This is a genomic window from Hymenobacter baengnokdamensis, from assembly GCF_008728635.1.
In the GTDB taxonomy this organism is placed as follows: domain Bacteria; phylum Bacteroidota; class Bacteroidia; order Cytophagales; family Hymenobacteraceae; genus Hymenobacter; species Hymenobacter baengnokdamensis.
In genome coordinates this window covers 57,672-115,342 of record NZ_CP044285.1, presented here as the reverse complement: position 1 = coordinate 115,342, position 57,671 = coordinate 57,672, and the positions used below count along the sequence as shown (strand labels likewise).

47 protein-coding genes (2 of these 47 cut by a window edge) are annotated in these 57,671 nt (G+C 59.7%); 25 read left to right on the top strand and 22 right to left on the bottom strand.

The window, feature by feature from the left end:
• Positions 1-453: the 3' portion of a hypothetical protein gene (locus F6X24_RS00455; RefSeq protein ID WP_151085762.1), read on the top strand. It extends 174 nt beyond the left edge of the window; 453 of the gene's 627 nt are visible here — the last part of the coding sequence; the start codon falls outside the window, past its left edge; its stop codon occupies positions 451-453.
• Positions 454-564: 111 nt separating this feature from the next.
• Here the strand turns inward: F6X24_RS00455 and priA are convergent, their stop codons facing one another.
• The 6 genes from priA to rpsF form a co-directional block, all read right to left on the bottom strand.
• Positions 565-3,111 carry a replication restart helicase PriA gene (priA, locus tag F6X24_RS00450; RefSeq protein ID WP_151085761.1) on the bottom strand — a complete coding sequence of 849 codons (2,547 nt, stop codon included), beginning with the start codon at positions 3,109-3,111 and terminating at the stop codon, positions 565-567.
• Positions 3,112-3,183: 72 nt separating this feature from the next.
• Positions 3,184-5,235 (bottom strand): thioredoxin domain-containing protein, encoded by a 2,052-nt coding sequence (locus F6X24_RS00445; protein WP_151085760.1) that lies wholly within the window; start codon positions 5,233-5,235, stop codon positions 3,184-3,186.
• A 56-nt stretch (positions 5,236-5,291) separates the two neighbouring features.
• On the bottom strand, positions 5,292-7,451 hold the full coding sequence (locus tag F6X24_RS00440; protein WP_151085759.1) for a GSCFA domain-containing protein: 2,160 nt from the start codon (positions 7,449-7,451) through the stop codon (positions 5,292-5,294).
• Positions 7,452-7,528: 77 nt separating this feature from the next.
• Complete coding sequence (rplI, locus tag F6X24_RS00435) at positions 7,529-7,972, bottom strand: 50S ribosomal protein L9 (protein WP_151085758.1); 444 nt, start codon at positions 7,970-7,972, stop codon at positions 7,529-7,531.
• Between the two features lie 10 nt (positions 7,973-7,982).
• Positions 7,983-8,255, bottom strand: coding sequence for a 30S ribosomal protein S18 (gene rpsR, locus F6X24_RS00430; RefSeq protein ID WP_151085757.1), 273 nt, complete (start codon positions 8,253-8,255; stop codon positions 7,983-7,985).
• Positions 8,256-8,274: 19 nt separating this feature from the next.
• The gene (rpsF, locus tag F6X24_RS00425; protein ID WP_151085756.1) at positions 8,275-8,658 is read right to left on the bottom strand and encodes a 30S ribosomal protein S6; all 384 of its coding nucleotides are present in this window, start codon (positions 8,656-8,658) and stop codon (positions 8,275-8,277) included.
• Between the two features lie 394 nt (positions 8,659-9,052).
• Here rpsF and F6X24_RS00420 point away from each other — a divergent pair, with 394 nt between their 5' ends.
• The 19 genes from F6X24_RS00420 (at position 9,053) to F6X24_RS00330 (ending at position 35,147) form a co-directional block, all read left to right on the top strand.
• The gene (locus F6X24_RS00420) at positions 9,053-10,384 is read left to right on the top strand and encodes a cytochrome c3 family protein (protein WP_151085755.1); all 1,332 of its coding nucleotides are present in this window, start codon (positions 9,053-9,055) and stop codon (positions 10,382-10,384) included.
• A gap of 112 nt (positions 10,385-10,496) precedes the next feature.
• On the top strand, positions 10,497-13,559 hold the full coding sequence (locus tag F6X24_RS00415; RefSeq protein WP_151085754.1) for a TAT-variant-translocated molybdopterin oxidoreductase: 3,063 nt from the start codon (positions 10,497-10,499) through the stop codon (positions 13,557-13,559).
• 49 nt (positions 13,560-13,608) lie between these two features.
• Positions 13,609-15,090: an NrfD/PsrC family molybdoenzyme membrane anchor subunit gene (gene nrfD, locus F6X24_RS00410; protein WP_229725246.1), complete on the top strand. Its 1,482-nt coding sequence runs from the start codon at positions 13,609-13,611 to the stop codon at positions 15,088-15,090.
• Positions 15,083-15,670, top strand: coding sequence for a DUF3341 domain-containing protein (locus F6X24_RS00405; protein ID WP_151085753.1), 588 nt, complete (start codon positions 15,083-15,085; stop codon positions 15,668-15,670). The genes nrfD and F6X24_RS00405 overlap by 8 nt, the downstream gene beginning before the upstream one ends.
• A gap of 2 nt (positions 15,671-15,672) precedes the next feature.
• Complete coding sequence (locus F6X24_RS00400; protein ID WP_151085752.1) at positions 15,673-16,425, top strand: c-type cytochrome; 753 nt, start codon at positions 15,673-15,675, stop codon at positions 16,423-16,425.
• Positions 16,426-16,433: 8 nt separating this feature from the next.
• Entirely contained in the window at positions 16,434-17,756 is a 1,323-nt protein-coding gene (locus F6X24_RS00395) for a quinol:cytochrome C oxidoreductase (protein WP_229725244.1), read from the top strand.
• A gap of 90 nt (positions 17,757-17,846) precedes the next feature.
• A complete protein-coding gene (locus tag F6X24_RS00390; RefSeq protein ID WP_151085751.1) occupies positions 17,847-18,944 on the top strand; it encodes a cytochrome c oxidase subunit II in 1,098 nt (365 codons plus the stop codon).
• A gap of 32 nt (positions 18,945-18,976) precedes the next feature.
• Positions 18,977-20,842 (top strand): cytochrome c oxidase subunit I, encoded by a 1,866-nt coding sequence (locus F6X24_RS00385; protein ID WP_151085750.1) that lies wholly within the window; start codon positions 18,977-18,979, stop codon positions 20,840-20,842.
• Between the two features lie 161 nt (positions 20,843-21,003).
• A complete protein-coding gene (locus F6X24_RS00380; protein ID WP_151085749.1) occupies positions 21,004-22,137 on the top strand; it encodes a COX15/CtaA family protein in 1,134 nt (377 codons plus the stop codon).
• Positions 22,138-22,193: 56 nt separating this feature from the next.
• A complete protein-coding gene (cyoE, locus tag F6X24_RS00375) occupies positions 22,194-23,045 on the top strand; it encodes a heme o synthase (RefSeq protein ID WP_151085748.1) in 852 nt (283 codons plus the stop codon).
• 97 nt (positions 23,046-23,142) lie between these two features.
• Positions 23,143-23,733: a cytochrome c oxidase subunit 3 gene (locus F6X24_RS00370; RefSeq protein ID WP_151085747.1), complete on the top strand. Its 591-nt coding sequence runs from the start codon at positions 23,143-23,145 to the stop codon at positions 23,731-23,733.
• A 44-nt stretch (positions 23,734-23,777) separates the two neighbouring features.
• Positions 23,778-24,554: a cytochrome c oxidase subunit 3 gene (locus tag F6X24_RS00365; protein ID WP_151085746.1), complete on the top strand. Its 777-nt coding sequence runs from the start codon at positions 23,778-23,780 to the stop codon at positions 24,552-24,554.
• Positions 24,555-24,652: 98 nt separating this feature from the next.
• On the top strand, positions 24,653-25,009 hold the full coding sequence (locus F6X24_RS00360) for a cytochrome C oxidase subunit IV family protein (protein ID WP_151085745.1): 357 nt from the start codon (positions 24,653-24,655) through the stop codon (positions 25,007-25,009).
• 6 nt (positions 25,010-25,015) lie between these two features.
• Complete coding sequence (locus tag F6X24_RS00355) at positions 25,016-25,708, top strand: hypothetical protein (RefSeq protein ID WP_151085744.1); 693 nt, start codon at positions 25,016-25,018, stop codon at positions 25,706-25,708.
• Positions 25,692-26,273, top strand: a complete 582-nt coding sequence (locus F6X24_RS00350) for a DUF420 domain-containing protein (RefSeq protein ID WP_151085743.1) — start codon at positions 25,692-25,694, stop codon at positions 26,271-26,273. Before F6X24_RS00355 ends, F6X24_RS00350 begins: the two co-directional genes overlap by 17 nt.
• A 27-nt stretch (positions 26,274-26,300) precedes the next feature.
• Complete coding sequence (locus tag F6X24_RS00345; protein WP_151085742.1) at positions 26,301-26,546, top strand: hypothetical protein; 246 nt, start codon at positions 26,301-26,303, stop codon at positions 26,544-26,546.
• Positions 26,547-26,707: 161 nt separating this feature from the next.
• The gene (locus tag F6X24_RS00340) at positions 26,708-30,484 is read left to right on the top strand and encodes a sensor histidine kinase (RefSeq protein ID WP_151085741.1); all 3,777 of its coding nucleotides are present in this window, start codon (positions 26,708-26,710) and stop codon (positions 30,482-30,484) included.
• 146 nt (positions 30,485-30,630) lie between these two features.
• On the top strand, positions 30,631-31,038 hold the full coding sequence (locus F6X24_RS00335) for a hypothetical protein (RefSeq protein ID WP_151085740.1): 408 nt from the start codon (positions 30,631-30,633) through the stop codon (positions 31,036-31,038).
• Between the two features lie 269 nt (positions 31,039-31,307).
• Positions 31,308-35,147, top strand: a complete 3,840-nt coding sequence (locus F6X24_RS00330) for a RodZ family helix-turn-helix domain-containing protein (protein WP_151085739.1) — start codon at positions 31,308-31,310, stop codon at positions 35,145-35,147.
• Here the strand turns inward: F6X24_RS00330 and F6X24_RS00325 are convergent.
• Together F6X24_RS00325 and F6X24_RS00320 are read right to left on the bottom strand one after the other, a co-directional pair.
• Positions 35,144-35,542: a PIN domain-containing protein gene (locus tag F6X24_RS00325; RefSeq protein WP_151085738.1), complete on the bottom strand. Its 399-nt coding sequence runs from the start codon at positions 35,540-35,542 to the stop codon at positions 35,144-35,146. The genes F6X24_RS00330 and F6X24_RS00325 overlap by 4 nt on opposite strands.
• Complete coding sequence (locus F6X24_RS00320) at positions 35,532-35,750, bottom strand: hypothetical protein (RefSeq protein ID WP_151085737.1); 219 nt, start codon at positions 35,748-35,750, stop codon at positions 35,532-35,534. The genes F6X24_RS00325 and F6X24_RS00320 overlap by 11 nt, the downstream gene beginning before the upstream one ends.
• Positions 35,751-35,922: 172 nt before the next feature.
• Here F6X24_RS00320 and F6X24_RS00315 point away from each other — a divergent pair, with 172 nt between their 5' ends.
• Together F6X24_RS00315 and F6X24_RS00310 are read left to right on the top strand one after the other, a co-directional pair.
• Entirely contained in the window at positions 35,923-37,434 is a 1,512-nt protein-coding gene (locus tag F6X24_RS00315) for an FAD binding domain-containing protein (protein WP_151085736.1), read from the top strand.
• A gap of 127 nt (positions 37,435-37,561) precedes the next feature.
• Entirely contained in the window at positions 37,562-39,844 is a 2,283-nt protein-coding gene (locus tag F6X24_RS00310) for a xanthine dehydrogenase molybdopterin binding subunit (RefSeq protein ID WP_151085735.1), read from the top strand.
• A gap of 78 nt (positions 39,845-39,922) precedes the next feature.
• Here F6X24_RS00310 and F6X24_RS00305 read toward each other — a convergent pair whose 3' ends face one another.
• From F6X24_RS00305 to allB, 6 genes are all read right to left on the bottom strand, one after another.
• Positions 39,923-41,356, bottom strand: a complete 1,434-nt coding sequence (locus tag F6X24_RS00305) for a DUF6986 family protein (RefSeq protein ID WP_151085734.1) — start codon at positions 41,354-41,356, stop codon at positions 39,923-39,925.
• A 62-nt stretch (positions 41,357-41,418) separates the two neighbouring features.
• Positions 41,419-41,757: a hydroxyisourate hydrolase gene (gene uraH / locus F6X24_RS00300; protein ID WP_151085733.1), complete on the bottom strand. Its 339-nt coding sequence runs from the start codon at positions 41,755-41,757 to the stop codon at positions 41,419-41,421.
• On the bottom strand, positions 41,754-42,257 hold the full coding sequence (uraD, locus tag F6X24_RS00295; RefSeq protein WP_151085732.1) for a 2-oxo-4-hydroxy-4-carboxy-5-ureidoimidazoline decarboxylase: 504 nt from the start codon (positions 42,255-42,257) through the stop codon (positions 41,754-41,756). Before uraD ends, uraH begins: the two co-directional genes overlap by 4 nt.
• A gap of 94 nt (positions 42,258-42,351) precedes the next feature.
• Positions 42,352-43,098 (bottom strand): (S)-ureidoglycine aminohydrolase, encoded by a 747-nt coding sequence (allE, locus tag F6X24_RS00290; RefSeq protein WP_151085731.1) that lies wholly within the window; start codon positions 43,096-43,098, stop codon positions 42,352-42,354.
• 108 nt (positions 43,099-43,206) lie between these two features.
• On the bottom strand, positions 43,207-44,472 hold the full coding sequence (locus F6X24_RS00285; protein WP_151085730.1) for a M20 family metallo-hydrolase: 1,266 nt from the start codon (positions 44,470-44,472) through the stop codon (positions 43,207-43,209).
• A 61-nt stretch (positions 44,473-44,533) separates the two neighbouring features.
• A complete protein-coding gene (gene allB / locus F6X24_RS00280) occupies positions 44,534-45,874 on the bottom strand; it encodes an allantoinase AllB (protein ID WP_151085729.1) in 1,341 nt (446 codons plus the stop codon).
• Positions 45,875-45,984: 110 nt separating this feature from the next.
• Here allB and F6X24_RS00275 point away from each other — a divergent pair, with 110 nt between their 5' ends.
• The 3 genes from F6X24_RS00275 (at position 45,985) to F6X24_RS00265 (ending at position 49,419) form a co-directional block, all read left to right on the top strand.
• The gene (locus F6X24_RS00275; protein ID WP_229725243.1) at positions 45,985-47,391 is read left to right on the top strand and encodes a urate hydroxylase PuuD; all 1,407 of its coding nucleotides are present in this window, start codon (positions 45,985-45,987) and stop codon (positions 47,389-47,391) included.
• 20 nt (positions 47,392-47,411) lie between these two features.
• Entirely contained in the window at positions 47,412-48,383 is a 972-nt protein-coding gene (locus F6X24_RS00270; protein WP_151085728.1) for an XdhC family protein, read from the top strand.
• A 103-nt stretch (positions 48,384-48,486) separates the two neighbouring features.
• Positions 48,487-49,419, top strand: coding sequence for a bifunctional transcriptional activator/DNA repair enzyme AdaA (locus tag F6X24_RS00265; RefSeq protein WP_151085727.1), 933 nt, complete (start codon positions 48,487-48,489; stop codon positions 49,417-49,419).
• A gap of 21 nt (positions 49,420-49,440) precedes the next feature.
• Here the strand turns inward: F6X24_RS00265 and F6X24_RS00260 are convergent, their stop codons facing one another.
• From F6X24_RS00260 to F6X24_RS00225, 8 genes are all read right to left on the bottom strand, one after another.
• Positions 49,441-49,632 (bottom strand): hypothetical protein, encoded by a 192-nt coding sequence (locus tag F6X24_RS00260; RefSeq protein WP_151085726.1) that lies wholly within the window; start codon positions 49,630-49,632, stop codon positions 49,441-49,443.
• Between the two features lie 43 nt (positions 49,633-49,675).
• A complete protein-coding gene (locus tag F6X24_RS00255) occupies positions 49,676-51,544 on the bottom strand; it encodes a beta-N-acetylhexosaminidase (protein ID WP_191906390.1) in 1,869 nt (622 codons plus the stop codon).
• Between the two features lie 149 nt (positions 51,545-51,693).
• Entirely contained in the window at positions 51,694-53,040 is a 1,347-nt protein-coding gene (locus F6X24_RS00250; RefSeq protein ID WP_151085724.1) for a DUF58 domain-containing protein, read from the bottom strand.
• Between the two features lie 54 nt (positions 53,041-53,094).
• A complete protein-coding gene (locus F6X24_RS00245) occupies positions 53,095-54,117 on the bottom strand; it encodes an AAA family ATPase (protein ID WP_151085723.1) in 1,023 nt (340 codons plus the stop codon).
• A 214-nt stretch (positions 54,118-54,331) separates the two neighbouring features.
• A complete protein-coding gene (locus F6X24_RS00240) occupies positions 54,332-55,681 on the bottom strand; it encodes a DUF4350 domain-containing protein (protein ID WP_151085722.1) in 1,350 nt (449 codons plus the stop codon).
• 81 nt (positions 55,682-55,762) lie between these two features.
• Positions 55,763-56,839: a glycosyltransferase family 4 protein gene (locus F6X24_RS00235; RefSeq protein ID WP_151085721.1), complete on the bottom strand. Its 1,077-nt coding sequence runs from the start codon at positions 56,837-56,839 to the stop codon at positions 55,763-55,765.
• 11 nt (positions 56,840-56,850) lie between these two features.
• Complete coding sequence (locus tag F6X24_RS00230) at positions 56,851-57,660, bottom strand: DUF4129 domain-containing protein (protein WP_151085720.1); 810 nt, start codon at positions 57,658-57,660, stop codon at positions 56,851-56,853.
• Positions 57,641-57,671 carry the 3' portion of a hypothetical protein gene (locus F6X24_RS00225; protein ID WP_151085719.1) on the bottom strand. 929 nt of this gene lie beyond the right edge of the window, so the window shows 31 of its 960 coding nt (coding positions 930-960); its start codon lies beyond the right edge, outside the window — the gene reads right to left on this strand; it ends in the stop codon at positions 57,641-57,643. The genes F6X24_RS00230 and F6X24_RS00225 overlap by 20 nt, the downstream gene beginning before the upstream one ends.

The following is a 57,671-nucleotide window of genomic DNA, read 5'->3' as shown; positions in this document are numbered from 1 at the left end:
CCCGCAGCGGCGCCGATGGCCGAAGCTGCCGCTCCCATTGCGGCCCCCGCTCAAGAGGATGTTGCGGCAGTAAACCCTGCTCCCGCAGCAGTAGCCTCTGCCCCGGTGGCCAAGGCGAAAGCACGCGTTTCTGAAGCGGCGGAAGTAGCCCCGGCCCCGGCTGCCACCAAGGCTGCTCCCAAGCTCAACCTGGTGCAGCGCCTGGCCCTGAATAAGGTCATGCGTAAGCTGGATAAGCAAACGCAGAAAATCACGGCTCGCCAGGGCGATAACACGGCTTCGACCACCAAAGGGGGCATTAGCGGCAACCTGCGCACGGGCATTATCCTGATTCTGATTGGTTTAATAATTTCGTTGTTTAGCGGAATCTCCGGCATTTTCGGCCTTATCGGCGCTATCATTGCCATTATCGGCCTGATATTTATCGTGCTCTGGCTGCTCGACGAGTTGTAGACCTAGTTTCAGCTACCAAGTAAAAAGTCCCGGCCGCACTGTGCAGCCGGGACTTTTTGCTTTAGAAATTGACCTGCTGCCCCTCCCACCTAACATCACTTCCCTACCCACTCACATGGGGTCCACGTCGGCCACGAGGCGGGCCTGCCGGAATTCCTTCTGGTCGCGCACCACGTCCATGGCGGCACAAATAGCCAGCTTGGCCGCCTTCAGCACGGTGTGCTCCCGGCTGAGCTTGATGACGATTTCCTGCAGAAAGAAATTGCGAATTCTGAATATATACGGTGCCTCCGGCCCCAGCACCGGGCCGCGCCCCAGGCGGTCGGCCAGCTCCTGCGTGAGCAAAATGGCGGCTTTCTGGGCCAGCTCCTGGTCCATATGCTTCACCGTCAGCTTTATCATGCGGGCAAACGGCGGGTATTCGTGCTCGCGCCGCTGCTGAATCTCATATTCATAAAACTCTATGTAGTCGTTGCGGATGACCTTGTCGAAAATTACCTGGGTGGGGTCAGCCGTCTGGATTAACACCTTGCCTTTCTTGCCTTTGCGGCCCGCCCGCCCGCTCACCTGCACAAACATCTGGTAGGCGCGCTCGTGGGCCCGGTAGTCGGGATAATGAATGATGCTGTCGGCATTGACGATGCCTACCAGGCTCACGTTCTCAAAGTCGAGGCCCTTGGTTACCATCTGGGTACCCACGAGCACGTTGGTTTTCTGCTGCTCGAAGTCGCCGATAATCTGCTGATAGGCATTTTTGGCGCGGGTCGTGTCCAGGTCCATGCGTTGCACGTTGGCCTGAGGCAGCATTATTTTGAGGTCGTCTTCCAGCTTCTCGGTGCCAAAGCCCTGGGTGCGCAGCGTCCTTGAGCCGCAGGCCGGGCACTGAGTAGGCATGCCTTCGTGGTAGCCGCAGTAGTGGCAGCGCAGCTCGTGGGCGTGCTTGTGGTAGCTCAGGCTCACGGCGCAGCTCTGGCACTTCGGAATGTAGCCGCAATCCTGGCAGGCTACCACCGGTGCGTAGCCCCGTCGGTTCTGGAACAGAATAACCTGTTCATGCTGCGCAATCTTGCTTTCCATCGCGTTCAGCAAGTCGGCCGAGAAGTGGTTGTGCATCTTCTTGGCCTCGCGCAGCTTGCGGGTGTCAATCAGCTCAATCTCCGGCATGCCGGCTTCGCCGAAGCGCTTGCTCAGCGTCACGAGCCCGTAGCGGCCCTGGCGGGCCTGGTAGTAGGTTTCGACGGCCGGCGTGGCCGAGCCCAGCAGCACCTTGGCGCCCTGAAAGTTGCCCATCATCAGGGCCACCTCGCGGGCATTGTAGCGCGGGGCGGGGTCGTACTGCTTGTAGCTCGACTCGTGCTCCTCGTCGACGATAACGAGCGCCAGGTTATCGAAGGGCAGAAACACCGCTGAGCGCACGCCTACCACTACCTGAAAGCGTCCTGATAGCACCCCATTCCATACCTCGACCCGCTCGTTGTCCGAAAATTTGGAGTGGTACACGCCCAGCCGCGTGCCGAACACGCGCATCAGCCGGGTTACAATCTGGGCCGTGAGCGCGATTTCGGGCAGCAGGTACAGCACCTGGCCGCCCCCATCGAGCGCCTTGCGAATGAGGTCGATGTAAATCTCCGTTTTGCCCGAGCCCGTTACGCCGTGCAACAGTACGATGTCTTTCTGCCCAAACAGATTCATCACCTCGTCGTGGGCCACGGTCTGCGCCTCGCTAAGCTGAAAAGGCATTTGGGCCAGCGGGTTCTCATCGAGCGGAAACCGCGACACAATCTGGTCAAACTGCTCTAGTATTCCGTTCTTTATCAAGGTATTCACTGCCGAAGGCGAGAGGTGGGGCGAGCTGGTCAGCGCCGCCTTCTCCAGGCCCTGATAATTGAGGTGCTCGTTGTGGTGCACTGGCACGCGCTGCAGGTATTTGAGCAGCACATCTACCTGCTTGGGCTTGGTGGCCAGGTCTTCAAATAGCCGCTCCACGGCGGCCGTACTGACGAAGTGATGAGCCAGGCGGACTTTCTTCACCACTTTGGGCGAATATTTATCAGCAAGCTGCTCAAATAGAAAGATAACGTCTTTCTGAATCAGCGACTTGATAACCTTATGAAACGACGCGATGCCCAGCACCTCGCCCACTTCAGTAAACGTGAGGGCCTTGCCGTCTTCGGTGCGCAGGTTGTCCACGATGCGCTGCTCCTTATCGTCGAGCGGGTAGGGGCTGCCATCGGCCACGTACGCCGGGTGCAGCTGAATGCGCGACTCGGAGCTGAGCTTGAGTGCGGCCGGCAGCGCGGCGTTTATTACCTCACCCAGCGTACACAGGTAGTAGTCGGCAATCCAGCGAAAAAGCTTGAGCTGCGGCTGGGTTACGACGGGCGCGTCGTCGATAAATTCCAGAATGTACTTGGCCTGGTATTCCTTGGGCGGCGTTTCGTGCACGGCGGCCACAATGCAGCTTAGCGTGCGCTTGGCCCCAAACTGCACAATAACCCGGCCCCCGATTACTACATTGTCGTTCAGCTCGTAAGGCACCCGGTAGGTGTAGAGCTTGGGCAGGGGCAGGGGCAAAATCACGTCTACGAACAGCGTCACGCGGTCGGGCAGGACGGTGGGCGCGGGGGTAGGCGAAGCAAATTCGAACGTAAGCGACACGGATAACAGCTAGCAGCAGGCGAATAGTAAAGATAGCCCCGGCAGGGGGCAGGTTGATGCCGGCCTGGTCGGCTATTGCGGGCGCAATGCGAGTTGCGCCAGTGTTTCAGCCACGGAATACACCGGCAGCTGGCAGGTGCGGTCACGGCACACATAAGCAATGGTTTTGTCAACAGCCGAGCGCCCGGCCAGAAGTGGTAGCTCGCTGGTAGTCAGGCTGCCAGCAAGGATATCATGCGGCAGAAAGTGCCGGCTTAGCTCGGCGCGCCAGGCCTCAGCCTGTGGCCCGGTAAGGGCTACTTCGGCGCCAGGGCGCAGCAGCGCGGCGTAGAGGCTGGCCCAATTGGCCAAGTGCTGCGGCTCTTTGGCGGCCAGGGCTTGTACCTGGCTTAGCATAGCCGCGGCCAGGGCCTGGTAGTCAGCGTTTTCGAGGTGGCGGCCCAGACGCAGCAGGTTGTGCGCCATCACCGAGTTGGAGCCGGGAATAACGTTGTCGAACAGCTCTTTTTTGCGGGCGATGAGCGGTTCCGCGCTGGCATCTGTGTAATAGAACTGCTGCTCGGCGGGGTCAAAAAAATTGTCGAGCACGTACTGCGTGAGTGTTGCAGCCTCGTGCAGCCAGCTTTCGGCAAACGTAGCTTCGTAGAGGCTCACGTAGGCTTCTATCACCAGCGCATAGTCTTCCAGAAAGCCGTTGATGGTGGCGCGGCCGTTCTTCCAAGTGCGGTACAGGCGCGGCCCCTGGCGCAGGTTGGCTTGCAAAAATTCGGCATTGCGCAACGCCAGCGCCAGAAACTCTGCTTCGCCAAAAGCCCGGTAAGCAGCCACGAGGCCACTCAGCATCAAGGCGTTCCAGCCGGTGAGTACTTTGTCGTCGAGGCCGGGGCGCACGCGCTTGGCCCGCGCTGCCAACAGCGTCTTCTGCCAGCCATGGATGAGCTTGGCCAGCACGTGCGGCTCCAGGTTGTGCTGTTGCGCAAAGTCGGCATCGTCTTGCCGCCGGTGCAGAATATTGCGGCCGTGCTCCCAGTTGCCGATACCCGTGCAGTGGTAGTAAGCGGCGGCCAGCGGCTCCTCGTCGCCCAGCAGCTTTTGCAGCTCCTCGCGGGTCCAGACGTAGAATTTCCCTTCCTCTCCCTCACTGTCGGCGTCGAGCGACGAATAAAAGCCGCCCTCGGGGTTGGTCAGCTCGCGCCGCACCCAATTCACCGTCTGAAACACCACCTCGCGGTACAGCGGGTCGCGCGTCACCTGGAAAGCTTCGCTGTATAAACTGAGCAGCTGCCCGTTATCATAGAGCATTTTCTCGAAGTGCGGCACCAGCCATTGGGCATCGACCGAGTAGCGGGCAAAGCCCCCGCCCACTTGGTCATACAGCCCGCCCCAAGCCATTTCGCGTAGCGTAAGGTTGACTTGCGTCAGAATATTCGGGCTTCCCGATAGATGGTGCGTACGCAACAGGAACCGCCAGATGCCAGGCATCGGAAACTTCGGAGCGCGGTTAGTACCACCACGCTCGCTGTCGAAGCGCAGGCCCAGGTTGTAAACCAGCAGCTTAAACTCCTCCTCGCTTACCGCCCGGGCGGGGGCATCGCCAATAGCGTATTTTTCCAGCTCGCTGGTTTGCAGCACTTGCGCAAAGCGCTCGGCCGAGCTATCCAGCTCGGCGCGGTGTGCTCCGGCGTAGGCTTGGGCAATGTTTTCAAGCAGCTTGGCCCAGCTGCCCGGCGCAAAATACGTGCCGCCGTAAAATGGCTTGGCTTCGGGCGTGAGAATAACATTGAGGGGCCAGCCCCCCTGAATGCCCATTGCCTGCACGGCTTCCATATACACCTGGTCTACATCGGGGCGCTCCTCTCTGTCAACCTTGATGCACACAAAATGCGCATTCATTACCCGCGCTATCTGCTCGTTTTCAAATGATTCACGCTCCATTACGTGGCACCAGTGGCAGGCCGCGTACCCAATACTCACAATAATCGGCTTCTGCTCGGCCTGGGCCCGCGCCAGCGCCGCTAGTCCCCACGGGTACCAGTCAACCGGGTTGTAGGCGTGTTGCAGCAGGTAGGGGCTGGTTTCGTGGGCCAGGCGGTTGGCGGGGCGGGTAGGGGAGGTGGCAGACATTCGCGAAGAGGGCTGGGTAAAACAAAACCCAGCCGGCCGGGCTGGGTTTTGAAATGTTAGCTTGCAGCCTCATCGGGTGGCGGTGTAGTGCGGGTGGCACGCCTCCGGGGCGGGGTGGCCGTGCGGGCTGCTGCTTTCTTAGGCACTGCCTTTTTAGTGGTGGCCGGCTTCTTTGCTGCCGCCGGCTTCGCTGTGCGGGCAGGCTTGCCAGGGCGGCTGGCCGCCTTCCTGGCCGGTATTTCCGGCGATACTACTGGTACTGGCGTCGGCGTTTCGTCGACGGCTGGGGGTTGCGGAGCGGCTGCCTTTGGCCGGCCCCGCCGGGGTCGCAGCGGCGCGGCCGCCGCTACCGGCTCAGACGCCACAGCGGGGGCTGGGAACTCGGCAGGGGGCGTCTCCATTGCGTCAGCAATGGCTGGTCGCTCCAGCAGGGCCACCGGAATAATAGGCGGCGAGATAATTGGAGCCGTTGCCGGCAGCGCTTCCGTAAAAGTGGGCTCACCGGCGGCGGGTAGGGTCGCGCTTGGCTCGGCTACCCGGTACAAGCCCTCACGCCGGCCGCGCTTTACTATGCCCGATTTTGTGATGACTTTCGACTTTTTAGGAGTCGGTCCCGCCCCGCGCTTGCGAGCCGATGGTTCTGCCGTGGCTACTGCAGTCCGCGGCTCATCCGGCTGCGGCTCACCTAAGCTTGCAGGGATTGACTCGCTTCCTAAATATCCAGAAATTTCTATGTTATCAGTTTCCAGCGCTACGCCCGTAGCTTCCTGCGCCAGCTCCTCCAGTAGCTCGGTTTCGGCCAGGCCAGTACCTTGCTCCTCCGCCAGCCGTGCCGCATGCTTGCGGGCGGTGCGCTTGGCCCCACCCCGCGAGCGGCGCTTTTTCTTCTTAGCCGGATAAGTAGTTTCGTTCTCTTCCGTGGGCACTGCGCTTGCCTGCGTTTCAGCTACCGGCATTTCTATCGCCGCGCTCTCCTCCGGTAACAAGTCGGGTAAAAGCTGCGCTGGCTCAGCAGGTTGAATACTAGCGGGCTGGTGCCGGCTATCGCGGCGGTCCTGGCTGTTGCGGTCGTTGCGTCGGTTGTCGCGTCGGCCGTCCTGGCGCTGGCGCTCGGGCCGCAGGGAAGCAGCCTCTTCGGGGCGGTGCAGCCGGGCCGTAGCCACTGTGTCATCACCAATATCAATGCGCTCTTCGTCATCGGTCTCCACTTCCGGTACGCGCACCGGCTTGGGGGGAGGCAGGGCCGCGAGCTGACGCTGCACGTCGCGCAGCTCCTGGCGCACATCCACGCCCTGGCCGCTAAGCCGCTCCAGCCGCTCGCGGGTCTGGTCGAGGAAGGTACGGTGCTCGGGCGCACCGAGGTGCAGGGGCCGATGGCCCAGCGATTGCCGCACGGCCGCCCATTCTTTACGGAAGCGCCCGAAGTCAGCATCGAAATAAGCCCGCGCAAATTTGTCCCAGATGTAGTCTTCCGCTACTTCCGAGGGGTGCAGCATGTCAGTTCCATAGAAGCGATAGTCCCGCAGCTCATCGTTCAGCAGCTCATACGCCGGAAAATAGCTTACGCCCGGCAGCAGCTCACTTAGATAATGACAAGCCACCCGTAGCACCGACTTGCTCACGGCATTCAGCGGCAACGTGTCTTTGATATGCCTGACCGGGCTCACGGTCAGAACAATGCGAATAGCTGGGTTGATTCGCCGCAGCAGCGCGTGCACTTCGGCCAGCCCATTTACAATCTCGTCGGCGGTCAGCAACTCCTTTTCAAACAGCGCGGCTGGGAGCTTGTGCAGGTTGCTTACCAACTCACCGGTTTCGCGCAGGCGGTAGGCCCAGGCGGTGCCCAGCGTAAGTAGCACCGTGTCGGCGGTCTGCACAAAGTCACCCACCCGGCGCACGGTTTCCTGGATGGTTTGCAACAGCTCAACCGGCGACTCTGCCCCGATAGTGCTGTGAAAATCGTAGCTCTGCCAGCGGCCCCGCGCTTCCACTACGTGCTGTTGCCAATCCTGCGCCTCGCCGGCCGCAGCTCGCAATAGCTGCGCCAGCGCCAGCGGTTGAAATACCGTCCCAAAAGGATTGACCAGCGTCGTAACCTTATTTAGCCGTAGTCGCTCACCAATACTGTCGGCAAAGCACGAGCCTACCGTGAGCACCCGCGCCGTGCGCGCTAGTTGCCGCTCCTGCGGCGCAATAGTTAGTTCAGTCCGAAACATGAATTGCAAAGGTAGGCCCAAAAAAAGACGCCCCACCTTACGGCAGGGCGTCTTTACAACATACTGATACCAAGTGCTTAGGCAGCAACCACGCGGAAGTTAACCGTGTGCTTCACTTCCTTGTGCAGGTTCAGGGTAGCGGTGTAGTCGCCAGCAGTAGCCGGCTCCTGGTCAAAGCTCAGGCGCTTGCGGTCTACATCGATGCCTTTGTTCTTCAGCGCTTCGGCCAGTTGCAGCGTGGTTACGCGGCCAAAGATTTTGCCGGTTTCACCTACTTTAGCAGGCAGGTCAAATACCTGGCTGCCTACCTGGTCGGCTATCGCCTGCGCGTCAGCTTTCACTTTCTCCGCTTTGTGAGCGGCCTGGCGTACGTTCTCAGCGACAATTTTCTTGGCCGATTTGTCGGCCAGAATAGCCAGGCCCTGCGGCAGCAGGTAGTTACGGCCGTAGCCCGACTTTACCGTTACGAGGTCGTTCTTGTAGCCCAGGCCCTTAACGTCGTCTTTCAGAATGATTTCCATATCTTCAGGTCTATTTGAGGGCGTCAGTTACGTAGGGCATCAGGGCCAGGTGACGGGCTTTTGCCACGGCCTGCGCCACTTTGCGCTGGAATTTCAGGCTGGTGCCCGTGATGCGGCGGGGCAGCAAGCGGCCCTGCTCGTTCACAAACTTGAGCAGAAAGTTCGGGTCTTTGTAGTCAACGTACTTAATGCCGTTTTTCTTGAAGCGGCAGTACTTGTTGCGCGTATCAACGGGCTTGTTGCCGTTGTCACGGTTGTTGTTGCGGTTATTTTGCGTAGCCATCGTATAGGTTAGTAAAAGGTTACTGCGCTACGGCTTCGGCTGCTTGCGGAGCCTTGTGCTGGTTCATCTCGCCGTTGCGGCGGCGTTCGTTGTACGTTACGGAGTGCTTGTCGAGCACCGTCGTGAGGAAGCGGATTACCCGCTCGTCGCGGCGGAATGCCAGCTCCAGTACGTCCACAATATTTCCTTCGCCGCTGTGATTGTAAGTCAGCGTGAAGTAGTAACCAGTGGATTTCTTCTGAATCGGGTAAGCCAGCTTGCGCAAGCCCCAGGCTTCAGTTGAAATGAGGTCGGCGCTATTTTCCTTAAGCACCTGCGAGAACTTCTCGACCGTCTCTTGCACCTGGCCCTCGTTTAGCACGGGGGTGAGGATGAAGACCGTCTCGTAATTTCTTACGTCCATTGACGGGGTTGATTTTGTAAAGTGAAAAAATGAATTGGGGGGCAAAGGTACTGATTTTTCGGGGTATTACCAACATAAGCCCGCAACTATTCTCTGGCCCTGCACAAAGGGCGCCTGCCAGCAGCTGCTTTCGGTTGGCGTTGCCGTATAAAGTTTTCGGCACTTTTAAGCTGGATAAAAACCCAAGCTATCCGGGTCAGGTTATTCAAGCAACCAATACATTAGTAATTAGGGGAAGCTGGAAAGCAAAGCAAAAAGAGAAGTTAGTTTGATTCTAAATAAGCTTAGGCATTCTGAAAATGGCTTTGCCATCTTTGCAGCCCACAATTCGTAGCCTACATTTGCACCCCGGAAAGGGTACGCCCGCAATCCGTTTTACCGGTTCGTTTGGATGATGAATAGCTTTCTATCACGCACCAGTTCGTGGGTGCTCGCACTATTGCTAGCCGTAGCGGCCCCGGCCCTGGCTCAAAATACCGCCTCTGTCACTAAAAACGGCGTGGCCCCCGGCGGAGCAGCCGCTGCCACGCCGGCTGCCGCTGCTGCCCCCGCCGGTGCGCCCGGTGCCGGTGGCGGCGATGCCGCGGCCATTGCGGCCGGCGATGCCTTGTTTAAAAATAACTGTGCTCAGTGCCACGCAGTTAAAGACAAGGTAGTTGGTCCGGCGCTGGGCGGCATTACCAAGCGTCGCTCCATCTCCTGGATTATTCCGTGGGTACATAATTCCAGCAAGGTCATCGCCAGCGGCGACGAGTACGCGGTGAAGCTGTACAACGACAACGGCAAGCAGCAGATGCCCGCCTTCCCCCAGTTCTCGGATAAGGAGATTACGAGTATTGTAGCCTGGGTAACCTCGCAGGAAACGGCTGCCAGTCCAACTGCTGCTACTGGTGGTACCACTGCTGAAAATGCCGGTGCTGCTGACGGTCAGGATGCTGCTGGCGCCAGCAAATACACCGATGTGCTGCTCATCGTGCTCGTGGTAGTACTCATTGTGCTGGTGGTAACCCTCGCCATCATCGCCAACCTGATGAAGGACGTCCTGCAAGGTCGCAAAGACCTGGATGGCCGCGATGTGGAGGTGCTAAACCAGCGCTTCGACTGGACCAAGCTGTATCACTCTACGGTGCTGCGCGGCATAGTGGGGACGGTATTTGCGCTCGTACTGCTTTATGAAGGCGTACAGAGTGTCATGGCCGTGGGCCTGACGCAGGGCTATCAGCCCACCCAGCCGATTGCCTTCTCGCACAAAATCCACGCCGGCGAAAACCAGATTAACTGCGCCTACTGCCATACGTCGGTCTACAAAAGCAAATCGGCCAATATTCCTTCGGCTAACATCTGCATGAACTGCCACTCGCAGATTAAGACGGAGTCGCCGGAAATCAAGAAAATCTACCGCGCCATCGAGCGGAAGCAGCCGATTCAGTGGGTTCGTATCCACAACCTGCCCGACCTGGCGTATTTTAACCACTCGCAGCACACGCAGGTAGGCGGCATTCAGTGCCAGACCTGCCACGGCCCTATCCAGAATATGGACGTGGTATACCAGTACTCGGCGCTGACCATGGGCTGGTGCATCAATTGCCACCGCGAAACGCCCCTCAACACGAAAGGCAATGGCTACTACGACAACCTCGTGAAACTGCACGACAAGTCGAACAACGCCGTCCCCTTCACCGTGTCGTCGAACGGTGGTACCGAGTGCTCGAAGTGCCACTACTAATTTTTCCTAGCTAAGCTTTTATATAAAGACATGAGTAGAGTGCCGGGTGCGGCTAACACCAGCTGTTACTGCCCCGGCCTTTGCTTACTGCGAATGTCTCATACCTGATAAGATGAAATACTGGAAGGGAATTGAAGAGCTCGACAACTCGCCGGAGTTCGTAAAAAACGCCTTTGCCGAGTTTCCCGACTTTCTGCCGGTGAAGGAAGGCCGTGCAGGTAGCCCCGATGATTCGTCGGTAGCGCCGCGCCGCGACTTTCTGAAACTCATGGGCTTTAGCGTGGCGGCCGCTACGCTGGCAGCGTGCGAAGCACCGGTTCATAAGGCCATTCCTTACCTGAATAAGCCTGAGGAGATTGACCCGAGCATCTCCAACTTCTACGCCTCGACCTACTTTACCGGCTCGGACTACAACGCCGTACTGGTTAAAAACCGCGATGGCCGGCCCATTAAGCTGGAGGGCAACCCCGAGTCGCCCGTAACGCGCGGCGGCCTCTCGGCTCGTGCGCAGGCGGCAGTGCTCAACCTCTATGATGGCGCCCGCCTGCAGCACTTCATGGCTAAAGGCAAAAGGGTAGAGTTTGCGCAGCTCGACCAGGCTGTTCGGGCTGGCCTTGGCAGCGCCAGCGGTAAAATTGTGCTGGTATCGCCCACTATCATCAGCCCCAGCACCAAGCGGGCCATTGCGGCGCTGGCGGGTCGCTATCGCAGCTTCGAGCACGTTATGTATGACGTGAACTCGGCTTCTGCTTTGTTGCAGGCCAATGGTGGCGTACTGCCCTCCTATGACTTCAGCCGGGCCAACGTTATTGTAAGCCTCGGAGCGGACTTCCTCGGTACCTGGATTTCACCGGTCGAGTACTCGCGGCAGTACGTGACGAACCGGAAGGTGAGCACCGACAAGCGCACCATGTCGCGCCACTTCCAGTTTGAAACGGCGCTCTCGCTGACTGGCTCTAATGCCGACGTACGGGTAGCGGTTAAGCCTTCGGAAATTGGTTCCATAGCATTGGCGCTATATAATGCTGTAGCAGGCGGTGGTTCTTCAGCAGGCCTCTCGGCCGCTGCGCAAAAGCAGGTAGCGCAGGCTGCCAAAGAGCTTCAGGCTAACCGTGGCGCCTCGCTGGTTGTGTCGGGCTCCAACGACCCGGCTGTGCAAACAGTAGTGGCGGCTATCAACCAGGCACTAGGCAATGTTGGTACTACGCTGAGCCTCACAACGCCTTCGTTTGTGCGCCAGGGTGAGGACGGCCGCATGAGCCAGTTTATCAGCGAGCTGAAAAGCGGCGCTGTCGGCGCCGTAATCTTCTACCATGCCAACCCCGTTTTCAACCACCCGCGCGGTGCCGAAATCGAAGAAGCACTGAAAGGCAATAAGGCAGCGCTGACCATCTCGCTCAACGACCGGTTGGACGAAACCGGCTCGCTCTGCCAGTACCAGGCTCCCGACCACCACTGGCTGGAGTCGTGGAACGACTACGAGCCCAAGCGCGGCGAGCTAAGTTTGGCTCAGCCAACCATTACGCCCTTGTTTAAGACCCGTCAGGCTCAGGAAACTTTCCTGCGCTGGGCTGGCTCCAACGAAACGTATTACGATTTCCTGAAGGATGGCTGGCGCACGGTGCTGGGCGCCAACAACGGCTTCCAGGCTGCTTGGGACAAAGTAGTGCACGATGGGGTAGCTACTGGCTCAGCCCTGCCTACGCCTACTTTTACTACCCAGCCCCTGAGCCTGGCGGAAGCAACCAGCCGCCTGGGTGGGGCGGCTAAGTCGGGTATCGAAGCTGTACTCTATGAGAAAGTTGGTATTGGCGAGGGTGGGATAGAGGGCAACAACCCTTTCCTGCATGAGCTGCCTGACCCCATCTCGAAAGCTACCTGGGGCAACTACGTGGCCGTGCCGCGTAAAATGGCCGAAGAAAACAAGTGGCAGCAAAACGACGTGCTGAAAGTGTCGGCCGGCGGCAAAAGCATTGAGCTGCCAGTGCTGGTGCAGCCCGGCCAGGCCGAGGGAACGGTAAGTATCGCGGTCGGCTACGGTCGTACCAAAGTTGGTAAAGTAGGTGATGCCGTCGGGGCTAACGCTTTCGTATTGGCGCAGGCTACTCCTGCTGGCGTTCAGTATTACAATACGGTTACGCTGGAAAAAACGGGCGCTACCAACCCCATTGCGCAAACGCAGACGCACCATACTATCATGGACCGCCATGAGGTAGTACAGGAGAATACGCTGGCTAAATACCGCGAGAATCCTAAGGAAGTATCGGAGTACGAGCGGGTTGCAACGCCCGATGGCCTGGAAAAGCCCAACAAGGTTTCGTTGTGGCAGGACTACCAGTACAACGACCACCACTGGGGTATGGCGGTTGACCTCAACTCCTGCATTGGCTGTGGCTCGTGCGTGATTGGGTGCCAGACCGAAAACAACATTGCCGTAGTGGGCAAGCAGCAGGTTCTTAACCGCCGCGAGATGCACTGGATGCGCATCGACCGCTACTACAGCTCGGACCACCACGAGGATGAATTCGAGAAAAACGGCAAGCTGAAGACTTACGCAGCTATGGAAGACCCTTCGGATAATCCGCAGGTGATTTTCCAGCCTATGATGTGCCAGCACTGCAACCACGCGCCGTGCGAAACCGTCTGCCCGGTACTAGCAACTACGCACAGCTCGGAAGGTCTGAATCAGATGACCTACAACCGTTGCGTAGGTACTCGCTACTGCGCCAACAACTGCCCGTATAAAGTGCGTCGCTTTAACTGGTTCTCGTACTACTCCAATGAGAAGTTTGAGGACGTAAACGGCCATATGTTCACCGACCTTGGCCGCATGGTGCTGAACCCCGACGTGACGGTTCGTGCTCGTGGGGTAATGGAAAAGTGCTCGATGTGCATCCAGCGCATTCAACTCGGTAAGCTGGAGGCTAAAAAGCAGAAGCGTCGCCCGAAAGATGGTGAAATCATAACCGCTTGCGCTCAGTCGTGCCCCACCGAGGCTATCCTGTTTGGCGACATGCGCGACCCCAACAGCCGCCTCAGCCAGCTATTGCGCCGCGAAGATGGCGAGCGGGCTTTCCACGTGCTCGATTCCATCAACGTGCAGCCGAACGTGACCTACCTGACCAAAATCCGTAACGGTGCCGCCAAATTCTTCCCCCAGGAAGAAAAAGCCTAAGCTGTTAATTGCTTGATAAGAAAGAACTAGGACATTAATATTCATCACTATGCAGTACGTATCACCAGTGCGCGAACCACTCGTAACGAGCGGTAAAACGTACCACGACGTCACTCAGGATATCTGCTACCAGGTAGAAGCAGCTCCGAACATCCGCTGGATGGGGGCCCTGGGTGTGGCCTTGATTCTGCTGGGCGTTTTCTTCTATTCGGTGTACCGGACGCTTTGGTACGGTATCGGCGAGTGGGGCCTCAACAAAACCATCGGCTGGGCTTGGGATATTACCAACTTCGTGTGGTGGGTAGGTATCGGCCACGCCGGTACGCTGATTTCGGCCGTACTGCTGCTGTTCCGTCAGAAGTGGCGCTCGTCCATCAACCGGGCGGCTGAAGCCATGACAATTTTTGCCGTAATCTGCGCCGCTATGTTCCCCGTGTTGCACATGGGCCGTCCTTGGTTGGCATTTTACGTATTCCCGCTGCAAAATACGCTGGGCTCGCTGTGGGCGAACTTTAACTCACCACTGCTATGGGACGTGTTCGCCATCTCCACGTACTTTACCGTATCGCTGGTATTCTGGTACACGGGTCTGGTTCCTGATTTCGCCACCATTCGTGACCGCGCAAAAGGTAAGATTGCCCGCTTTAGCTATTCCATTCTGAGCATGGGCTGGACCGGCTCAGCCAAGCACTGGTCGCGCTACGAGACGGTATCGTTGATTCTGGCTGGTGTATCGACGCCGCTGGTACTTTCGGTACACACTATTGTATCGATGGACTTTGCTACCTCCGTGGTACCGGGCTGGCACACAACCATCTTCCCGCCATACTTCGTTTCGGGTGCCATCTTCTCCGGCTTCGCAATGGTGCTGACGCTGATGCTCATTACCCGCGTTGTATTTAAGCTGGAAGACTACATCACCCTGGAGCACATCGCCCTCATGAATAAAATCATGATGGTAACGGGCTCAATCGTTGGGGTGGCCTACATCACCGAGTTTTTCATCGCATGGTACTCGCAGGTTGAGTATGAGCAGTATTGCTTTATCAACCGGGCTACCGGCCCCTACTGGTGGGCATACGCCTGCATGATGAGCTGCAACGTGCTCTCGCCCCAGTTTGTGTGGATTCGCCGGGTTCGTTACAGCATTGTAATGACATTCATCCTGTCAATCATTGTGAACATCGGTATGTGGTTCGAGCGCTTTGTAATTATTGTGTCTTCGCTGCACCGCGATTACCTGCCTTCCTCCTGGGCAATGTTCTCGCCTACCCGTATCGACGTTGGTATTTACGTTGGTACCATCGGCCTGTTCTTTACCTTGTTCCTGTTGTTTGCCAAGTTCTTCCCGGTAATCAACATGGCCGAAGTGAAAACCATCCTGAAGTATACGGTAAACGACGGGCCTACTTACGGAGGCTCCAACGACGGTAGCCGCTCACCCGCCGGCCATCACGCTTCGCCTGCTCCTTATTCTACGCCCGGCGTTCCGGCATCGGCACCCGTAAACTACGATAAGCAAAATGACTAGTCCTGCCGTCACCGCTGCCGCGCCGGCCGCCCTTGCCCCGGCCACTACCAGTTCGACCAAGCGTTTCGCTCTGGGTATTTTTGACGACGAAGATGTACTCCTCCACGCGATTGATAATCTCCGCGGAGCAGGTGTAAAAATCTACGATGTCTTCTCGCCTTATCCGGTTCACGGAATCGATGATGCGCTAGGTATCGAGCGCTCCCGCTTACCCATTGCCGCTTTTTTCTATGGCATGTGCGGCCTGGCGTTCGCACTATGGCTTCAGATTTATACGCTGGGCTTCGACTGGCCAATGATTATTGGGGGTAAGCCTGCGATTTCGCTGCCTGCCTTTATTCCGGTGGCTTTCGAGCTGACGGTGTTTTTTACCTGTCATGGCATGGTAATCACCTTCTACACCATCTCAAGGCTTTACCCGCGCTTTAAAACGCCGGTCCTGGATGTACGCTCAACAGATGACAAGTTTGTAGTGGCCATCGAGCTGGATGAAAACAGCTCGCAAATGCCGAAATTGACCCAGCTGCTGCGCGAAAACGGTGCCAGCGAAGTCAATCAAAAGGAAATGACCAAATTCTAATGATGTCGCCTTCCCTCAAATACGGGCTGTCCGCGGCCTCGCTGGTACTAAGCCTGGGCGTAGCTTCCTGCACGCCCGACCCAAACAGCCCCGGCGTAGAATACGCCCCGGAGATGTACGAGTCAATTCCGTACGAGCCGTTGCGCCAAATCAGATTCAACACGATTAACTCGTTTGGAATCAACGAGCGCACGCCTGCTGCTGGTACGGTTCCTCGTGGTAAGCTTGCTTACTTCGACCACATCCCAAAAGACAGCGTAGGAATTGCTGAGCGTACGCTCCATAATCCTTATGCTTATACCAAGGAGAACGTTCTGGAAGGCCAGGCGCTCTTTACGCGCTATTGCCAGCACTGCCACGGTGAAAAAGGCGATGGCCAGGGACCAGTAGGTATGAAGTTTAAAGGTGTTCCCAACTATTCGGCGGGCGCTTACAAAACGATGAACGATGGGCACATCTACCACGTCATCGAATGGGGACGCAACCGAATGATGCCTCATGGCTCGCAGGTAAACCCGGAGGAGCGTTGGAAAATCGCGATGTACGTACACGTACTGCAAATCAATAACGACCCGGCCGACTTGCCGAAAGTGGTCAAAGTAGCGGCACCCGCTGATGTTACGAGCGCCTCTACGGGGGAAGCTTCGGCCATGACTGACCCTACCAATCAAAAGCCCGAGGGTAAGGCCAATGCCAATAGCCACTCTGAAACGCCCGGCCAGGGCACTAAAGGCCGTAATGGCTCGATGAACTAACTGACCCTATGGCAACTCTGACTCATCATCACGAACCCGCCGCCGTCGAGCAGCTAGCACATAGCCCCAAGGCTCAACGGACGTTCATGACCATTATCGGTGCCGGGATACTGGTATTGCTAATTGGTATTGTGGCCGCGCTCATGCACTGGGGCGAGCACCACGAAGCTGCCGGCGAGGCGGCTGGTCATCTGAATGCAGCCCACGATGCTTCCGCTACCGAAGAGGGGCATTCAGTACTAATCCGCCGCATTGTAGTAAGCCTGTGGCATAGCAACCTGTTTCTGGTTGGGGTATCAGGCGTTGGTACCGTATTTATGGCTATCCAATACGTGGCCTACGCAGGCTGGTCGGTAGTAGTAAAGCGGATTAACGAAGCCCTGGGTGCCTGGCTGATTCCGGGTGGCATACTCATGGTACTGCTCTTCGTGGTAGGGCGTCATGACATTTTCCACTGGACGCAGGATGGCGTCATGACAAAAGGCTCCGCTACTTACGATAAGATTATAGCAGGCAAATCCGGCTTCCTGACCTTCTCATTCTATCTGATTAGAATGATAATATACTTAGGAATATGGATTTACTTTACCTGGCGTTTGCGTCAGCTCTCCCTTCAGGAAGACCTTAACGGGGGAACCCGCTATTTCCATACCAGCATAAATGCCGCCGCCTTGTTTTTAGTGCTGTATGCTGTTACTTCCTCCATGGCAGCCTGGGACTGGGTTATGTCGGTTGATGTGCATTGGTTTAGCACTATGTTTGGCTGGTATGTATTCGCCTCCTGGTGGGTATCGGGCATTGCGGCTACTACCCTGATTGCCATCTTCCTGAAGCAGGCAGGCTACCTGCGCTTCATGAATGCCAACCACTTCCATGACTTGGGCAAGCTGATGTTCGGCTTCAGCATTTTCTGGACTTACGTATGGTTTGCGCAGTTTATGCTTATCTGGTATGCCAACCTTCCTGAAGAAGCAGTATACTATAATCAGCGACTAGGCGGATTTAATGGCAGCTATACCTGGATTTTCTACTTTAATCTGGTAATCAATTTTGCCTTCCCTTTCCTGGTATTGATGACCCGGGATGCCAAGCGCCAGATGATAATCATGAAAATCGTTTGTATTGCCATTCTGGTTGGTCACTGGTCAGACTTCTATTTGATGATAATGCCCGGCACTTTAAAAGGCGATAATGGGTTCCTCATTGAGATTGGTATCGCCATGATTTTGCTCGGGGCCTTCCTGATTCTGCTTACCCGCCGTCTGGCCGAAGCTTCGCTTATTCCGGTAAACCACCCCTTCGTGGAGGAAAGCGTTCACCACACCACCTAATTCAAGAGCCTAGACTTTTAGAACTTACCGCCCGGTGCTTAGTTACTAGTCAGTGACTAGGCACGGGTTCTGGTTTCTCCCTTCTATCCAATGAGTACTTTAACTATTCTGCTAGTCTTGGGGCTGCTGCTGGTCGTGTTCGGCTTGCTGTTTCGCATTCAAATACTAACTGCTATCTTCTCCGGCTCTTATGTGCGCCAGATTGGCACCAGCAACCGCGTCAATGCCTTGCTGATGTTAGTATTCATGGTAGTAGGAGGGGCTGCTTTCTTCTGGTCGTTCGCCGAAAACTTCGGTAAAATGAACCCGCCTATTGCTTCCGTTCACGGCCATGCAATGGAACGCATGTTTTGGACGACGATGATAGTCATCGGCATTGCCTTTGTTATTACGCAGGGTCTGCTCTTCATCTACGCTTATAAGTATCAGCATCAGGACGGCCGCCGCGCCTACTTCTTCTCGCACAACAACAAGATTGAAGTTATCTGGACGATTATTCCGGCCATTGTGATGGCTTCGCTGATTTTCGCTGGCTGGAAAGCCTGGACCCGCATCACGGGCCCCGCTCCTAAAGATGCCATCGTGCTGGAACTAATGGGCAAGCAGTTTAACTGGCTGGTACGCTACCCCGGGCGCGATATGAAGCTGGGCGTAGTAAATTATCGTCTGATTGATGCGGCTAACGATTTCGGGTTTGACCTGAGTGACAAGGCCGCCGCTGATGACTTTGTCGCCTCGGAAATTCACGTGCCTAAGGGACATCCGGTGCTCATCAAGATTCGCTCGCGCGATGTACTACACGCCGTGTATATGCCGCAGTTCCGCGTGCAGATGTATGCGGTGCCCGGCATGCCTACCCGCTTCTGGTTTACGCCTACCACTACTACCGACGAGATGCGGGCCAAACTGGGCAATCCAAAGTTTAACTATGAGTTGGCTTGCAACCAGATTTGCGGGAAAGGCCACTTCGCTATGAAGCTCAACATCGTAGTAGACGAGCCCGATGATTACGTAGCCTGGTTTGCAGCCCAAAGCCCGATTTCGAAGAACGCGGACCTGATGGCTTCCTACAAGCAGATGAGCCAGCAGACCGGCTTGGGTAAAGGCGGCAGCCAGGGTGCTAAGGCTAGCGCAATCGAAGAAACCGGCGAATCGCCTGCTCCATTGGCGGCTCAGGCGTCGCTCTAAAGACTTACTTTTTAGCAGTTTTATTCTGATTTATGGCTACTAATCTTCCGGTTTCCTCGCAGTCGCAGGGTGGAATAGGTACTGCGCCAGTGCCTCACACTGAGCACGACGACCATCTGCACGACCACGAGCACCACGACCAGCACTGGCTATGGAAATACGTTTTCAGCCAGGACCATAAAATGATTGCCCGCCAGTTCCTGATTACTGGCATGATGTGGGCTATTATTGGCGGGGTGCTTTCGAGCTTGTTCCGCCTGCAGCTGGGCTGGCCCGAGGCTACGCTCGACTGGCTTCAGCCATTACTCGGCAAGTGGATTTCGGGCGGCAAGCTGGACCCCGAGTTCTACCTGGCGCTGGTAACGATGCACGGTACCATTATGGTATTCTTCGTGCTGACGGCCGGTCTATCGGGCACGTTCTCTAACTTCCTGATTCCGTTGCAAGTAGGCGCCCGTGATATGGCTTCGGGCTTCATGAACATGCTCTCGTACTGGTTTTTCTTCCTGTCGAGCCTTATCATGTTCTGCTCGCTGTTTCTGGAAACTGGTCCTGCTTCGGCTGGCTGGACAATCTACCCGCCCCTGAGCGCCTTACCGCAGGCTATTTCCGGCTCGGGCACGGGCATGACGATGTGGCTCGTGAGCATGGTATTCTTTATCGTTTCGCAGCTGCTGGGTGGTGTCAACTACGTGACGACGGTTATCAACCTGCGTACCCGTGGCATGAGCATGAGCAAGCTGCCACTTACTATCTGGGCCTTCTTCCTGACGGCTATTCTCGGTATCCTCTCGTTCCCGGTTTTGTTTTCGGCGGCCCTGCTGCTGGTATTTGACCGCTCGTTTGGTACTTCCTTCTTCCTGTCTGATATCTACATCGCTGGTCAGGCATTGCACAACCAGGGTGGTTCGCCGGTATTGTTCCAGCACCTGTTCTGGTTCTTAGGTCACCCCGAAGTGTATATCGTAATTATGCCCGCGATGGGCATGGTGTCAGAGATTCTGGCTACTAACGCTCGCAAGCCGATTTTTGGCTACCGCGCCATGATTGGCTCGCTGATTGGTATCTCGCTGCTGTCGTTCGTAGTGTGGGCTCACCACATGTTTGTGACGGGTATGAATCCCTTCCTGGGTTCGGTCTTCATGTTCCTGACATTGATTATCGCGGTGCCATCGGGGGTAAAGGTATTTAACTGGCTAGCTACGCTGTGGCGCGGCAATATTCGCTTCACGGCCGCAATGCTGTTTGCCATTGGGTTTGTATCGCTGTTTATCTCGGGTGGTCTCACGGGTATTATCCTTGGTAACGCTACGCTCGATATCCAGATGCACAACACCTACTTTGTGGTAGCTCACTTCCACCTGGTAATGGGTTCGTCAGCTTTCTTTGGTCTTTTTGCCGGGGTTTATCACTGGTTCCCGAAGATGTTTGGCCGCATGATGGATGAAAAGCTAGGGTATATCCACTTTTGGCTGACCTTTCTGGGCGTATATCTGGTGTTTATGCCAATGCACTACGTGGGTATTGCCGGCTTCCCCCGCCGCTACTACGCGTGGACCGGCTTTGATGCCTTCTCGCAGTTTGCCGACCTGAATAAGTTTATCTCGGCGGCGGCCATTCTGGCTTTCTTCGCCCAGTTTATCTTCATCTTCAACTTCTTCTACAGTATCTTCCGTGGCCGTCGGGCTACTGAAAACCCGTGGAACTCGACGACGCTGGAATGGACGACGCCCATCGAGCCTGGTCACGGCAACTGGCCCGGTGAGATTCCGGCTGTTTACCGCTGGCCCTATGACTATAGCAAGCCGGGGGCAGAAGCGGACTTCATTCCGCAGAACGTGCCCTACTCGCAAACGCCTTCGTCAAACCTGCCTTACGAGCGCGAGTTGGCCGAATAGCCTGCAAGCATGACTTTGCCTGAACGGGCCGCCGCATCCCGGCGGCCCGTTTCTTTTTGACCACGGATTAGCGTGGGTTTTAGCGGATTTCACAGATTTTGTAGCTGGCTGCAAGCAATTTATGTACTTGGAACTGCCTGGCAATCGTAGCACCTCATACTATGAAGGAATTGAAGTTTGTGCGGCGCTTCCGTTTTTGGAGCGTCCTGACGGTGATAAGTATCTACCTGCTGATTCTGGTAGGGGGCGTAGTGCGGGCAACCGGCTCGGGTATGGGTTGCCCTGATTGGCCCAAGTGCTTTGGGCAGTGGGTGCCACCTACGGAGGCCAGCCAGCTACCCCCTGGTTATAAGCAGGTGTATACTGCCCAGCGGGTAGCTAAAAACCAGAAACTGGCGCGCACACTGGCGAGTATGGGATTTGGGCAGGTAGCAGGAGAAATATTTGCCCATCCAACTCAGTATATAGAAACGGATTTTAATGCTGTTAAAACGTGGATTGAATACTTGAACCGTCTGCTGGGGGCACTCATTGGCATTTTTGTGTTTGTAACTGCCGTAGTAGCGCTGCCATACTGGCGCCGTGACCGGCCGGTGGTGGGGCTGGCAGTAGGAGCGTGGGTGCTTACCGGCTTTCAGGGTTGGCTGGGGTCGCTGGTAGTGTCGACCAACCTGCTGCCCGTGATGGTGACAATTCATATGGGGCTGGCGCTGTTGATTGTGGCTATGCTGCTGTATGCGGCACACCGGGCCCGCTGGGGCGGGGCCGAAGCCGAGCTTGACCGCCAACTGGAGCTGGAAACCCTAGGGGGCGAGGAAGACGAAGCGCTGGCCACTGCCACTGGCCTGCGCTGGCTGATGTGGGGTGCGCTGCTACTCACCTTCGTACAGATAATACTAGGTACGCAGGTGCGCGAGGAGATAGACCGGATTGCATCGGCGGCTGGCTACGGGCATCGTAGTACCTGGATTGAGGCGCTGGGTAGCGTTTTTGAGGCGCATCGTACACTCTCGGCCATCCTGGTGCTGGCCAACGTGTATATTGGCTTCCAGCTCTGGCAGCTGGATACTGCGGGGCTGCGGCAACTGGTAGCGGCTACCGGGGTCCTGTTAGGGCTGGAACTGGTGGCGGGCATTACGCTGGCTTATTTCGCGCTGCCCGCTTTTGTGCAGCCCATACACCTGACCCTGGCAACCCTGCTCTTTGGTACTCAGTTTTTGACGCTGCTGGCTCTGCGGCGGCTGGTGCGGGTAGGGGCGTTTGCCGGAGCACCGCCCCTACAAGAAGCGAACTAAGTACCCGCCCTAGCCCCGGTAGGGCGTACCTTTGCAGCGGTAATTTTATCTGGTTAATGACGAAGGCCCGCGCCTATTTTCAGCTCATCAAGTTTCGGCTATCCTTTACGGTTGCGTTTTCCAGCGCGCTGGGTTACCTGTTGGGGTCGGCTACACCAAGCTGGGGGCGGGCGCTGCTGGTACTGCTGGGCGGCCTGCTCGTAACGGGCGCGGCCAATATCATCAACCAGATATTCGAGAAAGACCTTGATAAGCTGATGCGCCGTACCGAGAACCGGCCCCTGCCCACTGGCCGCCTCTCGCCCACCGAAGCCTGGGTATTTTGCGTTCTGCTGGCCGTGGTAGGGCTGGGTATGCTGGCGTATTATTTTAACCCACTCTCGGCGGCTCTCTCGCTGCTATCGCTGATTCTTTACGGGTTTATATACACGCCGCTCAAAACGGTATCGCCGGTGTGCGTGGCCGTAGGAGCGATTCCGGGGGGACTGCCGCCGCTCATTGGCTGGGTAGCAGCTACCGGCTATATAGGGGAAGCTGCCTGGGTGCTGTTCGGTATTCAGTTTATGTGGCAGTTTCCGCACTTCTGGGCCATTGCCTGGGTGGCTGATGACGACTATAAGCGGGCCGGCTTCAAGATGCTTCCTACACCGGGCGAGCGCGACCTGCGCACGGCATTTCAGATAATGACCTACACGGTGCTGCTGATTCCGGTGTCGCTGCTGCCGCTCGTGCTGGGTATCTCGGGCCGTACGTCGGCGGTGGTGGCGCTGGTGTGCGGAGTACTGTTTACGCTGCTTACGGTGCGCCTGATGCGCACCCAGGACCGTAAGGCCGCGCTGAGTATCATGTTTGCGTCGTTTCTCTACCTGCCCATTGTGCAGATTGCGCTGCTTTTAGATAAAGTTTGATTTATAGTTGCCAGTTTTTTGTTGTCAGTTGTTAGTAAGCCAACGGACAACAGGCCGGTTGGCAACCGAGAGCTACTACTTATTTACTCATTATAACATGAAGACTTCCGAAGCAATTTATGCGGATAAGGAGCTGGGCCTGGGCTGGCACCCCAAGCGGGTACTCCTCGTTCTGCTTATTTTCAGCATTGTAATGATGTTTGCCGCTTTCACCAGCGGCTATATAGTGCGGCGTGATGAAGGCAACTGGCGCGAGTTTGACCTGCCCGTAAGCTTGCTCTTCAATTCCGTCGTCATTGCGCTCAGCAGCGCGGCTATGCAGTGGGCTTACTATTCGGCCAAGCACGACGAGGTGAAGCGCACGCACCTGGGGCTGCTGCTGACGATGGTGCTGGGCATAGTATTTTTGTTTGGGCAGGTTCACTCGTGGGGCGACCTGGTGGCCGGCCACACCTTCTTCGGCGGGGCCGATGCCAATCCGTCGGGTTCTTTCGTGTATGTATTGATGGGCGTACACGCTTTCCACCTTATCACGGGCCTCATTTTTGTGGCCGTAGTTTTGAAGCGAAGCCTTAATTATCAGGTGCATTCGCGCGCAATGCTTTCGATTGGTAACGCTACCTTATACTGGCACTTCCTGGGCGGGCTTTGGCTGTACCTGTATTTGTTCCTACTTTTGAACCACTAAACGGGAATTTGGCGTAAAGCCCGCCTGTCCATCTGTTGTCCGTTATGGCCCACTCCACTACTTTGCAGCCCACCGCTGCCTCTGCCGCCTACGTCGATGCCCCCCGCACCGGCACCTGGGACGGCGGCAATGAACCCTTCAAGGCAAGCTACGGCAAGCTGATGATGTGGATTTTCCTGCTCTCGGATACCTTCACTTTCGGCGCATTTCTGACGGCCTACGGCCTCATTCGCCACAAGCACGGGGTATTCACGGGGCAGGCAAAGGACTTTTTCTTTAGCACCGCGCATTGGCCAATCCCGGAAAAGGTATTTAATGCCTTTCCCGGTATGCATGGCGTAGACCTGCCGCTGGCGTTCGTGGCGCTGATGACCATGATTCTTATTTTCAGCTCCGTAACGATGGTACTGGCCGTAGAGGCCGGCCACCGGATGGACAAGGCTGATGTGCAGAAGTGGCTGTTGTGGACCATTTTGTTTGGCAGCATGTTTCTCTGCAGCCAGGCCATTGAGTGGACCCACTTTATCGGTGGCCACGAAGAGGGCACGCGCATGGCCGATGGCACCATCTTTCACGGTGCTAACCTGGTGATGAATCAGTACGGCCCGCCGCTGTTTGGCGACCTGTTCTTCTTTATTACCGGCTTCCACGGTACCCACGTATTTTCGGGGGTTTGCCTGCTGGTATGGTGCTTTATCGCTACCACCAACGGCACCTTTGAAAAGCGCGGTCATTACGAGATGATTGAGAAAATCGGCCTCTACTGGCACTTCGTAGACCTGGTATGGGTATTTGTCTTCACGTTCTTCTACCTCGTTTAATTGAGTTAAAAATTATGAGTTAAGGGTTATGAGTTGGCCTTTCAACTGCTAGAGTCAGACTCATAACTCCTAATTCATAACTCCTGACTTTAAACTATATGTCTGCTCACGCTGCTACCGAACAAAGCGCCTTTACCGGTGAAATTCCCAAGCCCAATACCGCCTGGATTTGGAAGACCTTCTGGATTCTGGTTGTTATCACGGCAATAGAGTTTGCCATTGCCTTCTCGATGACCTCGCCGGGCCTGCGGACGTTCCGCAATAGTATCTTCATCGTGATGACGCTGCTCAAGGCTTTCTTTATTGTGGGAGAGTTTATGCACCTGAAACACGAGGTAAAGAGTCTTATCTGGACGATTCTGATACCGACGGCGCTGCTGGTGTGGCTGGTAGTGGCCCTCGTAACGGAAGGCTCGTACGTAGGCGAAGTCCTTTCGCACATGTTTAGCAGCTAAAGCAGGATGCGACCACGCCAGACTATCTTGCTGGGCCTGCTGTTGCTGGTGCCGGTGCTGGCGTTCTTATTCCTATACGGCTTTGGCCGCAATCATTACGCGCTGCCAACCTACTTGCCCGAGCGGGCGGACTCGGTCCGCACCTCGGCTGGAGGGTGGCAGCGCGATACTGTTTTTCACCGGGTACGGCCGTTTCGCCTGCGCACAGTGGGCGGGCGCACGCTGACGAGCGCAGAGCTGGGCCAAGGCATGTATGTAGTGCAGTTTTACGCGCCCGGCGAAGCAGGTGCGCCGGCTGCTCGCGTGCTGGCCCGCATTCAGGAGCGGTTCCGGCCCGAACCCCGGGTGCGGATGGTTACGCTGGTGCCCACTGCCGCCAGTACTGCCGCTACCGATGCGCAGCTTGAAAAGCTAAGCGAACAGTACGGCACCATAAGCGGTAAATGGCTGATTGCAGCAGCCCCGGCCGACACGCTGCGGCAGCTGGCGCAGTACGAGTTTGGCCAAACTGCCCTGCGGCCCGAGCACTTTCCCTTTCGGCCCGCTACCGAACCCGCGAACCTGCTGCCCGGCCGGCTGTTGTTGCTAGATAAAGCCCAGCATGTGCGGGGCTACTACGACGCCACCGACAAATACGAGGTCGAGCGCCTGATTACCGAACTCAACGTTTTGCTTTATAGCTATGACAACCGCGACTGAGCAGCTACACCCGCCTGTGCTGGAGCCCGGCGACTATACCAAGTATAAGGTTATTCTGGGGACGCTGGGCGTAGTAGTACCGCTGCTGGTAGCCGTGCTGTTTTACTTCAAAAATATCTTCCGCATTCAGGGGGCCGATGTGTATCTGCACGCGCTGCCCGCGGTCAATGCCGCCCTCAACTCGCTAACGGCCGTAGCGTTACTGACCGGCTTTTACTTTATCAGGCAGAAAAACGTGCTGGCACACCGCACGGCCATGGGCACGGCTTTCGCGCTGGGCGGCTTGTTTTTAATTTCTTACGTCGCCTACCACTCGCAGGTCGAGAGCACGCATTTTGGCGGTGTTGGGGCAGTGAAAGCCATTTATTTTCTGTTGCTGCTCACGCACATCAGCCTGGCCGCCGTCACGGTGGCCTTGGTTCTCTTTACCTTATACTTCGCGCTGACCGGCCAGTACACCAAGCATAAGCGCATTGCCCGGTGGACCTTTCCCATTTGGCTTTACGTCTCGGTAACGGGCGTCATCGTATATTTCATGATTGCGCCGTATTACCCGGTAGTCTAAGGTCAATTAATTAATTTAATAATATATATGAAAAAAATAATTTTAGGGCTGGTGCTGAGCTTTATGGCCCTGGCTACCGTACTGCCTGCCGCCGCCCAGTGCGTAATGTGCAAAAGCCAGGTGGAAGCCGCTCGGGCTGAGAAAGATGACTACGACGTAGCAGGCCTCAACAAAGGCATTGTGTACATGATGACGGTGCCTTACATTTTGATGGGAGCCGTAGGCTTCTTCTGGTACCGTCGCACGCATCCGAAGCGGCCGGCCAAGTTTTAAGCCGAAATTGAGTGCAGCAACCGTTGGCCCGGCCTTATAGCTGGGCCAACGGTTTTTTTATGCTTGTGGCCTGGGCTAAAGCCGGTATCCGGCAGTAGCTTGCAGTAGTTGGCCGGCCTGGTTTTTGTCGGGCTGCCCACGTTAGCCTTTAATTTTCTGCTTTGTCTTTGTTGCCGGTTCGATTTTCGTTTGCTCGCTCCTGGCCGCTGGTGCTGCTGCTGCTGGCACTGCTAAGCTTTGTGGGCAGCTGGCTGGCAAATAACTATGGGCAGTTTTCGGATAACAGCCTGCTTTCGCCCAACGCAGCTCACCTGCAAAACCTGGTAAACCAGGCCGCCGCTACGGCCGGGCGCGAGGCCGGGCGCGTAGCACTAGAGTGCCAGCCTCCGGCCGCCCCCGATTTCAGCCGCCTGCTGACGGAGTGCTCTTACCCGACCTTTGTGGCCGTGAATGGGCAGATAGCCGGCTGGTCGGCCTCGGGCCCCGAGCCCACCAGCGCGGAGCTGGCCGACCCCCGGGCCGAGCGGCTTACTGAAACGACGCTGGGCGAGTTTTTAGTAGTGCGCCGGGCCCTGGGGCCGGTGGTGGTGCTGGTTTACGTGCCCCTGGCCCGGCACTACGGCATTAGCAACCGCTACTTGCGTGAGGGAGCCGCGCCGGCCCTGCTGCAAGGGATGGAGGTGCAGGTACGGGCCGCGCCGGTGCAGCCCAACGCCGCCAACGGGCTGGTGGCTGCCCTGGTCGATACACAGGGGCAATACCTGTTTTCGGTGGTGCAGCTGCCGGGTAATGCCTTAGCCGGGCGCTTGCTGCCGCTGGCACTGCTCGTGCTGGGTATTGCTTTTTATACGGTGGGCTGGCTGGGGCTGGTGCGCCGCTGGTGGCAGCAGGGGCAGGTGGCGTTGGCCCTGGTAGTGCTGGCGGGCACGCCGCTGGTGCTACGGCTCGTGCTGCTGTATCTGGGGCTGCCTTACGCTTGGCTGGAGCTGCCCCTGTTCGACCCGCGGGTGTATGCCGTGTCGGGCTGGGCCCCTTCGCTGGGCGACTTGCTGCTCAATGGCCTGCTGGCCGTGCTGCTGGCGGGTAGCCTGGTGCTGATGAGCCATCACTACGAGCTGCCAGCACGGGCCGGCCGGGCGCCGGCCGGGCGCTGGGGGCTACCTGCCCTGGCGGGGTTTATAGTTTCGCTGGGGTCCTTATATAGCTACTACTGTAGTGCGTTTAGTAATAATCAGCTTAGCCTTGATATTACGCAGAGCATGCAGGTGAGTGGGTTCCGGCTGGTACTGCTGCTGGCGGTACTGCTGCACACGGCGGCTTTCGTAACTGGCTTTTACCTCTGTACGGAGCTGTTGCTGCCCGACCTGCGCCGCCTGCCGCGCCGCCTGCTGCTGTGGGGTGGGGGCAGCCTGGCCGTGCTGCTGCTGGGCCTGGGTGGCGGGCTGCATCGGGGCTACCTGCTGCTGGCGGGCATGGCTTGTCTGTACCTGGTGCTGGCGCGCCTCGGGCAGCTGGCCGGGCGGCCGGTGCAGCGTGGCCCCGCCTATTTGCTGTTTCTGTTGCTGCTGGGGCTGGCCTCGGCTACCGGCGCGGCGGCGTTATACGGGCAGTTTGAGCACCAGCTCTTGCTGGATAAGCAGCGGCTGGCTACCAATCTCTTAGTTGATAATGATTTGCAGGGAGAATTCCTGCTGGGGCAGCGGTTGCGCCGGCTGGCCAGCGACCCCCTGGTTGCCCGCCTGTTTACCACAACGCCGGTGCGCACCGAGGCCATCCGGCGGCGCATCGAGCGGCAGTACCTGCGCAGCTATTTTGATAAATACGAAGAGTCGGTAGACCTGTTTGACCCCAGCGGGCAACCCGTGGGCGGCGAAGCCGATGATACCCTGACCTTCAACCAGACGCGCTTGCTGCTCTCGCGCACGGCTACGCCTACCGACCAGGAAGGCGTATACCTGCTCAAATCGGATAATTCATTTAGCTCGCGCCGCTACGTGGCGGTGGTACCCGTGACGCAGCCCGCGCCGGGCGGCATAGGGCCTCCCGCGCCGGTTGGCACCATTCTGCTCACGCTGAGCCTGAAGCAGCTAGCCAGCTACAGCGTGCTGCCCGAGCTGCTGGTCGACCAGAAGTTTTTTCAGCCGGGCCTGGCGGCAGACCTCAGCTATGCCGGCTATGCCAAGGGGCGGCTGGTGTACAGCGAAGGCGACTTCGACTATGCCAACCGCTTGCCAGCCGCTTTGCTGCGCGACCAGCGGTTGTATCAAAATGGCCTGATAGTCAGTGACTTTCACCACCTGGCGATGCGTGACGCCAGTGGCCGGCGGGTGGTCGTCGTAACTACCAGTACCTACTCGGTGGCCGACTGGTTTTCCAACTTTTCTTTTCAGCTGCTGCTCAATGTGCTGGTGTGGCTGCTGGTGGGTGGGGCCTACCTGCTGCTGCGCCGCGAAGGCTGGGGCGTGCAGTTCAATTTCAGCGCCCGCATTCAGCTGCTGCTCAATCTGGGTATTCTTCTTCCGCTGCTGGTGGTGAGCGTGGCTACGGCCAGCCAGGTAATATCGGGCTACCGCCGCGATTTGCACCGCACCTACGAGCGCCGCGGCCGCATTGCGCTCGAAAGCCTGCTCCGCCGCCGCGACCAGCTTACCGATACGACGGCCCGGCCGGTGCTTCAGGCGCTGGCCCACAACGTGGCGGCCCTCACCGAAACCGACCTTAACCTGTACGACTCACGCGGGCAGCTGCTGGTGAGCTCGCAGCCCCTCATTTTTGAGGCCGGGCTGCTGGGGCCGCTGCTCAACCCGCAGGCCCTGGTAGAGCTGCGTGAGCGCGGGCTGAGCCGGACGCTGCTTACCGAGCGGGCGGGCTCGCTTTCGTTCAACTCGCTGTACCTGCCCGTGCGGGCGGCCAGTGTCGATGGCCCATCGGGGCCGGTGCTGGGCTACGTAGGCATTCCGTTTTTCGACTCGCAGAAAGAGCTGGACAGCAAGCTGACGGAACTTTTTACGACCATCCTGAACATCTTTACGCTCATGTTTCTGGTGTTTCTGGGGCTGGCTTTTGTGGCCACGCGCCAGCTTACGGCCCCGCTCAAGCTGCTAACCCAGCGCCTGACGCGCACCACGCTCACCGGCGAGAACGAGCTGCTCGACTACCATTCGAGCGACGACGAAATTGGCTTGCTGGTGAGCGAGTACAACTCGATGCTGCGCAAGCTGGAGGCCAGTAAGCGCGAGCTGGCGGCCCAGGAAAAAGAGGCGGCCTGGCGCGAGATGGCCCGGCAGGTAGCCCACGAAATCAAGAACCCGCTCACGCCCATGAAGCTGAGTCTGCAATATCTGCAAAAGGCTATATCGGAGCGCCGGCCCAACGCGGAAGAGCTGATTGGGCGCATTTCCCAAACGCTTATTACGCAGATTGATGTGCTTTCAGATATCGCTACCTCTTTTAGCACCTTTACCAACCTGCCCGCCATGCGTCCCACCCGCCTCGATGTGGTGGCGGTGCTGCGCCACTGCGCCGACTTGTTTCGGCAAAACGATGGCGATGAGAAGGGCGAGCTGTACCTAGAGCTGCCGCCCGATGGCACGTATACGGTTTTTGCCGATGAAAGCCTGCTGGTGCGCACCTTCAATAACCTGCTGCTGAATGCTCGCCAGGCGGTGCCAGGTGGCCGCGCGCCGCGCCAGCAGGTAAGCCTGCGGGCGGAAGGCACCGGCAAAATCATCATTACAATTACCGACAACGGGGCTGGTATTGCCGAGGAGGTGCGTGAAAAGATATTCCGGCCCAATTTTACCACCAAGCTCACCGGCTCGGGTATCGGGCTGGCGGTAGCCAAGCGGGGGATTGAGGGCGCGGGCGGGCACCTGTGGTTTGAGACCGAAGTGGGCGTGGGCACCACCTTCTTTATTGAGCTGCCGCTGGCCGGATAGCGCGGTTGGGCGAGAAAACTCACAGGCTCACCGAGCCGTATGGTTTATTGGGCTAGTAAATACTGCCATCTGCTAAGGGCATAAAGTAAGCTGAGAGCAAGCAGGGTAGTTTTGGTCCAGTTACTTATTCGTCTCTCCGCTTCGCTATGTTAACTTACTTACGCTTCCTCTCTGGTATCCTCCTGGCGGGCTTCCTGCTGCTAAGCAGCCGGGGGGCGCAGGCACAAGACCTGGGGCTGGCCGAGTCGCCGGCCGCAACGGTTGCGCAGCAGGCGCAGCAGCAGGCCGATTTCCTGGCCGATGCCCTCCAGCTGAAGGGTCGGCAGGTACACGCGCTACAAGCCGCGCTGCTGGCCCGCCTCGATGCCAACGACGTGTTGAGCCACTTGCTCTTTGTGTCGGGCACCGCCGCTGCGGCAGCTTATGAAGAGGTTGATTACCGCTACTATGCCGCTGTGGGTAAGGTGCTTACGCCCAGTCAATTTCATCTGCTGCTGCAACTTGATGAAAAGGCCGCTGCCAATGAAGCCGCCCTGGCAACCAGCAACCCCTAGCCTTTGCCAACTTTCGGAGGCTGTTAACCCGGAATAAGCGGACGAAGCTGCGCAGCTTCGTCCGCTTATTTTTTGGGCATGGCATCGGTAAATAGCCGCTGGAGCCAACGCTTTCTTTTTTCGGGAGCGCAAGGCTGTAAGCCCATAAGTGCGGGTAATCGGTGAGTAGTAGCGAGTAGTCGGGCCAGGCTATTCAGCAATCGGGGTTAGGGGGCGTACCAAAGGGGGCAGCGTAACGTTGTGCGCCTGCTGCTGCCGAACTTTACTCTATGACCCAACGCTACCGCTTCTGCTTCGCCCTTGTGGCTCTGCTGGTAGCGGTGTTGGGTTTGGCGACACCCGCCCGGGCCCAGCAGCCCGGCCCGCCGCCCGCCGCGCCGGCCCCTAAAGCAGCCCGCCCGGCCGCCGAGCCCGCCCCGCCCAATACTAGGCGCTGCCGTTATCAGCGCCTGGCCATCGGCCGTGATACTACGAGTTTTACGCTGAGTGATACGCTCACGATTGTGCCGGCTTCGGTAACGGCCAATGGCCAGGCGGTCGGCTACGACCCGCGCACCGACCGCTACCAGCTGGTGCGCCCGGCCCCGCGCGATAGCAATGGCGTGGGCCGGCCCGACTCGGTGCTGCTCTGCTACCGGGTGCTGCCGCTGCCGCTGCTGCGGGCGCGCTACCGCCGCCCGCGCCGGCTCATGGACAGCATCGACTTTCGCGACCGCCCCATGCTGGGCGCGCAGGATTTTTCGCAGAAAGAGCAGATACTGAGCACGCCGGGCATTAGCAAAACGGGCAATCTGTCCAGGGGGATTTCTTTTGGCAATACCCAGAACGTGTTCGTGAACTCGGCGCTGAACTTACAGCTGGAGGGGCAGCTGACCGAAAATATTCACCTCACGGCCGCTATTTCCGACCAGAACGTGCCTTTTCAGCCCGAAGGCAACACCCAGACGCTGCAGCAATTCGATAAAATCTATATTACCCTCACCGGCCCGCAGTGGAACCTGACGGCCGGCGACGTGGTGCTGCGCAACAAGCCCGATTATTTTTTGCGCTACTATAAAAATATTCAAGGGGCCGCCATTGAGGCCAATCTGGGGGCGCCCGGCCCGCAGCCGCTGCAGGCTGGCACCACCAACAACAGCGTCAGCAATGCGCCGCCCTCGTCCTTTACCACCTACACCAACGGCGTGACCAATAACAGCGCTGCGCCTCAGGGTGCGGCCAGCGCGCCGCTTACGCCGCCCACGGCTGCCGTACCGCCCGGCCAAGTGCTGCCTACAGCCCCGCCGGCCGGGGCTGCCAGCGTGGTTGTGCGCGACAAGCAGGGCCAGATTCGCTCCTCGACGCTGGTAGCGGGCGGGGTGGCCAAGGGCAAGTTTGCCAGCCTCGACGTGAAGCCCCTCGACAACGTGCAGGGGCCGTACCGCCTCACCGGCCCCAACGGCGAGCAGTTTATCATTGTGCTGGCTGGCTCGGAGCGCGTGTACCTCGATGGCCGGCTGCAGACGCGAGGCTTCGACTTCGACTATGTTATTGACTACAACCTGGCGGAAATTACGTTTTCGCCGCGCCACCTCATCACGGCTAATACGCGCCTGAAGGTCGATTTTGAATATTCCGACCTCAACTATTCGCGCTCCCTCTACACCATCAGCCACTACCAGCAGGTGGGGAAGCTGAATGTGCGCGGCAACTATTACCAGGAGGCCGACAGCCCCGATAACCTGGCCAACCTCACGCTCTCGGCCCAGGACCAGCAGCTGCTGCGCAGTGCCGGCAACGTGTCGTCGGTGCAGGCACCGGGGGCCGATTCGGCAGCCTTCAACCACACCCTGGTGCAATACCACCGCGTGGCCCAGGTCGATGCCGGCACGGGGCTGCGAACCTATGCGTTTGTGTATGCCACCGACTCGCTCCGCGGGGTGTACACGGTGCGCTTTACGCAAGTAGCGGCCAATACGGGTGATTATGCGCTGAGTACCACTGACGTAAACGCGAACGGCCGGGTCTATAAGTACGTCGGCACTAACCTGGGCGATTACAAGGCCGTGCGGATTTTGCCCACGCCACTGCTCAAGCAGATGGTAACCGCCGGGGCTACCTACCAGCTCGACCGGTCGGCCGCGGTGTTTGTGGACCTGGCCAGCTCGCAGCTGCAGCGCAACCGCTTTGCGGTAGGCACCGAAGACAAAGGCCAGGCCATGCGCGTGGGCTACACCGTGCAAGACCGGGCCCTGCCGGCCTGGGTGCCGGCTGCGCTGCAGAAATACCGCCTCCGCTCGGCCCTCGATTACGAGTACACGGCCCCCAAATTTGCGCCCATCGACCGCTACCGCGATATTGAGTTCGACCGCAACTGGAGCGCCCCCAGCACCGCCAACGCCACCACCACCGATGCCCGTGAGGATAATATATTCAACTTTGCCATTGGGCTGAGCCGCGACGCCAACCACGCCGTGAACTACCGCGTGAGCCGCCGCTACCGGCCCGGCGAGGTGAGTGGGGTGCAGCAGTGGGTCGACGTAGCCCAGCAGGTGGGCCGGCTCGAAATGCGCGGCTCCTTGTTCTTACTCAATTCGCAGGCCGGGCGCTACCATTCCGACTGGGCACGGGGCGAGGCCAGCGTGCGCTACGGTGGCGGGCGGCTTATTCCGGGCTACACCTATCGGTTTGATAAAAACAAGGTTATCTCCCCGCGGGGCGATACCATTCGCTCGGCTAATTATTTTGACGAGCACACCTTCTTTCTGCAAACCCCCGACACCGGCCGCACCCGCTACAGCCTCAACTACAGCTTCCGGCGCGACCGCACACCCACCGCCGAGCAGGATAACCTCGCTATTCACAACCAGTCGCAGACGGTGCAGGGCAACCTGACCACCCGTATCAGCAAAACCCAGGACCTGCGTATTGTTGCTACCTACCGCGACGTGAACTTGGTGAGTACCCCCGACAGCGCCCGCCAGCGTAATATTCTGGGCAAAATAGACCACAACGTCAGCTTCCTGCAAAACCAAATTCGCTCCGAGCTGAGCTACAGCGTGCAAACCGGCCGCGAGCTACGGCGCGACTTTTCGTTTCTGGCCGTGCCGGCCGGGCAGGGCACCCACTACTACGCCGGCGACCTCAACCACAACGGCGTGCAGGACAAGGACGAGTTTCTGGAAGCCCAGACCCCTGATGCCCAGTACCGTACCTACATTAAGGTGTACCTGCCCACCAACGATTACCTCACCGCCTACCAGAACCGCCTCAGCTATCGCCTCACCGTGAACGCGCCCCGCGGCTGGCGCGAGGCCGGCAGCTGGCGTGCCGGGCTGGCCCGGCTCAGCAGCATCAGCAGCGCCACGGTAGACCGCCGCACCACCAGCCCCGACCTGGGCTCGCGCCTCAACCCGTTTAGCTTTAATAAGCAAGATGACAAGCTATTGGCTTTCAATCAGCTGTTGCGGAATACGCTGTACTTTAATAGAGCAAACCCTATATTCGGGGCCGAGCTGACCGTGCAGCAAACCCAGCAGAAAACCCTGCTTACCGAAGGCTTCGACCTGCGCAACCTTACCACTCAAAGCCTGCTGCTGCGCCGCACGCTGGCGCAGTCGTTTACGGGCCGCCTCACCACCGCCCGCGACGTGCGCGAGGCCCAGGCCTCGTACTCGGCGGCGCGCAATTTCCGGCTGCTCATCTACACCGTGCAGCCCGAAATCAGCTACCAGCCCAGCCCCATGTTACGCCTCACCGGCTCACTGCTGCACACCAACAAGCACGACGTACTCGACCACACCGGCCAGGCCGACGTGCCCAACGATACCAAGGCTACCTTCGACGACCTGGGCCTCGAAACCCGCCTCAGCCAGGTCAGCAAGCGCACGCTTACGGTGGCTACGCACGTCACGCGGGTAGCCTTTTCGGGCGATGCCAACGCCCAGAATTCCGTAGTAGGCCTCGAAATATTGCAGGCCCTGCGCCCCGGCACCAACTACACCTGGAACCTCAACCTGGAACAGCGGTTGGCTAATGGCCTGAATATCAACGTGGCTTATGATGGCCGTAAAGCCAGCGGCTCCAGCGTGGTGCACACGGGCCGGATGCAGGTGGCGGTGCTGTTTTAAGGTTTAATGACCTGTAAGCCAACGGCCCACAGGTGGTCAAAGTCATGGTCAGTGGTATGCAATTCCACGCCGAAATACAAGGCTGTCGCTGCAATCCACAGGTCATTCTTTCCCATATTTCGGGAGGAGGTACCAACTGGTAACGGCTGTTGCGTCAATTTGCCCTGGCTATAAGCATCCAGGTAAGCGTAGGGCTGAAGCAGTTGGTCCGACACTTCAATAGGGGGAAACTGCTGTCGGATTTGTTGCAGAAAGTTTGTCTTTTGCGGGCCCCAAGCTGCCTTTAAGGCAAAAGCTTCTAGCTCACCAGCTACGATAACCGATAGTAAAGTGCGGGCAGGAAGCGTTTCCTCTCGGCGAATATGTTGGATAATCAGATTGGTATCAAGAAACATCGCTGTCGTTTTGGCGCTCGTCAGCTAGAAGTTGGTCCATACGCTGATTATCTTCTTGTGTAAAGTGCAGATTAGGAATTGGTAGTGGCCCACGAGCTGCATACTCTTCCATAAAGCGCTGAACGCCATACGCTTTAATATCCTCTGGGCGTAACGCAGTGCGACCCTGCCTTAGCAACTGTTGAAGAGGATTGGCAACAAAGCTCATAGTGCTGACCCAGATAAAAATTAATACTACTTAAACGCGGTGCTAGAAATAGAAGTTTACACGGCCGTTGGAGTGCTATAAAGGTATTTGTAAAGCGCAGGATTTTGGCTAAAATTACTATCTGCACTATCTTACCCGTTCGTTTGTCCGCCTTGGATAAGCAAACCAGGACATGATTTCCTTCTACCTCAACGACCAGCCAGTCCATACGGCCGAGCCAGCCGCCAGCGCTTTGCTCGATTTTGTGCGCTACCATGAGCACCTGACGGGCACCAAAATCGGCTGCCGCGAGGGCGACTGCGGGGCCTGCACCGTGCTGGTGGGCGAGCTGGCCGAAGATGGCCAACGCCTTGCCTACCAGAGCATGACGAGCTGCCTCACGCCGCTCGGCAACGTGCACGGCAAGCACGTCGTCACGGTGGAGGGCATCAACCCGGCCGGCGGGCAGCTTACGCCGGTGCAGCAGGCCATTGTGGACCAAAACGGCGCGCAGTGCGGCTTCTGCACGGTGGGCTTCGTGCTGTCGCTCACCGGCCACAGTCTCAGCGATAAGCCGGCTACCGCGAGCAGCACCCGCGCCGCCATCGACGGCAATATCTGCCGCTGCACGGGCTACAAGAGCCTGGAGCGCGCCGCCGCCCGCCTTACCGCCGAGCTGGCCGCACGGCCCGCCACGGATAGTGTAAAGTGGCTGAGTGAAAAGCAGTTCGTGCCCGCCTACTTTACCGAAATACCCGCCCGCCTGGCCGCCCTGCGCGCCGAAACGGGCACGGCGCCGTCGCCCGCTGCCAACGGCCACGACGCCGGCGCCGCGCCCGTTTCGACCTCGCCCAACGGCCACGCGCAAAGCCAGAACGGCCAGCATTCGGCCAGTCAGCCTTTTACCCATCCCCTCTTGTCGGGTGGCACCGACCTATTGGTGCAGCGCCTCGACGAGCTGCGCCAGCAGCCCGTGCGCCTGCTCTTCGACCACGGCCGGCGCGGCGTGCGCCAGCACGAGGGCCGCGTAGTGCTGGGCGCCGCCACCACGGCCAGCCAGTTGCTGGAGTCGGAGGTGATGCGCGGCCTGCTGCCGCGCCTGCCCGACTACCTCAAGCTGGTGTCGAGTACGCCCATCCGCAACATGGGTACGGTGGCCGGCAACTTCGTAAATGCTTCACCCATTGGCGATTTGACCATATTGTTTCTGGCGCTGGGTGCCGAAACTACGCTGGCCGACGCGGCCGGCGCCAACCGCTCGCTGCCGCTGGCCGGGCTGTACCTGGGCTACAAAAAGCTGGCGAAGGCGGCCGATGAGCAGGTAACCGAAATCAGCTTCCCGGCGCCGCTGGCCGGCGATTTCTTCAACTTCGAAAAGGTATCCAAGCGCACGCACCTCGACATTGCCAGCGTGAATACCGCCGCCTGGCTGCGGGTCGAAAACGACGTAATTACGGCCGCCCGCGTCTCGGCCGGCGGGGTAGGGCCGGTGCCGCTGCTGCTGGCCCGCACCGGCGAGTACCTGCTGGGCCGCCCGCTAAGCGCCGACACGGTGGCCGGTGCCAATGCGGTGATGCAGGCAGAAATCAGCCCGATTAGCGACGTGCGCGGCACGGCGGCTTATAAACGTCTGCTGCTGCGGCAACTGCTGTTTGCGCATTTCCTGCGCTTCGCGCCGGCAATGACGCTGGCGGAGTTGAGGTAGGTCGGTGAATAATAAAGAACGTCCTGCTGAGCTTGCCGAAGCAGCTCTACCGAACGATACCCTGGCGGCACGGTAGAGAGCTTCGACAAGCTCAGCATAACATGCGAGTTACTAAAAAAGGCTAGCCATGAACCACCTCGACCCCCAGCGCCACGTGCGCGGCGAATCGCAGTACCTTGATGACGTGCCGGTGCAGCAGGGCACGCTTTACGCCGCGGTGTATGAGTCGCCGCTGGCGCATGGTATTTTAAATAGTCTTGACCTCGACGCGGCGCAAAAAGCGCCCGGCGTGGTGCGTATTCTCACGGCCGCCGATATTCCGGGCCGCAACCAGATTGGCGGCATCGTGCCCGACGAGCCGCTGCTGGCCGAGGGCCACGTACATTTTCGGGGGCAGCCGGTGGCGCTGGTGCTGGCCCGCACCGAGGCCCAGGCCCACGCCGCGCTTAAATTCATAAAAATCGATATTTCGCCGCTGCCCGTCGTTACCGACCCGCGCCGGGCGGCCGCGCAGGGCGAGCTGATAGTGCCGCCGCGCACGTTTCGCATCGGCGACTCGGCCGGCGCGTTTGCGCAGTGCGACTATGTGTTTGAAGGGGTGGCCGAGAGCGGCGGGCAGGAGCATTTATACATCGAAACGCAGGGCGCCTACGCCTTCCCAACCGAGCTGGGCGGCGTTAAAATCATTTCCTCGACCCAGGGGCCGACGGCCGTGCAGCGCCACTGCGCCGTGGTGCTGGGCGTGGGCATGCACCAGGTAGAAGTGGACGTGACGCGCCTGGGAGGCGGCTTTGGCGGCAAGGAAGACCAAGCCACGCCCTGGGGCTGCCTGGCCGCGCTGGGCACTTTTCTGGTGAAAAAGCCGGTGAAGCTGGTGCTCGACCGCATGGCCGACATGCGCATGACCGGCAAGCGCCATCCGTACTCGTCCGACTTCAAAATCGGGCTGAGCAAGGACCTAAAAATCCTGGCCTACGAGGTGACCTACTACCAGAATGCCGGGGCCGCCGCCGACCTCTCGCCGGCCGTGCTGGAGCGCACGCTTTTCCATACCACCAACGCCTACTATATCCCGAACGTCACGGCCACGGCCAACTCGTGCCGCACCAATCTGCCGCCCAATACGGCCTTCCGGGGCTTCGGCGGGCCGCAGGGCATGTTCGTCATCGAGTCGGCCATTACCAGGGCGGCCGAGGCGCTGGGCGTGCTGCCCAGCGATATTCAGCGCCGCAACCTGCTGCGCGAGGGCGACCGGTTTCCGTACCGCCAGCCGGCCGAGGGCTGCCACGCCGAGCAGGCCTGGGACACGGCCGCCGAGCTGTTTGACCTGGCAAAGCAGCGGGCGGAAATCGCGGCCTTTAATTCAAGAAATACTATATTTAAAAAAGGCCTGGCCGTGATGCCCATCTGCTTCGGCATCTCGTTCACCAAGACCTTTATGAACCAGACGCGGGCGCTGGTGCACATCTACACCGATGGCTCGGTGGGCATCAGCACCGGCGCGGTGGAGATGGGGCAGGGCGTGAACACCAAAATCGCGCAGGTGGCGGCCCGCACGCTGGGCATTTCGATTAACCGCATTAAAATCGAGAGCACTAATACTACCCGCGTCGCCAATACCTCGCCCAGCGCCGCCAGCGCCACCGCCGACCTCAACGGCAGGGCCACCCAGCTAGCCTGCCTGGCCCTGCGCGAGCGCCTGCTGCGCCACGCCAGTACCGAGTTTCGAGTTGATTACGAAGGTATTACTATCGAAAACGAGCAGGTGCTGGCCGCCGGCATTCCGGCCGAAACCACCTGGGAAAAGCTGGTGAGCAGCGCCTTCGTGCGCCGAGTGGCCCTCACCGAAAACGCCCACTACGCCACGCCCGGCGTGCATTTCGACGCCAGCGTGGAGCAGGGCCATCCGTTTGCCTACCACGTGTACGGCACGGCCCTTACCACCGCCACCGTCGATTGCCTGCGCGGCACCTACACCATCGACCGCGTGCAGATTGCCCACGATTTCGGCCAGAGCTTCAGCCCGGCCATCGACCGCGGCCAGATTGAGGGCGGCGTCGTGCAGGGCATTGGCTGGATGACGCTGGAAGAAGTGAGCTACAACGACGAAGGCCGCCTGCTCAGCAACTCGCTGAACAGCTACAAGATACCTGACCTCTACGCGGTACCCGCCGTACTCGACGTGCACTTCCTCGACACGCCCGGCCACCCCAATGCCATCCTGCGCGCCAAGGCCGTGGGCGAGCCGCCGCTCATGTACGGCATCGGCGCCTACTTCGCCCTGCGCGACGCGGTGCGGGCATTTCAGCCGGGCATGGCCCTGCCGCTGGTGGCCCCCATGACGCCCGAGCGGGTGTTGGGTGGGTTGTACCCGGAAGTTATTATGGCAAAGCAGACAGTAGCAGGCTAAAACTGCACCAACAGGAACGTCATGCTTCGACAACCTCAGCATGACGTTCTTTTTGATTTCTGCTATCTGACTGGCTAATTACGCCTTGCGCCGACGCCCTGCCAAAATCCGGTAAAACGAGCGCGTCTCAATCTCCTCAATGGTGAGGCCGGTGGGCACGATGTCTTCTGCCGAGATGGCGCCGCAGTTCAGGGCTTTGAGGAAAAAATTGAGCAGGCCCTGGCCGGTGGCGGCGTCGTCGAAGATATCGCCGGTGAGGGTAGAGATGGCGGCGCGGTCCACGAAGGTTTTGAGGCGGTGCACGGCGCCTTCGTAGGAGCTGAGGAAGAAATTGTAGGTGGCCGCGTAGCGCATGGGCAGCTGCGCGGGGTTCAGGTCCCAGCCCTGGTAGAGACCATTGATGAGCGAGTGCATGGTGTGGTGGTAGGCCTGGCGCCAGCCGCTGTGCACGGCTTCCTGGTTTTCGCGCAGCTGCGCAAACGTCAGGTTATCACCGCGGTGCGGGCCGATGGGCATCACGTTGGTAGCGCCATCGGAGAGGAAGATGCCGGTGCCGCCGAGCGCCACCTTGGTCATGTGGTGGGCAAAGTCGCAGACGGGGTGCGCCATGGTCTGGTACTTGGCCGTGATGCCGGCCGAGGCAGTGTAGTCGTAGGTGCCGAAGTGCGCCGCAATGCAGCGCCCCTCGCTGGCCCGGATAATGCGCATGAGCGGGTTGCGGCCCTCATCGTCCATCACAATCTGGGTGGCTTCCACCATCGTTTCCATCTTCAGGGTGCCGGGCGCCAGGTTGTTAGCCTTTTCCAGCAGCTCGAAGAAGCGCACCATCGTGGTCATCTGCTCGGGGATGGTCACTTTGGGCAGCATCACCACGAAGTTATTTGGCAGCTTGCCGCCGGTAGCTTCGAGCAACGTAGTCAGGAAAATGTCGAGGGTGCGCACGCCGCGCGCTTTAAGGTCCTCGGTAAAGGGCTTGATGCGGATGCCGATGAAGGGCGAAAGCGTGCCCTGCTCCATGCCCCTGGCTACTTCGTGGGCAGCCTGCACGGCGGTGACATCTTCCTCGGCATCGGGCCGGTTGCCGAAGCCATCCTCAAAATCAATACGGAAATCTTCGACCGCTTCGGCTTTGAGCTTCTGCACCATCTTGTTGTAGACAGTGTAGGCCAGCCAGGCGGGCTGCTGGCGGCGCTGGTCGGCCGGCAGCTTGTCGAGGTAGGCGGTGAGGTCGTGGATGTCTTTTTCGAGGGTGGGCAGGTGCTCGTGGCCGGTCAGCTGGAGCACCCGCGCCAATTCTACGAAATTGGGGGCGTAAGTCTGGAGGTTGCGCAGGGCAATTTCGCCCATGCGCACGCAGGTATCGGCCTTGAAAAGGTTGGCACCGCCGTACACGGTGTGCACGGGCTGGCGGTCGGGGCGGTCGCCGGGGTAGGTTTTTTGGAAGGCCAGGTTGGCCACGCCGAGCTGGTCGAGCAGGGCCGTTTTGTCGGAGTCCGGGAGGCTGAGTTTCATAAGGGTGGTTTCACCGCAGAGGGCGCAGAAGGTTTCGCTGAGGAAGCGCAGAAGAATAGTGTTCAGGAGCCGCGGTAGGTGCTGTAGCCGAATGGGTTAAGCAGCAGCGGTACGTGGTAGTGCGCAGCATCGGCCACGGTAAAGCAGATTTCTACGAAAGGATAAAAATGCGACAGGCCGGTGCGCTCGAAGTATTCCTGGGTGAAGAATTTGAGTTTATACACGCCGGGAGCCAGGATTTTTTCTGCGGGCAGCAGGTCGGGAATTCGCCCGTCGTCGTTGGTAGTGCCGCGCGCGGTTTCACGCCAGTCGCCGCCGGCCGGCTCGTACAGCGCAATGGTGACGCCCGCCGCCGGCCGGCCCTGGGTAGTGTCGAGAATGTGGGTAGTAAGCTGGCTCATGCGAGTAGTTTTTCGAGGCGCAAGCGCGTGATTTTGGCCTGCTCGCCCATGGCAACGTGGATTTCCTGGTTGGGCTCGTGCGGCAGCCGGGCTTGCAGCAGCGCCAGCATTTCATCCGCCGACTTGCCCGTGGCGCAGACAATGAAGATGTAGCCGAATTTCAGCTCGTAAGCCTCGTTACCGGCCGCCAGCGCCGCCAGCGTTTCTTGCGAAGCCTGCTTTACCGCGCCCTGCTCGCCGGCTGCCCAGGTGGCGGTGCTGGCAAACTTTACTTGCAGCGCCTTTACGTCGCCAATTTTGGGGTGGTGCGTAAAAGCCTCGCGCCAGTCGGCTTCGGAGAGATTATACCAGGTGCGCTCGGCTGCCTCGTAGAGTGCGGCTGCTGAATCGAAGGGAAACTGTTGGTCCAGCGCAGCTACCCAGGCCGTGGCGCCGCAGCAGGTAGCCAGGGCCTCGGCGCGGGCGGCGGGGGAGAGGGCGTTGAGGTCGGAAAGAGTCATAAGCAGTAGCGTGGACTCTGCGAGTCCGCGCGTGGGGAACGTAATCAAAAGCTGGCGTTCTGGCTGGGCAACGCGCAGACTCGCAGAGTCCACGCTACACCACCGTCGGAAAGCGGTTCACATTCTTATAATAGATGTACACCGACGGCTCCTTGCCGATGGAAGCGGCCCACTGCTGGCAGAAGGGCGCCATCCAGATGGAATCACCTTTCTGCACCGGGTACCACTGCTGGTCGAGCATGTAGATGGCCTGGCCCTGCAAGTAGAGCAGGCCGTGCTCCATGATGTGGGTCTCGACCATCGGCAGGTTGCCGCCGGGCTGGTAGGTGAAGATGTTGACGGCCATATCGAAACCCAGCTCGTTGGGCAGCAGCTCCTGAATACGCAGCGCCTCGTCGTTCATGTACACGGGGGCTTTGCTGTCGTCCTTTTCGCCCCAGCACACGCCAGGGGTGGCGTGGCCCGCCAGCGGCTCATACACTTTGTGAAAAGTAAGAATCTGGGTATTAGCCGTCGGGTTTTTGAAGGTATAGCTTTGGCCGATAGGCACGTATACAAACTTGCCCACCGTCAGAATCCGGCTGTCGTCGCCGATGGTGGCCTGCACCTGGCCCTGCACCACGTAGAAAAAAATCTGCGATGCCTGGGTTTCGCCCGTCAGCTGGCCGGCGTCGGTGAGCATGACGAGCGTCTGGCAGAGGCGGGCCCCCATCTGCTCGTTGATGATGACGTTGACGGTGCCGCCCGTCCAGCCGGGCACGTTGCTGTTGATGTAGCCGTCGGGCGCGATGATGGCGTGGTTGCGCCGGGTGACGGAGCGGGTGGTAGAGCCTAGCTGCATAGGAGGTTGAATTAAAAATTATGAATTAAAAGTTAAAAAATTTTGGCAAAGAATAGTGGACCTGTCTGAGGTAAAAACCAGCGGCAGACGCGGCGTTAGCCCTTCCTCTCAGGCCATTTTTACCTCTTCATTTTTAATTTTTAATTCCAAAAGAAACCGCTCGGCCACTGCCAGCGCAGCGGCCACATCAGCCGCCTCCACGTTCTCCAACGGATTGTGACTGATGCCTTTGTAGCAACGGATAAATGCCATCGTGGCCGGCGCCACGGCCGAGGCGGGCACGGCGTCGTGGCCGGCGCCGCTCACCAGGCCGTCGACCTCGTAGCCGCTGGCCGCGATGGCCTGGCCGAGCAGGCGGTTCAGCTCGCGGTCGCAGGCTACGGGCGCGGTGGCCTGCACCAATTGCCAGTGCAGCGCCACGCCGCGCCGGGCGGCAATGGCCTCGGCCTGGGTTTGTAAGTCGGCGTAGGCGGCGGCGAGCTGGCCGGCGTCGGGGCTGCGCAGGTCGAGGCTATGAATGACCTGGCCGGGAATAACATTGCTGGCCGAATACGGAATGCGCAGCTGGCCCACGGTAGCTACCAGGCTCTGGCCGTGGGCTAGCGCAAAGCTTTCGGCCGCCAGCACAAACTCGGCGGCGGCGGCCAGCGCATCCTGGCGCAGGGCCATGGGCACCGTGCCGGCGTGGCCGGCCATGCCCTGCCAGGTCAGCTCCACGCGCTGCTGCCCGGCAATGGCCGTGACCAGCGCGATGGGCACTTTGCTTTCCCACAGCACCGGCCCCTGCTCGATGTGCAGCTCGAAGTAGCCCAGCCACTCGGCGGCGGGCAGGGCGTCGGCGGCGAGGCTGCCGGCGTTGCCGCCCATCTCAGCAATGGCCTGGGCCAGGGTGATGCCATCGGCATCAACTCGTTGTAAAAGGGTGGGCTCAAAAGCGCCGGTCACGACCCTGCTGCCCAGGTAGGTGGTATGAAAGCGCACGCCTTCCTCATCGCTGAAGGCGATAAGCTCCAGGTGGAATGGCAGCTCAACGCCTTGCTGAATAATATTTTCCACCAAATCAAGCCCCATCAATACGCCTAGCGGGCCATCATATTTACCGGCGTTCACCACGGTGTCGATGTGCGAGGCCAGCACGAAGGTTTTGGCGCCCGGCTGCCGGCTGGCCAGCCGCCCGCGCAGGTTGCCGATGCCATCGAGCCGGGTTTCGAGGCCCGCGGCCTCAAACCAGCCCTGCACCAGGTCGCGGCCGCGCACGAAGGCCGGCGTACCAAAGCGGCGCGTGACGGTAGCGCCCGTGGCGTCTTCACTGATGGCGGCCAGCTCGTCGATGCGGCTGAGAATGTGCGCGGTGCGGGTGGGGTAATCGGACATTTATAGAAAATATGCTATGTATTCGCCGGACTCGGCAGGGGCGAAGCTGCAAATATGCAGCTTACCGCGTCAGCAAGTGGCCCCGGTTCAAATGCAGAAAATCAGGATGCCGAAAAACTTCCTCGCCGGCCAAAAAGGTGTGCGTCACTACGCCCGTCAGCTCACGGCCCAGGTAGGGCGACACCTTGTGGCGGTGGTGCAGCAGCGCTTCGGTAACGGTGAAGGTAGCCTCGGGAGCCAGTACCAACAGGTCGGCGTCGTAGCCTTTGGCAAGCTGGCCTTTGCGCTGGCTTTGGCCGATGAGCCGGGCCGGGTTGGCACTGAGCCAGCGGGCCAAATCGGATAGCGTAGCGCCGCGCCGGCGCGCGGCGGTCCAGAGCACGGGCAGCGCCAGCTGCAGCGAGGCGATGCCGCCCCAGGCCATAGCAAAATCGCCGCTGGCCAGCTGCTTGAGGTCGGGTGGCGCGGGCGAGTGGTCGGTGGCCACGAAGTCGATGAGGCCGCTTTGCAGCGCCTGCCACAGCTGCTCGTTGTTGGCTCGCTCCCGGATGGGCGGCGCGCACTTAAACTGCGTCTGGCCGTCGGCGATGTCTTCGGCGTTGAAAAACAGGTAGTGCTGACCGGTTTCCACCGTCAGCGGCAGGCCCTGGGCCTTCGCTTCGGCAATGGCCGTTAGCGAGCTGGCCGACGACAAATGCACGATGTGCACTGGGCAGCCATACTCGGCGCAGAGCCGAATCATCAGCTTAATGGCCTCGTCTTCCCAGCTTTTGGGGCGCGAAGCCAGGTAGTTCGGGTACGAGCGGGTGTCGCCCTTCTTCCACGCCTCATTCTCCTCCGATAGCTCGCAGTGCACCAGCAGCGGCCGGCCGTGGCGGGCCAGAACGGGCATTGCGCGGCGCAAATCGGCCTCCGTGGCATTCGGAAATTCGTCGATGCCCGAGTGGGTCAGAAACGTCTTGAAGCCCAGCACGCCGGCCGCAATAAGCGGCTCGATTTGGTCGGCGTTGCCGGGCACGAGGCCGCCCCAGAAGCCCACGTTGGTGTGCAGCTGACCCTGGGTGGCGGCTTGCTTGATGCGTAGATTTTCAACTGAAGTCGTAACCGGCGCCGAGTTCAACGGCATGTCTACCAGGGTGGTAAGGCCACCGGCCAGCGCGGCGCGGGTGCCGGTGTCGAAGCCCTCCCACTCGGTACGGCCAGGCTCGTTGAGGTGCACGTGCGGGTCGATGACGCCGGGCAGAATGGCCGCGTCGCCCAGGTCGAGCGCCGGGCCGGCGGCACTGGCATCGTAGTCGTGGGGCAGCACGGCCGCAATGCGCCCCGCCTGCACGATAAGCGTGGCCGGGCGCTCGCCATCGGGCAGTACTACATAACGGCTGCGGAGGACAAAATTGGACATAAAGGAAAAATTTGACGCTAAATTGAGGACTTTTCCCCAACTGCGGCTATTCTTGCAGGTCGGTTTGTAGAGTGGGCTGGTGCTGAGCGGCGGTAGTTTTTATATTTTCTATGCTTCAATACGTTACCTTACTTGCGCTTTTACTAACCTTTGGGCTGCTGCTGGGAGCTATTGTAGTGCTTCAGCACCTGGCCAAAAGCCGGCCCCAGGGTGGCCCCGTGGGCGACCAAGGCTTTACGCTCGAAGGGTTTTCGTATGCTTTCATGCTGCTGGCGGCCATTACGGCAGTGGGCGTGTGCTACGTGCTGGTGCGCGATACGCCCTGGGGAGGACACATATTAGAGTGGCTGAATATTGTCGTGCGGCTCATGCACATCACCTTCGGCATTGCCTGGATTGGTGCCTCGTTCTACTTCGTATTTCTTGAAAATGCTCTCAACCGGACCGATAATGTGCGCGATGAGCTGGCCGGCAACCTTTGGGCCGTGCACGGCGGCGGCTTTTACTACCTCGAAAAATACAAGCTCGCGCCCCCGCAAATACCTAAAAACCTACACTGGTTTAAGTATGAAGCCTACTTTACCTGGCTTTCGGGCTTCAGCCTGCTGTTTGTAGTCTACTACTTCAACGCCAGCTCTATGCTGATTGACCCGCGGGTGCTGGCCATTTCGCCGCTGGCGGGCGTGGGTATCGGGGTGGGGTCGTTTGGGGTGGCGTGGCTGCTCTACGATGGCCTGTGCCGCACGGCGCTGGTGCGCAGCCGCTGGTTTATGGTGGTGGGCTTTGCGTTGGCCGTGGGTTTCGCGTTTTTCTACGCCCAGGTGTTCAGCGCGCGGGCCGCTTACATCCACTTCGGGGCCATGCTGGGCACGCTGATGGTGGCCAACGTGTTTTTTATCATTATTCCGTCGCAGAAAGCGATGGTGAAGGCTGCCACCGACGGCACGCCGCTCGACCCTGCGCTGGGCAAAAACTCGCTGGCCCGCTCGCTGCACAACAACTATTTTACGCTGCCTGTGCTGTTTGTGATGGTGAGCAACCACTTTCCCAGCACCTTTGGGCACGCGTATCCGTGGGCTATTCTGGCGGCCATTACGCTGGGTACGGCGGGCGTGAAGCACTGGCTCAACCTGCGCGAGAAGCACCAGTCCAACGCCTGGGTGCTGCCCCTGTCGGCAGCAATCCTGCTGGGCGTGGTATTCGTAACGGCTCCTAAAGTGGAGCCAGGCACGGCCGCCGGCCGCTGCACCCAGCAGGTAAGTATGGTGCAGGTAAACGCTATTGTGCAGAAGCGCTGCATTCAGTGCCACTCGGCACACCCGACCGACGACGTATTTAAGGCGCCTCCCAACGGGGTGGTGTACGACACGCCGGAGGATATTATCCGGCTGAAAGACAAGATAATGCAGCGTGTAGTCGTCACCAGAACAATGCCCCAAAACAACAAAACCCAGATAACCCAGCAGGAGCGTGACCTCATTGGCTGCTGGATTAACCAGGGCGCATTGAATAAGTAAAAGTTATCACTGAGTAGAAATTGCCTGCTGCCCCCCGCGACCTGCCCGTTTGGACCCTTGCCGCCGCCAGTCTTCGGGCTGGCCACGCGGCCGTGCTGCTGTGCGTGGTGCGCAGTGAGGGCAGCAGTCCCGGCCGCCAGGGTTTCAAGATGGTAGTTACGGCCGAAGCCGCGTGTGGCTCCATCGGCGGCGGCATTATGGAGCACAAGTGGGTAGAGCTGGCCCGCCAGCGCCTGCGCGAAGGCGGGGGGGCGCCGCTGCTGCGCCCCCAGATTCATCGGCGTGAGGCTCCGGCCGACCGCTCGGGTATGATGTGCTCGGGCGAGCAGGAAGTGCTGCTTTGGCCCCTGCGGCCTATCGATTTGCAGGCAGTACAAGCCATTATAGCTGCTTTGCAAACCCTTCAGGTTGGTGCGTGGCAGGTAAGTGAAGCGGCTGGTTTGCAGGTATTTGCAGCAGTATCGGCTCATTTTTATAGCTACCAGCCTGGCCCAGCCTGGGAGTATAAGGAGCAGCTGGGCTACCGCGACCAACTCACCATTGTGGGCGGTGGGCATGTGAGCCGGGCACTTGCCCGCGTGGCCGCCAACCTGGAGTTTGAGATAACTGTGCTCGACGACCGGCCCGACCTGCCCACGCTGGCCACTAACGATGACGCCCACCATCGTCACGTATTGAGCTACGATACCCTGGCTGCCGCTGTACCGCCCGGCCCGCACCGCTACGTAGTAGTAATGACCGTAGGCTACCGGACCGACGAGGTGGTCTTGCGGCAAATAGTAGCTAAACACTATGCTTACCTGGGCGTGATGGGCAGCGCCGCCAAAGTGGCCGAGCTGCGCCGCGCCCTGAGCGAGGCCGGGTTTACGGCCGCGGCTATGGCCCGGCTCCGGGGGCCGATTGGGGTGCCGATTGCCAGCCGTACTCCGGAAGAAATCGCGGTGAGTGTGGCGGCCGAGCTGATTGCGGTGCGCAACCAGGTGCGGCACTGACGCAGGCGGCTCACCAAGGTAGCATGGCCGAAAGTGCGCAAGATTCGGATAGACGCGGGCGTAACCGAAAAGTACTTTTGAGGCCTGTCAATGCCTCTGCTTTATGAGCCAGCTCCCCTTTGCCTGCCCGCCTGAGTTGCTACTGGCCGAAACCGACCTGGCGCCCGCCGCTGGCACGCAGGCCAGCCTCGACTACACCCGCGTAGAGCAGGCTATCAGCTTTATTGCCGGTCATGTTGCCCAGCAGCCTTCGCTGGAAGAAATTGCGGCGCACGTGCACCTCAGCCCATTTCATTTCAACCGGCTGTTCACGCGCTGGGCGGGTATTAGTCCGCAAAGGTTTCTGCGTTTTCTTACCAAAGAATACGCGCGGCAGGTGCTGGCCGAATCGGGCAATGTGCTGGCCGCTACGCACCAAGCTGGTCTTTCGGGCCCGAGCCGGCTTCACGACTTGTTCGTGACCTACGAAGCCATGACGCCGGCCGAGTACCGGGCGCAGGCCGCCGGCCTCTTCATCGCCTATGGCTTTCACCCCACGCCTTTCGGCGAATGCTTGCTCAGCCTGACCGACCGGGGCATCTGCGGCCTCACGTTTCAGGCTGAGGCCGAGCAGGGAGCCGCCCTGACGCAGCTGCGGGCCGCCTGGCCCGGCGCGATACTTGTGCCTGATGCCACCCGAACGGCTGCCGTGGCCGCCCGGCTTTTCGCTACTAAAGTTGACCCAGCTGGCCCGCCCGTGCCGCTTTTGCTGAAGGGCACCAATTTTCAGGTAAAGGTGTGGGAGGCGCTGCTGCGGATTCCGGCCGGAGCCGTGGTTTCATACCGCGAGGTAGCGGCAGCTATCGGGCAGCCGGGCGCCAGCCAGGCCGTAGGCGGCGCTGTGGGGGCAAATAGTATCGCCTATCTCATTCCCTGTCATCGCGTTATTCAGCAGCATGGTGGGCCGGGCGGCTACCGCTGGGGCAGTGCCCGCAAGCAGGCCCTGCTGGCACGGGAAGCGGCGCAAGTAGCTGCCTCGCTGGCCACTGATGAGTAGTAGCCGGGCACGCGCCCACCGTTAATCAGCCGGAGCTACAGGCGGGTGAAGGGCTTCCTGGGAAGGTTTTTCGTCCAGGTCGTCCAGCTTTTCTTCTTCGTGCCAGATTTCAACTGGGTTAAATAAGCTGGTTAAGGCCGCCAAATCTTCCAGTAGGTGGTCGTCGGCCGGTTGTTCGTTGGCGGAGGCGGAGGGCGCGGAGTCTGTTTGCATAGTTTACCTACGTCAGGCCGCCCCCCTTAGGTTGTAAAGCTTTTTACAATCCTACCAACCGCCGGGCCGCGCCGATAATAGCCAGCTCGGCCTGCCCGGCGGGCTTTTGGGCGGCATCGAGCTGCAGCCGGGCCGCGCTTTGCCAGGCCGGTAGCGGCGCCTGCCCCTGCTCAAGCTGAGTCAGGCGCTGGGTGAGCAGGCTGGTTACTGTGCCCAGCTGAGCGGCCAGTGGCGCGTATTCGGCCACGCCGGGGCTTATCACGAACAGCGGCGGCAAGGCTTCAGTAGCGTGCTGCCAGTCGGCCAGTTGCTGGCGTAGCGCGGCTAGCTGGCGGCTGGCTATCGGTAGCAGCGTGGGCGGGCCCGTAGCCGGAAACCTTGGCACCGCGATACTCAGGCCGGCCAGCAGGCTGTCTGCCGTGGCTCCAAAGCGCCGGGCTACATCCGACTCGGCCGGCGCAGCATCTGCGAGGCGGGTCAGGGGCGTTTCGGTAGTGTACTTAAAGCCCTGAAAATGCCGCCTGTACTCCTTCACCGGCTCTAAAAGGGCCGTGAAGGTTTGTAGCGCGGGCAACGCGGCCGGGTAGGGGGCGGCCAGCTGGCGCAGCAGCGCGGCCGGGGCGCGGCGGTGGCGCAGGCCCAGCGCATCCAGCTCTTCCGACACAAAAGCCAGGCGACGGTACATATCGGGCACGTCCTGCGTGAGGGCAGCGGGGCTCCACAGGCGTTCGGCCACGGCGGCGGCGCGGGGCCACACCCGGCTCTCATAAATAACGCTGTCGGCAAATTCGCTCCACATGGCCGCCTCGCCGCCCAGCACGCGGGCATGCAGCGAGTCGGGGATGCCCTGCAGCGGGTCGGCGGCGTAGTGCGCAGCGGCCGAAAAATTAAGGTCGAGGTAGTAGCCGTGGGCGCGCAGGGCAGGGTGGCCCAGGCGCACGGCATCGGCCACGCCTTTGGGGCCGCGCCAGCTTTCAATCACCACCGGCGCGGGCAGGTCGGGTCCCAGAATCTCATCCCAGCCGACCATCGTCTTGCCCAGCTTTTGCACTATGCTGAGCATCCGGCGGTTGAAATAGTTTTGCAGCTGGTGCTTATCGACGTAGCCTTTCGCGTTGAGAAAGCATTTTTCCTGCATAAAGGCCACAATGCGCGGGTTGTGGCGCCACTGCCGGCCGTCGTTCTCATCGCCGCCTATGTGAAAATACGGGTCCGGAAACAGCCCGCTCAGCTCGGTCAGCACCGAGTCGAGCATAGTGTAGGTACTTTCGCGGGTGGGGTCGAGGGCGATGTTGAGTACGCCCCAGCGGGTGGGCACGGCCTTAAGCGAGTCGTTGCAGGCCAGGCGTGGGTAGGCGGCCAGCAGCGCGCCGGCGTGGCCGGGCAGGTCAAACTCGGGCACCACCCGGATGCCGCGCTGGGCGGCGTAGCGCACCACCTCGCGCACCTCGGCCTGGGTGTAGTAGCCGGTGGCGCCGCCCACCGTGTGCAGGCGCGGAAACAGCTTGCTCTCGACCCGCCAGCCCTGGTCGTCGCAGAGGTGCCAGTGCAGCACGTTGAGCTTCACGGCGGCCATGCCGTCGAGGGTGCGCTTGACTACGGCCACCGGCAGAAAGTGCCGCGCCGGGTCAACCAATAGCCCGCGCCACCGAAAGCGCGGCTGGTCCTGGATATCACAAAACTGCGCCCGCCAGCCATGCGGCGTGGCCTCAATTACCTGCCAAAACGTGGCCAGCCCCCGCTGAATACCCAGGGGCGAAACCGCCGTGAGCAGTGCGCCGGTGGCAGTAACACGCAGGCGATAGCTCTCGTCCGAAGAGGTGGCCGGGCCCGTCGTTTCGCGGTGCAGCGCCAGCAGCGGCGCTATTTTGAAGGTGTAGTAGCCGGCCTGCCAGCTGGCCTGCGCGGGCACCGGCAGCAGCGGGCGCTGGGCGTGGGCCGTTAAACCAGCAAAGACCAGTGCAATCCCAGCGCAGAGTTTTACAAAGCTGGCAGAGTTTCGCAGGGGCGAACGGTAAACTACTTTGCGAAACTCTGCCAACTTTGCGAAACGCTGCGTTATCATATCAGTCCCCTGGCCTTGAATTCCAGGTATTTATTTATCGTGTTGGCCGTCAGCAGTTGCGGCGGCGTGAGCAGCGCCTGAATGCCGTAGCGCTGCAATTCGAGCACAATCTGGCGCTTCTCCTGCTGAAATTTCTCGGCGATGGTTTGGTTGTACACGTCGGCCGTTGTTTCGGCCGGCGCGTCGAGATAAGCGCGTAGCTCGGTGTTTTCAAAGAAAACTACCAGCAGCAAATGCTGCTTGCCAAGGCCGCGCAGGTAGGGCAGCTGACGCTGCATTCCCTGCAAGGTTTCAAAATTGGTGAATAAAATCAATAAGCTGCGCTGCTTTACGCGGGCCCGCACCGTGGCATAGAGCAGCTCGTAGTCGGTTTCGAGGTACTTCGTCTTTTGGCGATAGAGTACTTCCAGAATGGTGCGCAGGTGGCCCGGCCGGCGCTCGGCGGGCACCATTGCGCCGGGTTTATTGGAAAACGTAATCAGCCCCGCTTTATCGTGTTTGAGCAGGGCAATATTGCTCATTACCAGCGTGGCGTTGATGGCATAGTCGAGCAGACTCAGGCCCTCAAACGGCATCCGCATCACGCGGCCCTTGTCGATGAGGCAGAATACCTGCTGGGCGCGCTCATCCTGAAAGTGGTTGACAACCAGCGTGTCGGCCGGACTACCGCCGCGCCGGGCGCTGGCTTTCCAGTTGATGGTGCGCGGGTCGTCGCCGCTGGCATAGGGCCGGATTTGCTCAAACTCCAGGCTCTGCCCCACGCGCCGGATGCGCTTCACGCCCACCTCGGTGAGGCGGTTATGGATAGCCAGCAGCTCGTACTGCCGCATCTGCAAAAACGACGGGTACACCGGCACCACCTTGGCCTGGTCGAAGCGAAAGCGCCGCCGTACCAGCCGCAGCGCCGAGGCCGCGTACACGTTCAGGGCCCCAAACTCGTACTCGCCGCGCTTGGTAGGCCGCAAGTGGTAAGTGATTATCTGCGTCTGCCCCGGCTGAATAGTAGTTTCAAATAGCACATCGCGCCGCTGAAACTGGTGCGGAATCTCATCAATCACTTCTACCTGCACTCCAAAGCGGTAGCGGCTTTCCAGGTAGAGTTGCACCTGGTTGTCGTCGCCATTGGCCAGCTTATCACCCAGCACGCGTCGGCCAAATATAGGAAAATTTTTATGTTTCCCCGGTGCAAAGAGCAGCAGCGCATCGAGCAGCGTGAGCAGCCCGGCCGCGCCCAGCAATACCTGCATCGGCCCCAGCAGCCACGGCAGAAAAAAGGCTACTACAAAGCCCGCAATGAGCGCCGTGCAGAGGTAAAAGAAGCGTTTGGTTAAGAACAGGCTCATAAATACAACTTGTGCGTGCAAGCGCCAGGGCAAACGCTTGTTAGCTGGTAAAACCTACCGCGGCACTTCCACGCTTTGCACAATCTGCCTTACCACTTCATCGGCCGTGCCGCCTTCCATCTCGCGCTCGGGCGTGAGCATAATGCGGTGGCGCAGCACCGGCGCGGCCAGAAACTGCACGTCTTCGGGCGTTACGAAGTCGCGGCCGCGCAGGGCCGCCAGCGCCTTGGCCCCGTTGAGCAGCGCAATGCTGGCGCGGGGCGACGCGCCCAGGTACAGCGCCTTGTGGGCGCGGGTCTGGCCCACTATTTTGGCAATGTATTCGAGCACGTTGGCTTCCACGCGCTGCTGGCCCACCTGCCGGCGCAACGCGGCCAGGTCGGCTGCTGAGAGCACCGGCTTTACAAGTTCCAGCGGCGTGCCGCCAAAACCGCTGTGGTGGCCCTGCAAAATCTGGATTTCCTCGGCCAGCGTGGGGTAGCCCACGTTCAGCTTAAAGAGGAAGCGGTCGAGCTGCGCTTCGGGCAGGCGGTAAGTGCCTTCCTGCTCAATCGGGTTTTGAGTGGCCAGCACCACGAAGGGCGAGCCCATGCGGTGCGCCGTGCCGTCCTGGGTCACGGTGCGCTCCTCCATCACCTCAAACAGGGCCGACTGCGTCTTGGCGGGGGCGCGGTTGATTTCGTCAATCAGCACCACGCTGGCGAAGATGGGGCCGGGCCGAAACTCGAAATCGCCCTGCGCCGGCCGAAACACGCTGGTGCCCAGCACGTCGGCCGGCATCAGGTCGGGCGTAAACTGAATGCGGCTGAACGGCACATCCAGGGTGCGGGCAAGCAGCTTGGCGGTGAGAGTTTTGGCCACGCCCGGCACGCCCTCGAGCAGGACGTGGCCATCGGCGAGCAGGGCCGTGAGCAGCAGCTCCAGCAAGTCGTGCTGGCCCACAATAACCTGCCCGATTTGCTGGCGCACGGCCTCGACGTGCGCCGCGAGCTGCGAGAGGTCCGTGCGCGGGGCAAAGCTGCCGGCTATCGGCGCTGAAGAAGCAAGAGTGGGTTCGTCGAAAGACTGAGTTTCCATGAGTTGGCAGGCTGGTAGCGGGCGCGTAGCTTCGCTTTTGAAAGAAAGACCGGTAGAAAGAGTTTGCTAAAAAGTACTAGTTTTGCGCTCTGTTTTCAGAAGAAAAAACAGCTAAAAACCTAATTTAAATGATTTAAAATAATTTTAATGGAATAGTTATAAAATGATAAAATGCAATTTATTGACTCAGTGCAATACAGATTTTAGCAGCGCTTCAGGTAGATTCCTGCTTGAAATCCCGGATAGCGCGGCTTAGCGTAAGCAGCTCACGGTCGGTGACGACGGGCGCGGTACGGACGAAGTTGATGAGCCGCAGCAGCTCATCGATGCGCAGGCGCGGCAGTCCCGCCTTCTGGCTCAGGCGCTCGCGGAAAGCGTCGTCGCCGAGGTCGGGCGCTGGCTCGTGAAAGCGGCTGCGCAGGTAGTCCAGAAAGAGACTCACTTTTTTTTCCGCAATGCGGTTATGGCTGCGGCCCTGCTGATAGAGGCTGGCTACGGTGCGGGTAAAAAGCAAGGTTGTATTCGGCAAAGGCTTGCTAACCGGGATGATACGCTGCCGTCGCCGCGCCTCGATAACTATGAATAGAATGGCCGTGACCCATAGCAGGTAGTAGGCGGTGCGCAGGCTGTCGTGGGCCAGCAGCACACGCAGCACCGACTGCTCGCCCAGGCGGCCCTGCTTCTGGTATTCATCCCACCACACCGGCCGGCCGGTGGGCAGGTACGAGAGCGCCCCCAGCGCAAAGGGGCGGTGGCGCGGCGCTAACACATAGTAATTACTTAATATTATTGGTACGCTGCATAGGTACACCTGCCCGCGCCCGTGGTTGAGGCGCAGCAGCACGGCCCGGCCCTGCGCATCGGTGGCGAGGGTGATGCCTTGGTGGCCGCCCCGCACTACCAGGCGCGCGGTGGCCGCCTGGGCCGGCAGCCGCAGCGTGGCCGGGCCCAGGGCCGGATTTACCAGCCGCACCAGCACCGAGTCGGGGCGAGGCAGGCCGGGCGTGCGCGCCGAGTCGGCCTCCTGGAAGCGCACGCCCAGCGAATCGGCAAATACCGCCCGCCCGCCCGCGTTGTCAAGCTCCTCGGCCGCGATGAATACGTCGTTGCCCGCGGCCACAAAAGCCAGCAGCGCCTGCCCTTCGAGCTGACTGATAGCGAATTGATTGGCAATAAAAAAGTAGGTGGTGGGCTGCATTGGCAGCGTGGGCGCGGGCCCACTTGGCTTGGCTTGGCCGCTGGCCGGCGCGAGTGCACTGGCCGAGTCGCGGCCGGTGGAGGAGGGCGCAGCAGCTGAGCGGCTGGCCGCGACCGAATCCCCGGTGGTGTCGGGCTCGTCTTCCTTAAAGAGCTGATTATAAACCGGCAGGCGTACGCTCTCTACCGAGCCTGTACCCAGCAGCTGGGGCAGCACGTCGTAGAGGGCGTAGGTGCCGTACGGAATCTTATCTTTATTACTGAGCGTGGGCTGCCAGTTGAGAGGCCGGGGGCGATAATACTCCAGCGCCACAAAGGCTCCGAACAAGAGCAGCAACCCCAGCAGATACAGGCGAAAATGAGTCATAATATACCGGGGCGGCTTGCCGCTGGTTGAGGAGCGGCTGGTCGGCGAGTAGAAGGGAAGCTGAGAGCCATGCGCCGGCAGCTAAGAGCCTAACAACGTGTCATACACGGCCAGGTAATCGGCGGCCGACTGCGCCCAGCTGAACGTGGCGGCGTGGGCGCGTAGCTCGGTGGCGCGGGCGGGGTGGGCCTGGTACTCGGCCAGCCCCGCGGCCAGGGTGCGGGCCATGGCCGCGGGCGTAAAGTCGGGGAAGTAGCGCGCCGCCGCGCCGCCTACTTCGGGCAGCGAAGTCAGCTGGCTCAGAAATACTGGTTTGCCAAACTGCATAGCTTCCACCACGGGCAGGCCAAAGCCCTCGGCCAGAGAAGGTTGCAGGTAGGCCAGGCAGTGCTGATAATACCAGGTTTTATCGGCCTCGCTGATGCGGGTAAGAATGGTGACGCGGTCGGCCACGCCGGCTTCGGCGGCGGCGGCCCGAATCCGGGCCACATAGTCGGGCTCGGCGAAGCCGCCGGCCAGCACCAGCTCGTAGTCGTTGCCGACCAGCAGCGGCGGCAGCACCCGAAAGTTTTTCTTGGCATTAACCGCGCCCAGACTGAAGAGGAACGGCCGGCGCGGTGCGTAGGCCGGCTGGTGGTTGGGCACCGGCACCAGCGCCTCAACGCCGCGCCGCACGTAGCGCATGGGCTTGCCCGGCTGGTAGCCCAGCAGGTCGGCGTGGCGCAGAATATCTTGGCGCACGAAGTCGGAAATGGTGACGATATAATCGGCCCGCCGAATATTGCGGCGCACCATTGCCAACTGCCGGGTATAGGTGCGCTCATCGGGGTTTTCGTGCAGGAAGTTGAGGTCGTGTACCGTAAGCACCACTTTGGTAAAGGGGCTGGTGGGCACGTACCAGCTTAGCTGCGAAGTGCTGTGCCACAGCCGGAAGCGGTAGCTGGGCGGGTTGAAATATTTGTGAAAGCTGCGTTGCGTAAGGTACTCAACGCCTTCGGTACCCAGGGCTCCCACCTCAGCCGGCGGCACGTAGCAGCTGAGGTGATAGCGGTGGTTCTGGCGCACCAGCTCCTCGGCCAGCGGAAACACAAAATGACTGAAGCCGCTGTGGCGGTCGCGAAACGGCTCGCAGTCGAGGCAAATAGCAGGGAGCGACATGAAAAACTAGCTTAAGAAACACCCGCCCGGGTGGCCCCGAGCTGCCGGCTCAGCCCAAGCTGGCCGGCGCGCACCTCGGTATAGAGGGTGGGCGAAAGGGGCAATTCGCCGTACCACACGTACTCGAACTGTCGCGTTAGCTCGGCAAAGGACGGGCGTAGCGCGGGCCGCTGGCCAGCCAGCTCGCGCAGGTAGGTCTGGTTGGTTTTGTCGGGCTGCCAGCTGATGAGCTGCCGGTCGGTGAGCTGCTTGAGCAGCTCCAGGTAGCCCAGGCGCGTGGCCAGGCGGAAGTTGCCGGCCTCCTCGGCCGCCTGCAGTCGGGCCGGAAAATCCAGCTCGTGAATATTTTCGCTCTGCGCGTCGTAGGGGAGCGCCGCCCGGCCCGGCGAGCGCCCAAAGGCCGCCGTAAGGTCAACCTGTAGCAGCTTGAGCACCACATACACCACGGCAGCGGCCAGCAGCCCATAAAGGAGCCAGCGCCAGAAGCCGGCGTAGCTACCGGTGCCCAGCCAGGAAAACTTGCTGAGCAGCCAGCGGAAAATACGCTGCCAGAAGCGACTCCAGGCACTGGAAGCCTCGTCGGTAGCCGGCGGTGCCTCGCGATAATCGAACTCGCGCTGGCTGTGCAGCTCGTTCAGGCGGGCCGCCACGGCGGCCGGCTGGCGCAGGCGCACAGCACCCTGGTCGGGAGGCAGCGTTTGGGGAGCCGGCGCGAGTGGCCGGGCAGATGCTGCGGGAGTAGCCCGGCCAGTTGCCGTCAGCAGTGAAGCCGATAGTAGCCAGATGGCCAGGCCCCGGTATTTAATAGTCACCTTCCTCATCGGGGCGATAG

Coding starts and splice junctions, on each gene's coding strand:
- F6X24_RS00445 (WP_151085760.1), bottom strand. CDS start 5,235: ATGTCTGCCACCTCCCCTACCCGCCCCGCCAACCGCCTGGCCCACGAA.
- F6X24_RS00440 (WP_151085759.1), bottom strand. CDS start 7,451: ATGTTTCGGACTGAACTAACTATTGCGCCGCAGGAGCGGCAACTAGCG.
- rplI (WP_151085758.1), bottom strand. CDS start 7,972: ATGGAAATCATTCTGAAAGACGACGTTAAGGGCCTGGGCTACAAGAAC.
- rpsR (WP_151085757.1), bottom strand. CDS start 8,255: ATGGCTACGCAAAATAACCGCAACAACAACCGTGACAACGGCAACAAG.
- rpsF (WP_151085756.1), bottom strand. CDS start 8,658: ATGGACGTAAGAAATTACGAGACGGTCTTCATCCTCACCCCCGTGCTA.
- F6X24_RS00420 (WP_151085755.1), top strand. CDS start 9,053: ATGAATAGCTTTCTATCACGCACCAGTTCGTGGGTGCTCGCACTATTG.
- F6X24_RS00415 (WP_151085754.1), top strand. CDS start 10,497: ATGAAATACTGGAAGGGAATTGAAGAGCTCGACAACTCGCCGGAGTTC.
- nrfD (WP_229725246.1), top strand. CDS start 13,609: ATGCAGTACGTATCACCAGTGCGCGAACCACTCGTAACGAGCGGTAAA.
- F6X24_RS00405 (WP_151085753.1), top strand. CDS start 15,083: ATGACTAGTCCTGCCGTCACCGCTGCCGCGCCGGCCGCCCTTGCCCCG.
- F6X24_RS00400 (WP_151085752.1), top strand. CDS start 15,673: ATGTCGCCTTCCCTCAAATACGGGCTGTCCGCGGCCTCGCTGGTACTA.
- F6X24_RS00395 (WP_229725244.1), top strand. CDS start 16,434: ATGGCAACTCTGACTCATCATCACGAACCCGCCGCCGTCGAGCAGCTA.
- F6X24_RS00390 (WP_151085751.1), top strand. CDS start 17,847: ATGAGTACTTTAACTATTCTGCTAGTCTTGGGGCTGCTGCTGGTCGTG.
- F6X24_RS00385 (WP_151085750.1), top strand. CDS start 18,977: ATGGCTACTAATCTTCCGGTTTCCTCGCAGTCGCAGGGTGGAATAGGT.
- F6X24_RS00380 (WP_151085749.1), top strand. CDS start 21,004: ATGAAGGAATTGAAGTTTGTGCGGCGCTTCCGTTTTTGGAGCGTCCTG.
- cyoE (WP_151085748.1), top strand. CDS start 22,194: ATGACGAAGGCCCGCGCCTATTTTCAGCTCATCAAGTTTCGGCTATCC.
- F6X24_RS00370 (WP_151085747.1), top strand. CDS start 23,143: ATGAAGACTTCCGAAGCAATTTATGCGGATAAGGAGCTGGGCCTGGGC.
- F6X24_RS00365 (WP_151085746.1), top strand. CDS start 23,778: ATGGCCCACTCCACTACTTTGCAGCCCACCGCTGCCTCTGCCGCCTAC.
- F6X24_RS00360 (WP_151085745.1), top strand. CDS start 24,653: ATGTCTGCTCACGCTGCTACCGAACAAAGCGCCTTTACCGGTGAAATT.
- F6X24_RS00355 (WP_151085744.1), top strand. CDS start 25,016: ATGCGACCACGCCAGACTATCTTGCTGGGCCTGCTGTTGCTGGTGCCG.
- F6X24_RS00350 (WP_151085743.1), top strand. CDS start 25,692: ATGACAACCGCGACTGAGCAGCTACACCCGCCTGTGCTGGAGCCCGGC.
- F6X24_RS00345 (WP_151085742.1), top strand. CDS start 26,301: ATGAAAAAAATAATTTTAGGGCTGGTGCTGAGCTTTATGGCCCTGGCT.
- F6X24_RS00335 (WP_151085740.1), top strand. CDS start 30,631: ATGTTAACTTACTTACGCTTCCTCTCTGGTATCCTCCTGGCGGGCTTC.
- F6X24_RS00330 (WP_151085739.1), top strand. CDS start 31,308: ATGACCCAACGCTACCGCTTCTGCTTCGCCCTTGTGGCTCTGCTGGTA.
- F6X24_RS00325 (WP_151085738.1), bottom strand. CDS start 35,542: ATGTTTCTTGATACCAATCTGATTATCCAACATATTCGCCGAGAGGAA.
- F6X24_RS00320 (WP_151085737.1), bottom strand. CDS start 35,750: ATGAGCTTTGTTGCCAATCCTCTTCAACAGTTGCTAAGGCAGGGTCGC.
- F6X24_RS00315 (WP_151085736.1), top strand. CDS start 35,923: ATGATTTCCTTCTACCTCAACGACCAGCCAGTCCATACGGCCGAGCCA.
- F6X24_RS00310 (WP_151085735.1), top strand. CDS start 37,562: ATGAACCACCTCGACCCCCAGCGCCACGTGCGCGGCGAATCGCAGTAC.
- F6X24_RS00305 (WP_151085734.1), bottom strand. CDS start 41,356: ATGAAACTCAGCCTCCCGGACTCCGACAAAACGGCCCTGCTCGACCAG.
- uraH (WP_151085733.1), bottom strand. CDS start 41,757: ATGAGCCAGCTTACTACCCACATTCTCGACACTACCCAGGGCCGGCCG.
- uraD (WP_151085732.1), bottom strand. CDS start 42,257: ATGACTCTTTCCGACCTCAACGCCCTCTCCCCCGCCGCCCGCGCCGAG.
- allE (WP_151085731.1), bottom strand. CDS start 43,098: ATGCAGCTAGGCTCTACCACCCGCTCCGTCACCCGGCGCAACCACGCC.
- F6X24_RS00285 (WP_151085730.1), bottom strand. CDS start 44,472: ATGTCCGATTACCCCACCCGCACCGCGCACATTCTCAGCCGCATCGAC.
- allB (WP_151085729.1), bottom strand. CDS start 45,874: ATGTCCAATTTTGTCCTCCGCAGCCGTTATGTAGTACTGCCCGATGGC.
- F6X24_RS00275 (WP_229725243.1), top strand. CDS start 45,985: ATGCTTCAATACGTTACCTTACTTGCGCTTTTACTAACCTTTGGGCTG.
- F6X24_RS00265 (WP_151085727.1), top strand. CDS start 48,487: ATGAGCCAGCTCCCCTTTGCCTGCCCGCCTGAGTTGCTACTGGCCGAA.
- F6X24_RS00260 (WP_151085726.1), bottom strand. CDS start 49,632: ATGCAAACAGACTCCGCGCCCTCCGCCTCCGCCAACGAACAACCGGCC.
- F6X24_RS00250 (WP_151085724.1), bottom strand. CDS start 53,040: ATGAGCCTGTTCTTAACCAAACGCTTCTTTTACCTCTGCACGGCGCTC.
- F6X24_RS00245 (WP_151085723.1), bottom strand. CDS start 54,117: ATGGAAACTCAGTCTTTCGACGAACCCACTCTTGCTTCTTCAGCGCCG.
- F6X24_RS00240 (WP_151085722.1), bottom strand. CDS start 55,681: ATGACTCATTTTCGCCTGTATCTGCTGGGGTTGCTGCTCTTGTTCGGA.
- F6X24_RS00235 (WP_151085721.1), bottom strand. CDS start 56,839: ATGTCGCTCCCTGCTATTTGCCTCGACTGCGAGCCGTTTCGCGACCGC.
- F6X24_RS00230 (WP_151085720.1), bottom strand. CDS start 57,660: ATGAGGAAGGTGACTATTAAATACCGGGGCCTGGCCATCTGGCTACTA.